General features: G+C 70.4%; 48 protein-coding genes and 2 rRNA genes (2 of these 50 only partly in view). 39 read left to right on the top strand and 11 right to left on the bottom strand.

The features are described 5' to 3' along the window. The 7 genes from HC362_RS13600 to HC362_RS13570 all read left to right on the top strand — a co-directional run. Window positions 1-2,061: ribosomal RNA gene (locus tag HC362_RS13600) — 23S ribosomal RNA — on the top strand; it begins 1,060 nt to the left of the window's first position. A gap of 60 nt (window positions 2,062-2,121) precedes the next feature. Next, a 5S ribosomal RNA gene (gene rrf, locus HC362_RS13595) occupies window positions 2,122-2,238 on the top strand. 79 nt (window positions 2,239-2,317) lie between these two features. Beyond that, entirely contained in the window at window positions 2,318-3,496 is a 1,179-nt protein-coding gene (locus HC362_RS13590) for an acetoin utilization protein AcuC (RefSeq protein WP_243084182.1), read from the top strand. 1,069 nt (window positions 3,497-4,565) lie between these two features. Beyond that, complete coding sequence (locus HC362_RS13585; RefSeq protein WP_157846443.1) at window positions 4,566-4,775, top strand: helix-turn-helix domain-containing protein; 210 nt, start codon at window positions 4,566-4,568, stop codon at window positions 4,773-4,775. 184 nt (window positions 4,776-4,959) lie between these two features. After that, window positions 4,960-5,058: an AURKAIP1/COX24 domain-containing protein gene (locus HC362_RS13580; RefSeq protein ID WP_003948845.1), complete on the top strand. Its 99-nt coding sequence runs from the start codon at window positions 4,960-4,962 to the stop codon at window positions 5,056-5,058. Between the two features lie 132 nt (window positions 5,059-5,190). Further along, window positions 5,191-6,288, top strand: coding sequence for an NAD-dependent epimerase/dehydratase family protein (locus HC362_RS13575; protein ID WP_243084181.1), 1,098 nt, complete (start codon window positions 5,191-5,193; stop codon window positions 6,286-6,288). Next, window positions 6,281-7,450 (top strand): lysophospholipid acyltransferase family protein, encoded by a 1,170-nt coding sequence (locus HC362_RS13570; protein ID WP_243084180.1) that lies wholly within the window; start codon window positions 6,281-6,283, stop codon window positions 7,448-7,450. Before HC362_RS13575 ends, HC362_RS13570 begins: the two co-directional genes overlap by 8 nt. Window positions 7,451-7,474: 24 nt before the next feature. Here the strand turns inward: HC362_RS13570 and HC362_RS13565 are convergent, their stop codons facing one another. The 3 genes from HC362_RS13565 to HC362_RS13555 all read right to left on the bottom strand — a co-directional run bounded on the left by HC362_RS13565 (window position 7,475) and on the right by HC362_RS13555 (window position 11,375). Then, window positions 7,475-8,797, bottom strand: a complete 1,323-nt coding sequence (locus HC362_RS13565) for a DUF5667 domain-containing protein (RefSeq protein ID WP_243084179.1) — start codon at window positions 8,795-8,797, stop codon at window positions 7,475-7,477. A gap of 239 nt (window positions 8,798-9,036) precedes the next feature. Beyond that, a complete protein-coding gene (locus HC362_RS13560) occupies window positions 9,037-10,041 on the bottom strand; it encodes an ECF subfamily RNA polymerase sigma factor, BldN family (protein WP_243084178.1) in 1,005 nt (334 codons plus the stop codon). Window positions 10,042-10,421: 380 nt separating this feature from the next. Beyond that, on the bottom strand, window positions 10,422-11,375 hold the full coding sequence (locus HC362_RS13555) for an HAD-IB family hydrolase (protein WP_243084177.1): 954 nt from the start codon (window positions 11,373-11,375) through the stop codon (window positions 10,422-10,424). Between the two features lie 176 nt (window positions 11,376-11,551). On the opposite strand from HC362_RS13555, the gene HC362_RS13550 reads away from it, so the two are divergent. The 12 genes from HC362_RS13550 (at window position 11,552) to HC362_RS13495 (ending at window position 22,340) form a co-directional block, all read left to right on the top strand. Then, entirely contained in the window at window positions 11,552-11,788 is a 237-nt protein-coding gene (locus HC362_RS13550) for a glutaredoxin family protein (RefSeq protein ID WP_243084176.1), read from the top strand. A gap of 302 nt (window positions 11,789-12,090) precedes the next feature. Further along, the gene (locus HC362_RS13545) at window positions 12,091-12,909 is read left to right on the top strand and encodes a redox-sensing transcriptional repressor Rex (protein ID WP_243084175.1); all 819 of its coding nucleotides are present in this window, start codon (window positions 12,091-12,093) and stop codon (window positions 12,907-12,909) included. Then, window positions 12,906-14,213 carry a glutamyl-tRNA reductase gene (locus HC362_RS13540; protein WP_243084174.1) on the top strand — a complete coding sequence of 436 codons (1,308 nt, stop codon included), beginning with the start codon at window positions 12,906-12,908 and terminating at the stop codon, window positions 14,211-14,213. Before HC362_RS13545 ends, HC362_RS13540 begins: the two co-directional genes overlap by 4 nt. After that, the gene (gene hemC / locus HC362_RS13535; RefSeq protein ID WP_243084173.1) at window positions 14,210-15,220 is read left to right on the top strand and encodes a hydroxymethylbilane synthase; all 1,011 of its coding nucleotides are present in this window, start codon (window positions 14,210-14,212) and stop codon (window positions 15,218-15,220) included. Before HC362_RS13540 ends, hemC begins: the two co-directional genes overlap by 4 nt. 86 nt (window positions 15,221-15,306) lie before the next feature. Then, a complete protein-coding gene (locus HC362_RS13530; protein WP_243088552.1) occupies window positions 15,307-16,959 on the top strand; it encodes a bifunctional uroporphyrinogen-III C-methyltransferase/uroporphyrinogen-III synthase in 1,653 nt (550 codons plus the stop codon). Then, window positions 16,956-17,957 (top strand): porphobilinogen synthase, encoded by a 1,002-nt coding sequence (gene hemB / locus HC362_RS13525; RefSeq protein WP_243084172.1) that lies wholly within the window; start codon window positions 16,956-16,958, stop codon window positions 17,955-17,957. The genes HC362_RS13530 and hemB overlap by 4 nt, the downstream gene beginning before the upstream one ends. Window positions 17,958-18,306: 349 nt before the next feature. Next, a complete protein-coding gene (locus tag HC362_RS13520) occupies window positions 18,307-18,663 on the top strand; it encodes a cupin domain-containing protein (RefSeq protein ID WP_243084171.1) in 357 nt (118 codons plus the stop codon). Window positions 18,664-18,846: 183 nt separating this feature from the next. After that, the gene (locus HC362_RS13515; RefSeq protein ID WP_243084170.1) at window positions 18,847-20,400 is read left to right on the top strand and encodes an ATP-binding protein; all 1,554 of its coding nucleotides are present in this window, start codon (window positions 18,847-18,849) and stop codon (window positions 20,398-20,400) included. Next, window positions 20,393-20,818: a roadblock/LC7 domain-containing protein gene (locus tag HC362_RS13510; RefSeq protein ID WP_243084169.1), complete on the top strand. Its 426-nt coding sequence runs from the start codon at window positions 20,393-20,395 to the stop codon at window positions 20,816-20,818. Before HC362_RS13515 ends, HC362_RS13510 begins: the two co-directional genes overlap by 8 nt. Continuing rightward, window positions 20,815-21,222 (top strand): DUF742 domain-containing protein, encoded by a 408-nt coding sequence (locus tag HC362_RS13505; RefSeq protein ID WP_243084168.1) that lies wholly within the window; start codon window positions 20,815-20,817, stop codon window positions 21,220-21,222. The genes HC362_RS13510 and HC362_RS13505 overlap by 4 nt, the downstream gene beginning before the upstream one ends. Then, window positions 21,200-21,790, top strand: a complete 591-nt coding sequence (locus HC362_RS13500; RefSeq protein ID WP_243084167.1) for an ATP/GTP-binding protein — start codon at window positions 21,200-21,202, stop codon at window positions 21,788-21,790. Before HC362_RS13505 ends, HC362_RS13500 begins: the two co-directional genes overlap by 23 nt. Further along, window positions 21,771-22,340, top strand: a complete 570-nt coding sequence (locus tag HC362_RS13495) for a GAF domain-containing protein (protein ID WP_243084166.1) — start codon at window positions 21,771-21,773, stop codon at window positions 22,338-22,340. Before HC362_RS13500 ends, HC362_RS13495 begins: the two co-directional genes overlap by 20 nt. 42 nt (window positions 22,341-22,382) lie before the next feature. On the opposite strand, the gene argS is transcribed toward HC362_RS13495, so the two are convergent. After that, window positions 22,383-24,173 (bottom strand): arginine--tRNA ligase, encoded by a 1,791-nt coding sequence (gene argS / locus HC362_RS13490; RefSeq protein WP_243084165.1) that lies wholly within the window; start codon window positions 24,171-24,173, stop codon window positions 22,383-22,385. Window positions 24,174-24,335: 162 nt separating this feature from the next. On the opposite strand from argS, the gene lysS reads away from it, so the two are divergent. Further along, window positions 24,336-26,081 (top strand): lysine--tRNA ligase, encoded by a 1,746-nt coding sequence (gene lysS, locus HC362_RS13485; RefSeq protein WP_243084164.1) that lies wholly within the window; start codon window positions 24,336-24,338, stop codon window positions 26,079-26,081. 71 nt (window positions 26,082-26,152) lie between these two features. On the opposite strand, the gene HC362_RS13480 is transcribed toward lysS, so the two are convergent. The 3 genes from HC362_RS13480 to HC362_RS13470 all read right to left on the bottom strand — a co-directional run bounded on the left by HC362_RS13480 (window position 26,153) and on the right by HC362_RS13470 (window position 29,459). Continuing rightward, window positions 26,153-27,478, bottom strand: a complete 1,326-nt coding sequence (locus HC362_RS13480) for a DUF2637 domain-containing protein (RefSeq protein ID WP_243084163.1) — start codon at window positions 27,476-27,478, stop codon at window positions 26,153-26,155. A gap of 154 nt (window positions 27,479-27,632) precedes the next feature. After that, on the bottom strand, window positions 27,633-28,349 hold the full coding sequence (locus HC362_RS13475; protein ID WP_243084162.1) for a DUF3558 domain-containing protein: 717 nt from the start codon (window positions 28,347-28,349) through the stop codon (window positions 27,633-27,635). 213 nt (window positions 28,350-28,562) lie between these two features. Beyond that, a complete protein-coding gene (locus tag HC362_RS13470; protein ID WP_243084161.1) occupies window positions 28,563-29,459 on the bottom strand; it encodes a hypothetical protein in 897 nt (298 codons plus the stop codon). A gap of 448 nt (window positions 29,460-29,907) precedes the next feature. Between HC362_RS13470 and HC362_RS13465 the strand changes: the two genes are divergently transcribed. Then, complete coding sequence (locus HC362_RS13465) at window positions 29,908-31,665, top strand: BCCT family transporter (protein WP_243084160.1); 1,758 nt, start codon at window positions 29,908-29,910, stop codon at window positions 31,663-31,665. A 122-nt stretch (window positions 31,666-31,787) separates the two neighbouring features. Here the strand turns inward: HC362_RS13465 and HC362_RS13460 are convergent, their stop codons facing one another. After that, window positions 31,788-32,528, bottom strand: coding sequence for a hypothetical protein (locus HC362_RS13460; RefSeq protein WP_243084159.1), 741 nt, complete (start codon window positions 32,526-32,528; stop codon window positions 31,788-31,790). 127 nt (window positions 32,529-32,655) lie between these two features. Here HC362_RS13460 and hemL point away from each other — a divergent pair, with 127 nt between their 5' ends. The 7 genes from hemL (at window position 32,656) to HC362_RS13425 (ending at window position 40,025) form a co-directional block, all read left to right on the top strand. Next, entirely contained in the window at window positions 32,656-33,993 is a 1,338-nt protein-coding gene (gene hemL, locus HC362_RS13455; protein WP_243084158.1) for a glutamate-1-semialdehyde 2,1-aminomutase, read from the top strand. 32 nt (window positions 33,994-34,025) lie between these two features. Further along, complete coding sequence (locus tag HC362_RS13450) at window positions 34,026-34,760, top strand: histidine phosphatase family protein (RefSeq protein ID WP_243088551.1); 735 nt, start codon at window positions 34,026-34,028, stop codon at window positions 34,758-34,760. Between the two features lie 347 nt (window positions 34,761-35,107). Further along, on the top strand, window positions 35,108-35,710 hold the full coding sequence (locus HC362_RS13445; RefSeq protein ID WP_243084157.1) for a TlpA disulfide reductase family protein: 603 nt from the start codon (window positions 35,108-35,110) through the stop codon (window positions 35,708-35,710). Window positions 35,711-35,717: 7 nt separating this feature from the next. Then, on the top strand, window positions 35,718-36,503 hold the full coding sequence (locus HC362_RS13440) for a cytochrome c biogenesis protein CcdA (protein WP_243084156.1): 786 nt from the start codon (window positions 35,718-35,720) through the stop codon (window positions 36,501-36,503). A gap of 3 nt (window positions 36,504-36,506) precedes the next feature. Then, entirely contained in the window at window positions 36,507-38,240 is a 1,734-nt protein-coding gene (locus HC362_RS13435) for a cytochrome c biogenesis protein ResB (protein WP_243084155.1), read from the top strand. Continuing rightward, window positions 38,237-39,355, top strand: coding sequence for a c-type cytochrome biogenesis protein CcsB (gene ccsB, locus HC362_RS13430; RefSeq protein WP_243084154.1), 1,119 nt, complete (start codon window positions 38,237-38,239; stop codon window positions 39,353-39,355). Before HC362_RS13435 ends, ccsB begins: the two co-directional genes overlap by 4 nt. Before the next feature lie 61 nt (window positions 39,356-39,416). After that, entirely contained in the window at window positions 39,417-40,025 is a 609-nt protein-coding gene (locus HC362_RS13425) for a hypothetical protein (RefSeq protein WP_243084153.1), read from the top strand. 83 nt (window positions 40,026-40,108) lie between these two features. Here the strand turns inward: HC362_RS13425 and HC362_RS13420 are convergent, their stop codons facing one another. Further along, on the bottom strand, window positions 40,109-40,498 hold the full coding sequence (locus HC362_RS13420) for a PLD nuclease N-terminal domain-containing protein (protein ID WP_243088550.1): 390 nt from the start codon (window positions 40,496-40,498) through the stop codon (window positions 40,109-40,111). Window positions 40,499-40,644: 146 nt separating this feature from the next. On the opposite strand from HC362_RS13420, the gene HC362_RS13415 reads away from it, so the two are divergent. The 3 genes from HC362_RS13415 to HC362_RS13405 all read left to right on the top strand — a co-directional run bounded on the left by HC362_RS13415 (window position 40,645) and on the right by HC362_RS13405 (window position 43,848). Next, entirely contained in the window at window positions 40,645-42,096 is a 1,452-nt protein-coding gene (locus HC362_RS13415; protein ID WP_243084152.1) for a menaquinone biosynthesis decarboxylase, read from the top strand. Between the two features lie 201 nt (window positions 42,097-42,297). Continuing rightward, the gene (gene mqnP / locus HC362_RS13410) at window positions 42,298-43,218 is read left to right on the top strand and encodes a menaquinone biosynthesis prenyltransferase MqnP (RefSeq protein ID WP_243084151.1); all 921 of its coding nucleotides are present in this window, start codon (window positions 42,298-42,300) and stop codon (window positions 43,216-43,218) included. 48 nt (window positions 43,219-43,266) lie between these two features. Further along, entirely contained in the window at window positions 43,267-43,848 is a 582-nt protein-coding gene (locus tag HC362_RS13405; protein ID WP_243084150.1) for a Uma2 family endonuclease, read from the top strand. Between the two features lie 28 nt (window positions 43,849-43,876). Here the strand turns inward: HC362_RS13405 and HC362_RS13400 are convergent, their stop codons facing one another. Then, window positions 43,877-44,482 (bottom strand): rhomboid family intramembrane serine protease, encoded by a 606-nt coding sequence (locus HC362_RS13400; RefSeq protein ID WP_243084149.1) that lies wholly within the window; start codon window positions 44,480-44,482, stop codon window positions 43,877-43,879. Between the two features lie 111 nt (window positions 44,483-44,593). Beyond that, window positions 44,594-45,751: a hypothetical protein gene (locus HC362_RS13395; protein ID WP_243084148.1), complete on the bottom strand. Its 1,158-nt coding sequence runs from the start codon at window positions 45,749-45,751 to the stop codon at window positions 44,594-44,596. A 115-nt stretch (window positions 45,752-45,866) separates the two neighbouring features. On the opposite strand from HC362_RS13395, the gene HC362_RS13390 reads away from it, so the two are divergent. The 8 genes from HC362_RS13390 to HC362_RS13355 all read left to right on the top strand — a co-directional run. After that, complete coding sequence (locus HC362_RS13390) at window positions 45,867-46,595, top strand: UbiX family flavin prenyltransferase (protein ID WP_243088546.1); 729 nt, start codon at window positions 45,867-45,869, stop codon at window positions 46,593-46,595. A gap of 42 nt (window positions 46,596-46,637) precedes the next feature. Continuing rightward, entirely contained in the window at window positions 46,638-47,090 is a 453-nt protein-coding gene (locus HC362_RS13385) for an Lrp/AsnC family transcriptional regulator (protein WP_243084147.1), read from the top strand. A 98-nt stretch (window positions 47,091-47,188) separates the two neighbouring features. Beyond that, window positions 47,189-48,013 (top strand): hypothetical protein, encoded by an 825-nt coding sequence (locus tag HC362_RS13380; RefSeq protein WP_243084146.1) that lies wholly within the window; start codon window positions 47,189-47,191, stop codon window positions 48,011-48,013. 50 nt (window positions 48,014-48,063) lie between these two features. Continuing rightward, complete coding sequence (locus HC362_RS13375; protein ID WP_243084145.1) at window positions 48,064-48,786, top strand: UdgX family uracil-DNA binding protein; 723 nt, start codon at window positions 48,064-48,066, stop codon at window positions 48,784-48,786. A gap of 65 nt (window positions 48,787-48,851) precedes the next feature. Next, window positions 48,852-49,211, top strand: a complete 360-nt coding sequence (locus HC362_RS13370) for a DUF4229 domain-containing protein (protein WP_243084144.1) — start codon at window positions 48,852-48,854, stop codon at window positions 49,209-49,211. 366 nt (window positions 49,212-49,577) lie between these two features. Continuing rightward, the gene (locus HC362_RS13365; RefSeq protein WP_243088545.1) at window positions 49,578-50,960 is read left to right on the top strand and encodes a dicarboxylate/amino acid:cation symporter; all 1,383 of its coding nucleotides are present in this window, start codon (window positions 49,578-49,580) and stop codon (window positions 50,958-50,960) included. Window positions 50,961-51,144: 184 nt separating this feature from the next. After that, window positions 51,145-51,879: a TetR/AcrR family transcriptional regulator gene (locus HC362_RS13360; protein WP_243088544.1), complete on the top strand. Its 735-nt coding sequence runs from the start codon at window positions 51,145-51,147 to the stop codon at window positions 51,877-51,879. 190 nt (window positions 51,880-52,069) lie between these two features. Next, window positions 52,070-53,260, top strand: partial view of an AMP-dependent synthetase/ligase gene (locus HC362_RS13355; RefSeq protein ID WP_243084143.1) — the 5' portion only. 684 nt of this gene lie beyond the right edge of the window; only the first 1,191 of its 1,875 coding nucleotides appear in the window; the start codon lies at window positions 52,070-52,072; its stop codon lies beyond the right edge, outside the window.

Raw genomic sequence — 53,260 nt, 5'->3', positions numbered from 1 at the left:
ATAAGCTCCATGGTCGAGAGGGAAACAGCCCAGAGCATCGACTAAGGCCCCTAAGCGTGTGCTAAGTGGGAAAGGATGTGGAGTCGCAGGGACAACCAGGAGGTTGGCTTAGAAGCAGCCATCCTTGAAAGAGTGCGTAATAGCTCACTGGTCAAGTGATTCCGCGCCGATAATGTAGCGGGGCTCAAGTACACCGCCGAAGTCGTGTCACTCACACAATAGCTCTAACGGGTGTGTGGGTGGGTAGGGGAGCGTCGTGTGCCGGGTGAAGCAGCCGTGGAAGCGAGTTGTGGATGGTTCACGAGTGAGAATGCAGGCATGAGTAGCGATACATGCGTGAGAAACGTGTGCGCCGATTGACTAAGGGTTCCTGGGTCAAGCTGATCTGCCCAGGGTAAGTCGGGACCTAAGGCGAGGCCGACAGGCGTAGTCGATGGAGAACCGGTTGATATTCCGGTACCCGCTATGCAGCGTCAAACATCGAATCAGGTGATGCTAAGTCCGTGAAGCCCCTTCTGCTCTTCGGAGTGGGAGTGTGGTGGAGCCGACGGTCCGAGCTTGTAGTAGGTGAGTGATGGGGTGACGCAGTGAGGTAGTCCAGCCCGGGCGATGGTTGTCCCGGGGTAAGGGTGTAGCCCGTCAGGTAGGTAAATCCGCCTGGCATAGGGGTGAGACCTGATGCCGAGCCGTTTGTGGTGAAGTGGGTGATCCTGTGCTGTCGAGAAAAGCCTCTAGCGAGTTGTGTGGCGGCCCGTACCCTAAACCGACTCAGGTGGTCTGGTAGAGAATACCGAGGCGTTCGGGTGAACTATGGTTAAGGAACTCGGCAAAATGCCCCCGTAACTTCGGGAGAAGGGGGGCCACGCCTGGTGATCCAACATGCTTGGTGAGCTGGGGGTGGCCGCAGAGACCAGCGAGAAGCGACTGTTTACTAAAAACACAGGTCCGTGCGAAGCCGTAAGGCGATGTATACGGACTGACGCCTGCCCGGTGCTGGAACGTTAAGGGGACCGGTTAGTCAGGATTCGTCCTGGTGAAGCTGAGAACTTAAGCGCCAGTAAACGGCGGTGGTAACTATAACCATCCTAAGGTAGCGAAATTCCTTGTCGGGTAAGTTCCGACCTGCACGAATGGCGTAACGACTTCTTGACTGTCTCAACCATAGGCCCGGTGAAATTGCAGTACGAGTAAAGATGCTCGTTTCGCGCAGCAGGACGGAAAGACCCCGGGACCTTTACTACAGCTTGATATTGGTGTTCGGTTCGGCTTGTGTAGGATAGGTGGGAGACTGTGAAGCGGGCACGCCAGTGTTCGTGGAGTCGTTGTTGAAATACCACTCTGGTCGTGCTGGATGTCTAACCTGGGTCCGTGATCCGGATCGGGGACAGTGTCTGGTGGGTAGTTTAACTGGGGCGGTTGCCTCCTAAAGGGTAACGGAGGCGCCCAAAGGTTCCCTCAGCCTGGTTGGTCATCAGGTGGTGAGTGTAAGTGCACAAGGGAGCTTGACTGTGAGACTGACGGGTCGAGCAGGGACGAAAGTCGGGACTAGTGATCCGGCGGTGGCTTGTGGAAGCGCCGTCGCTCAACGGATAAAAGGTACCCCGGGGATAACAGGCTGATCTTCCCCAAGAGTCCATATCGACGGGATGGTTTGGCACCTCGATGTCGGCTCGTCGCATCCTGGGGCTGGAGTCGGTCCCAAGGGTTGGGCTGTTCGCCCATTAAAGCGGTACGCGAGCTGGGTTTAGAACGTCGTGAGACAGTTCGGTCCCTATCCGCTGCGCGCGTAGGAGTCTTGAGAAGGGCTGTCCCTAGTACGAGAGGACCGGGACGGACGGACCTCTGGTGTGCCAGTTGTTCTGCCAAGGGCATGGCTGGTTGGCTACGTTCGGGAAGGATAACCGCTGAAAGCATCTAAGCGGGAAGCCTGCTTCGAGATGAGGACTCCCACCCCCTTTGAGGGGTTAAGGCTCCCTGGAGATGACGGGGTTGATAGGCCGGATCTGGAAGCCCAGTAATGGGTGGAGGTGACCGGTACTAATAGGCCGAGGGCTTGTCCATAGAGGCTCGCGTCCACTGTGTTGGTTCTGAGACAACAACCTGGTTGTTGTTTCGCCGTGTTTCGGTGGTCATAGCGTGAGGGAAACGCCCGGTTACATTCCGAACCCGGAAGCTAAGCCTTTCAGCGCCGATGGTACTGCATGCGGGAGCGTGTGGGAGAGTAGGACACCGCCGAACTTGTTTTGATGAAGGCCCTGTTGGCTGACGCCAACAGGGCCTTTTTCATGTTCCGGTCCCGCCCGATACGGTGGCGGGCATGAGCGGCCGCGCGCAGTTGATGTGGGATGAGGGCGTCACCGGCTACGACTTCGGCCGTGGCCATCCGATGGACCCGGTACGCCTGGCGCTGACGAAGCGCCTGATCGAGTCGCTGGGGGTGGAGCGCAGCCCCGAGCTGAGTGTGGTCGCGGCCAAGCCCGTCGGCGACTCGACATTGCGGCTGGTGCACCGGCCTGACTACATCGACGCGGTCCGCCGCGCTTCGCTCGATCCCGCGTCCGCCGAGCCCCGGTACGGCATCGGTACCCCGGACGACCCCGCGTTCGCGGGCATGCACGAGGTCTCCGCTCTGATCGCGGGGCAGTCGGTCGCCGGGGCCGAGGCGGTGTGGCAGGGGAAGGCGCTGCATGCGGTCAACTTCGCCGGCGGGCTGCACCACGCGATGCCGCAGAGCGCCTCCGGATTCTGTGTGTACAACGATCCTGCGCTCGCCATCGCCCGGCTCTTGGAGCTCGGCGTCGAACGGGTCGCGTACGTCGATCTGGACGTACATCACGGTGACGGCGTCGAGGCGGTGTTCTGGGACGATCCCCGGGTGCTGACCGTCTCGCTGCACGAGCACCCCGGCACGCTCTTCCCCGGCACCGGGTGGCCGGAGGAGTGCGGCGGTGAGGGTGCCGAGGGCAGTGCGGTGAATGTGGCGCTGCCGCCGGGCACCGGGGACGAGGGATGGCTGCGTGCCGTGCACGCGGTGGTGCCGGAGCTGCTGGAGGCTTTCGGGCCACAGGTGTTGGTCTCCCAGCACGGCGCCGACACCCATGTCGAGGATCCGCTGGCGCACTTGGCGGTCAGTGTGGATGCCCAGCGCCTGGCGGCCGAGGCCGCGCACGAGTGGGCGCACACCTTTGCCGGGGGCCGGTGGCTGGCCACCGGAGGCGGCGGTTACGCGGTCGTGGATGTGGTGCCGCGCACCTGGACGCATCTGGTGGCGATCGCGGCGGGTGCGCCGGTGCCGCGGGAGACCGAAGTCCCCGCGGAGTGGCGGCAGGAGGTGTACGCGCGTACGGGCAGCGCCGGGGCCCCGCAGCGGATGACGGACGGTCTCGAACCGCGGTGGCGGGAGTGGGGAGATGGCTACGACCCCGCTGACCGACTGGACCAGGCGGTGCTGGCGACCCGCCGGGCGGTGTTCCCGGCCCACGGCCTGCTGCCGTAGCCGCACGGCTGCCCACCTGGCCTGCTCCGGCCCGACCTGCTCCGGCCCGCTCCGGCCCGGCCCGGCTTGCTGCGGTCGGCCCGGCCTGCTCCGGCCCAGCCCGGCCCGTGTCCGGGCCGCTCCGGGCCCCCGTCCGGCCGCCGTTGGAGAGGCGCCGCCCGCTCGACCGCCGCTTCGCGCTCCGCCCGGCTGTCGTTCGATGCCCTCCAACTCCACGCGCTGACAGCCCAGTCCTCACCACTCCTCACCACCCCCACCACTCGCTGTGGCGCCACCCCGCCGCGGGGGCGGATGACGGCAACGGAGCACATCGCTCCGTATGTGTTCGGTTGAGGGCGGGGCGGGGTGGGGTATCGGCAGTCCCGGGACTGTTTACCGCCGGTTCGGGGTCGGTCGTGTCGGCGCGGCCGTCGGCCGGCCGGGCCCGGTGGTGCCGGTGTGGCGCTGTCTCCCGTCCGTCTCCCGGTCAACTACGCCACATTGGCCCCACCGCTGTCGGCGCCCGAGTGCCTCGTTCTAGCACCGTCGCAGGGGAGACCTGTCGACATAGCGATGCGATTCCGGGTACGTCAGTGCGGCTTCTCCTACGTAAGGGGGGTCGCGCTGTTCTGCGAAACAGGCGCTCGTCCGAGAGGCCGTGCGCGGGGCGCGAAGGCGTGCGCCCCGCCGGCTCCCAAGGCGGTGCCGCCGTGCGTGGTGGCCGCGTGCAGCCCTCACCCAAGGCGTCGACGCCGGGCGATGGTTGAGCTGTCAGTGCAGGTCAGCGCGGTAAAGGGGCGCGCGGGCCGCCGGATGCGCAGGGGGCGGCGCTCGGCGCGGGAGGGCGGAAGTCAGGCAAGGGACGAGGGGGCGCGGGCGTTCCGGCGGATGACGCTGCGCAGTCCGATTACTACCGCGCGCTTACTCGCTATGTACTCAATCGAGCGTGTCTGTCACGGTAGGCGGGCGATCCCTACTCCTCTTCACCACTTGCATCACGCGCCCCTAATCTGGGGAGGAGCGCACATGCGAGCAGGAGACACCGGAGGGGAAGCCGGTGCCCGACATGTGCGGAAGGTTCAGGTGTGACATGGCTGCTGACGAACGGCCGTTGAACGAGGTCGTGTTCCTGACCGTGGCGGAGGTCGCCGCGGTGATGCGAGTCTCCAAGATGACCGTGTACCGCCTGGTGCACAGCGGTCATCTGCCGGCGATCCGGGTGGGCAGGTCCTTCCGGGTGCCGGAGAAGGCCGTCCACGAGTACCTCGAGGAGTCGTACGTGGGGGTGGAGAGCGCCTAGGCCGACATCGGGTGTGTTCGGTCACTGCTGCACCGGAGCCCCGGTGCCCCCTCGATTCACGACCATTCCCGGGTGGCGGGTAGGGTGGCCCCATGTAGGTCGTGTGGGCTCGGACGCCCCGCACCGAGTATCGAAATGAGTTCGCCCCGCGTCATGCGGGGATGATCCGTGAGCGAGGGTAGTCGTGGGCTCTGTCATCAAGAAGCGGCGTAAGCGGATGGCGAAGAAGAAGCACCGCAAGCTGCTGAAGCGGACGCGGGTGCAGCGTCGCAACAAGAAGTGAGCGAGCGCACCGCACGCCACTGACCGCCGCCTTTCTCTCCGTGCGGAGAGAAAGGCGGCGGTTCTGCTATGCATGCGCGGTGCGGCTCTTGTGGGGCAGGCGCGGACCGTATCCGGGTGTCAGGGAGGGAACGTGGGCAAGGTCGTGCTCGTCACCGGGGTGGCCAGGCCGCTCGGCGGCCGTTTCGTGCGCCGTATCCAGCGTGAGCCCGAGGTGAGCCGGGTGATCGGGGTGGACGCGCAGGCCCCCGTGGAGGACCTCGACGGCGCCGAATTCGTGCGGGCCGACATCCGGCAGCCGGCCATCGGCAAGGTGCTGGCCGAGCACGCCGTCGACACGGTCGTCCACATGGATGTGCACGGCACTCCGCCGACGCTGGGGGGCGGTGGGCGGGGAGCGGTCAAGGAGACCAATGTCATCGGTGCCATGCAGCTGCTCGGCGCCTGTCAGAAAGCGCCCACCGTCAGTCGTCTGGTGATCAAATCGACGACGAGTGTGTACGGTTCCGCGCCCCGTGATCCCGCCGTCTTCGACGAGTCGACGCCCGTGCGGAATCTGCCCAGTGGCGGCTTCGCCAAGGACGCCGTAGAAGTCGAGGGATATGTACGCGGGTTCGCCCGGCGCCGTCCGGATGTGGCGGTGACCGTGCTGCGCTTCGCGCACATCCTCGGCCCCGCCGCCGAGTCGCCGCTGGCCGCGTACTTCTCGCTGCCCGTCCTGCCCACCGTGCTGGGCTACGACCCCAGACTGCAGTTCGTGCACGACGACGACGTGATCGAGGTGCTGCGGCTGGCGGCGGGCGAGCCGCGCCGGGGCACGCTCACCGCCGGTACGTTCAACATAGCCGGGGACGGCGTGCTGCTGCTGTCGCAGTGCGCACGGCGTCTGGGGCGGCCGACGGTGCCGATGCTGCTGCCCGCGATCCGGTGGAGCCGCAGCGTGCTGCGCTCGGTGGGCGCGACGGACTTCTCGCCCGAACAGATACGGCTGCTCACCCATGGGCGGGTGGTGCGGACGGCCAACGCGCGTGACGTGCTGGGCTTCACACCGCGCCGCACGACCGCCCAGACGCTCGACGCCTTCGCGACGGAGCACGGCCCGGGGCTGCTGCCGCCGCACAGGATCGCCGGGACAGTCGACCGGTTGGCGGCACTGCTGCCAGGGAAACCGGCCCCGCAGACGTCGACCGCCGGCGCGGCGAGGCCCGAGGAGGTGCGCCAGGATGGCTGACGCGAAGGTCATACCCTTCGACGACGACAGGGACCGCTCGCGCGGCGCGGGGGCCTCGGCGGCCTCTTCCAAGCGGAGTCCGGGGGACGGCGGCCGTACGGGCCGTACGGGGCGGCGGCCGGGCCTGACGCCCCTGCCGGGCCGCCGGCAGGAGGGCACGGAGGGCACGGTGGGCGCGGGCGGCGCTGAGGCGGCGGAGGACTCCGCAGGACCGCAGGGCCGCGACGAGTCCGAGGAGTCAGGGGCCGGGTCCGGGTCCGGTCGCGCTGCGGGCGAGGGAGGCGCCGCCCAGGCCGGTGGGCTGCTGGAGCGCGTGCTGGGGACCGACTGGGAGACGCGTGCCGCACGCGGGCTGGACTTCCTGCGGCGCAGGGTCACCGGGGAGTACGAGGTCGACGACTTCGGCTACGACCAGGAGCTGACCGACCAGGTGCTGATGACACTGCTGCGCCCGGTCTTCGAGAAGTACTTCCGCGTCGAGGTGCGCGGCGTGGAGAACATACCCGCCGACGGTGCCGCGCTGGTGGTGGCCAACCACTCGGGGACGCTTCCGCTGGACGGGCTGATGCTGCAGGTCGCCGTGCACGACCAGCATCCCGCCGACCGCCATCTGCGGCTGCTCGGCGCCGATCTGGTGTTCGTACTGCCGCTCGTCAACGAGCTGGCGCGGAAGGCGGGCCACACGCTGGCCTGCGCCGAGGACGCGCAGACGCTGTTGGAGCGGGGCGAGGTCGTCGGGGTGATGCCGGAGGGCTTCAAGGGGCTCGGCAAGCCGTTCGCCGACCGCTACAAGCTCCAGCGGTTCGGGAGGGGCGGCTTCGTCTCGACGGCGCTGCGTGCGGGGGCGCCGATCGTGCCGTGCTCGATCGTGGGCGCCGAGGAGATCTACCCGATGGTGGGCAACTCCCGCACGCTCGCCCGGCTGTTCGGCTTCCCCTACTTCCCGCTCACGCCCACCTTTCCCTGGCTCGGGCCGCTGGGCGCGGTGCCGCTGCCGACGAAGTGGACGATCCAGTTCGGCGAGCCGGTGCCAACCGACGGCTATCCCCCGGAGGCGGCGGAGGACCCGATGCTGATGTTCAACCTGACCGATCAGGTCCGGGAGACGATTCAGCACACCCTCTACAAGCTGCTGGTGCGGCGGCGTTCGGTCTTCTTCTGAGCGCCGCCGCACCGGCCGGCGCGGTTATGTGCCGTCGCCGTTCAGGTCGAGGCGGGGCAGGACGTCGGGGACGAGCGGCGGCAGGGTGACCCGGGGCCCGCCGTCGGGTGCGGAGGGGCTGCCGGAGTCGGGCCCGGACTGGGACGGGCTGCCCTTCCTGGCCGGGTTCTCGGGTGGCTCGAGCAGTCCGCCGCCGAGCAGTCCGTCGCCCTCGCGCCGGGAGTCGGACGGTGACGGCTGTTCGCTGTCGCCGCCCTGCCGTCCGGCGCTGTCCTCGGCCGAGGGGGAGTCCGGTTGCGCGGAGGGCTGCTCCTCGCCCGTACGGTCGCCCGTGCCCGGTTCCCGTTCGCGCGGGGTCTGTGTCCGCTCGCGGGGCAGGAGCGAGCGCAGCGGGCTCACGTCCTTGTCTATGGCGTCGAAGACGGAGCTGACCTCGGAGCTGACGTCGTGCAGCTGCACCGGCAGCCGGTCGCGCAGCTTCGTCCAGCCGTCGCGGTGGTTGCTGGAGAAGGCCGAGAGGGAGCGGATCGGGGCCAGGTCGCCGTTGCGCTGGTAGGCGGCGCTCAGCAGCCGGTGGCCCTCGGAGGCGTCGTGCCGCATCCCGGAGAGGGTCTTGCGGACCTCGGCGAGCGCCTCGTGGTCCAGCTCGCCGGAGCGGTCGCGCTCCATCAGACGGCGGGCCTCGTTCATCCGGGTGGAGGCGTGGTCCAGGAGGAGGCTGCCGCGGTCGGCGTCGCTGCCCGCCAGGTCGAGCTGGAGGTCCTCCATGCCGCGCTTGAGGCCGTAGAGCGAGTCGCCGGGCAGCGCGTCGGTGCTGGCCGCTGTGGCGCCGCCGAAGGCGCTCGCCGCGACGCCGACGCTCAGTCCGCCGGCTGCGAGGCCCTTGCCCAGCCGGGTCTTGGGCCGCAGCTTGCCGAGCGGGCCGAGGCCGGGTGCGCGGTGTGCGCCGCCGCGGCCGTGGGAGCCGGTGCGGGCGTCGCGCTGCTCGGGGAAGTGCGCGCCGTGTGCCGCCGTCTCGCCCTCGCCGAAGGCCGCTTCCATGGCGGCGATCAGCTGGGCGCGCTGGACCGACTTGACCTGGGGGTCCAGTCCGGGCCGTGGCAGTACGCGCAGTGAGTCCGCCAGGGAGAGCAGCGACCGGTCGACCCCGTCGGCCCGGTGGCTGTGCGGGGTGTCCGTCGGTGGTGCCCCTTCGCCCGTCCTCTCCTCAGCCGTCGGCCGGGAGGCATCCCTGGCCGGGGGCCCCTCCGGCCCTCCATCGGCCGCCGCGCCCGTGTCGCGCTCCTGCTCGTCCAGGGCTTGGGCGAAGGCGATGGCCCGTCGGCTCGTCGGCACGGATCCGATCACCGGCGGCACCTCCTCTCGTCAGCACGGTCGGCTCCCCACCACACAGGCATGAGCGTGGCCGACCGCGTTCACTCAGGAGGGAGTGAGCCCCGGGCAGTCACGGCTACGGGGAGTCTGCAACCCCGACAACGAGCGCAAGCCACTCGGGTTACGGAGTCGGATGTCACGATGATGTGACCGGTTCTCCGTCCCGGCCGACGGCGGGCGCCGCGGCATGCGGACGCCCGGCCGACGGGCGCTCAGCGCGCGTCGTCGGGGAGGAGCCTGGCGAGGGTGCGGACGGCGCGATACTGGAGCGTCTTGATCGCGCCCTCGTTCTTGCCCATCACCCGGGCGGTTTCGGCCACGGAGAGCCCCTGCAGAAATCGGAGCGTTACGCACTCCTGCTGTTGGGGGTTGAGCTTACGTACGGCCTCCAGCAGGGCGGCGTTGGAGAGGGACTCCAGGACCGATTCCTCAGGGGAGCGCTCCACCTCGTTGGCGTCGAGCATCTCGCCGGTGGTCACTTCGAGGCGGAAGCGGCTCGACTTGAAGTGGTCGGCGACGAGGTTCCGGGCGATGGTCACCAGCCAGGCTCCGAAGTCGCGGCCCTGCCAGGTGAAGGTTCCGATGCGGCGGAGGGCGCGCAGAAAGGTCTCACTGGTCAGGTCCTCGGCGGTCGCCCGGCCGCCGACCCGGTAGTAGATGTAGCGGTAGACGGTGTCGCTGTACTGGTCGTACAACCTGCCGAACGCCTCGGCCTCCCCGTCCTGGGCGCGTTCGACCAGTTCCATCATGCGGCGGCTGTCGGTGTCCGAGGCCGCGGGGCGCCGTGCGGTCGTGCCGGTGCCGCGGGCGCGCCTGCCGCTCGCGGTGGAGGTGCGGGACGCGACCGCGGCGTTCGGGCGTGCTGCCGCCGGGTTCGACGAGGAGGCGGGGGACGCGGCAGACGCAGCGGACGCAGTGGACAGGGCCGTGGTCGAGGCGGCGGAGGCGGCCGTCGAGGCCGTGGTGCGGGACGTGACCGCCGGGGACGCGGCGGGCGCGGCCGGATCGGCCGCGGGGGTCAGGGCGCGGGCGGCGCGGCGGGCGAGGGCATGGCAGGGACCTGCGGGGACGGTTGAGGTTCCTGCGGGGACAGTTGCGGTTGTTGCGGCGAGGGCAGGGACGGCGTACGCGGTGGGGACGAACGCACGCAGTTGGTCGATGACTGTCGTGCGCAGCGTAGCCAGGCCCGAGGCGTCAACCCCGACGTGTGGGTACACGGGACTCCCAGAGGCAGAGCTTCCATCACGTGCAGTGCGGGACCGTTCACCCGGCGTAGGGACGGATGGGTACCGAATTGCGTCTGAGGAGAATAACGCTTCGTACAGGCGGCACTACACCTAGTTGCCAAAAACGTCGGTTCGGTTCGCTCTGTTACGGATTGAAGCCGCATTCGGGTGCGATTCGGGGACTGCTTTTGATCGTTTTGCTGGCTGAATCTGATGCCCCGGTGATGTGTTCCGCCCGACCCGGCGAACGGCGACTGCCGGCCCCGAGCCCCGGGTAGCACTGCTGGATTACCCGTCGGCGGCGACACGCGGCGGACGTACGCCGGGCGTTGCGCGTGCCGCGCGTGCGGACGCCTGCCCTAATGAGGGGGCTAGCGGCGGCGGCGCTGGACAGCGGCCGCGGCGACCGCGCCTCCGGCCAGCGCGCCGACCCCGGCCGCCGCCGGGATGCCCACCTTGGCCGCCTTGCGGCCCTTGCGGTAGTCCCGCAGCCGCCAGCCCATTTCACGAGCGTGCGCCCGAAGGCGGCTGTCAGGATTGATCGCATACGGATAACCGACAAGCGACAGCATCGGGATGTCGTTCGCCGAATCGCTGTACGCCGCGCACCTGTCCAGGTCGAGCCCCTCGGCTGCGGCCAGCGCCCGTACCGCCTCCGCCTTCGCCGGCCCGTGCAGCGGCTCGCCCACCAGCCGCCCGGTGTAGACACCGCCGACCGACTCGGCGACCGTGCCCAGCGCGCCGGTCAGCCCGAGCCGCCGCGCGATGATCGTCGCCGTCTCCACCGGCGCGGCCGTCACCAGCCACACCTTCTGCCCCGCGTCCAGGTGCGCCTGCGCCAGCGCGCGGGTGCCCGGCCAGATGCGGCCCGCCATGTACTCGTCGTAGATCTCCTCGCCGATGGCCATCAGCTCGGACACCCGGTGTCCCTTGACGATGGACAGCGCGCTCTCCCTGGCGTCCTGCATGTGGTCGGCGTTCTCGGACCCTGCGAGCCGGAAGTACGCCTGCTGCCAGGCGAAGCGGGTCAACTCGCGCTTCCGGAAGAACTTGCGCTTGTAGAGGCCGCGGCCGAAGTGGAAGAGGGCGGCCCCCTGCATCACCGTGTTGTCCAGGTCGAAGAACGCGGCAGCGCGCACGTCCCCCGCGACGGGGAACTCGGCTTCCTCGGCCCCTGCCGCCTCCGCGGTCCCGGCGCCTTCGCGCTCGGCCGCCGCCTGCTCCTGCTCCTGCTTGCGCGCGGCCTCGGCGGCCGCCTCGCCTGCGAGCACGCTGCGCGCGGTCGCCGAGCGCTTGCGAGAGGTGAGCCATGCGGGAAGGGCCATGCCGCGAGCATAGCCAGTCTGTTCGGTCGGACGGTTGCGTGTGGATTGCCCGGGGTGTGGGAGGGGTGAACGGCCGGGGGTCCGGGGGTTGTCCCCCGAGGGGTTGCGGCGGGAGGGGTGAACGGCCGGGGGTCCGGATTTGGGGGTGCGTGGCGGGTGGGCGGGAGAATGGGGGGATGAAGACTGTGACCCTCATCGGAAAGCCCGGGTGCCATCTGTGTGACGTGGCGCGGGACGTGGTGGTCCGGGTGTGCGACGAAGTGGGCGCCACCTGGGAGGAGAAGGACATCAACCAGGACCGGGAGCTCTACCGGCTGTACTGGGAGCAGATCCCGGTCGTGCTCGTCGACGGGCAGCAGCACGACTTCTGGCGCGTCGACCCGGAACGTCTGCGCAGCGCGCTCACCGCGTGACGCGGCGTTGCTCGAACCCCGCTCGAGGACTGCCCAGGGCGTGCTTGTCCAGTGGGAATGTGGTCAGGGTTCGAGTTCGTTTCGATTAGTATCGAGGGCGTTTTGCCGTCCGGGGGCGTATACGTGAGGAGTGTGGCCGGGTGTCCCCGTTGGTGGCTGTGGCGCCGGTCACGTTGGCCGGACAAACCGGACACAATCTTTGTGCACGCGTTCACAAAGGCATAGCCTGGGCGCGACGGAGCGGTCCGGGAGAGTGCCTGGCAAACGACCGCTCACCGCTTCGCGCAACCGGCAGGAGCACCGTGGCAACTGGCCGAAATCACCGTCCGGCGACGAGTCGGAGCCGAGGGATCCCCGAGGCGACCGTCGCCCGCCTTCCGCTGTATCTGCGGGCGCTCACCGCGCTGTCCGAGCGCTCGGTGCCCACGGTCTCCTCGGAGGAGCTGGCCTCCGCGGCGGGTGTGAATTCGGCCAAGCTCCGCAAGGACTTCTCCTACCTCGGCTCCTACGGCACCCGCGGGGTCGGCTACGACGTGGAGTACCTCGTCTACCAGATCTCCCGCGAGCTGGGCCTCACCCAGGACTGGCCGGTTGTGATCGTCGGTATCGGTAATCTCGGCGCGGCGCTCGCCAACTACGGCGGTTTCGCCTCGCGCGGTTTCCGGGTGGCGGCGCTGATCGACGCCGACCCGAGCCTGGCCGGAAAGCCCGTGGCGGGCATTCCCGTGCAGCACACCGACGAGCTGGAAAAGATCATCTCGGACAACGGGGTGTCCATCGGCGTGATCGCCACCCCGGCCGGCGCCGCGCAGCAGGTGTGCGACCGGCTGGTGGCCGCCGGCATCACCTCCATCCTCAACTTCGCGCCCACCGTGCTGTCCGTCCCCGAAGGGGTCGACGTGCGCAAGGTGGACCTGTCGATAGAGCTGCAGATCCTCGCCTTCCACGAGCAGCGCAAGGCCGGCGAGGACATCGGCGGGCCCCCGGGCCGGCGCCCCGGCGAAGGCATGCCCCCCGAGACGGACACCGCGCCGCCCGCGGCACCGCCCGCAGCGGCTGTCACCAAGCGGCCGCCCGAGCCCGGAAATGACGGGGACCTGCCCGCCGTGATGCCGGCATGAGCCTGCTGGTCGTCGGTCTGAGTCACCGCAGCGCGCCGGTCAGCGTGCTGGAGAGGGCTGCGCTGGCCCCGCAGGCGCGGGGAAAGTTGCTTCAGGACACTGTGGGCGCCGAGCCTGCGGCCGAGGCCGCCGTGCTCTCGACCTGCAACCGGATCGAACTGTACGCGGACGTCGACAAGTTCCACGCGGGTGTCGCCGAACTCTCGACGCTGCTGGCCCAGCACAGCGGGGTGGAGCTGGACGAGCTCACCCCGTATCTGTACGTGCACTACGAGGACCGGGCCGTGCACCATCTGTTCTCGGTGGCGTGCGGGCTCGACTCGATGGTCGTGGGCGAGGGGCAGATCCTCGGCCAGATCAAGGACGCGCTGGCCGTCGCGCAGGAGCAGCACACCGCGGGACGGCTGCTGAACGATCTCTTCCAGCAGGCGCTGCGGGTGGGCAAGCGCGCGCACTCGGAGACCGGTATCGACAAGGCCGGGCAGTCGCTGGTGACCTTCGGCCTGGAGCAGCTGGCCGACGGGGCGCCGGTGGACGAGTGGGTACGCGGCCGCCGGGCGCTGGTGATCGGCGCCGGGTCGATGTCCTCGCTCGCCGCGGTGACGCTGGCGCGTGCCGGTGCGGGCGAACTGGTGATCGTCAACCGGACGCTGGAAAGGGCCCAGCGGCTGGCGGACAGCCTTCAGGCGAAGGCGCTGCCGATGGCCTCGGTCGCCCACGAGCTGGCCGCAGCCGATGTGGTGGTGTCCTGCACCGGGGCCGCTGGGCTGGTGCTGAGCGCTGCCGACATCGAGGGCGCCGTCGCCGGACGCGGCTCCACGCTGGCCGTCCTCGACCTCGCCATGCCCCGGGACGTCGAGGCAGCCGTGCACCGGATCGACGGGGTGCGGCTTGTGGATATCGAGTCGCTGGCCGATGCTGAGGCGAACGCTCCGATGGCGGGCGACGTGGAGGCCGTCAGGGGCATCGTGACCGAGGAGGTCGCCGCTTTCGGGGCCGCGCAGCGGGCGGCGACGATCACGCCGACCGTCGTGGCGCTGCGCACCATGGCCGCCGATGTCGTCGCCGGCGAGATGGCGCGTCTCGAGGGGCGGCTGCACGGGATGGACGACAAGCAGCGCGCGGAGATCACGCAGACCGTGCGCCGTGTCGTGGACAAGCTGCTGCACGCGCCGACCGTGCGCGTCAAACAGCTCGCGGGTGAGCCCGGCGGTGCCGGGTACGCCGACGCGCTGCGTGAACTCTTCGACCTCGACCCGCAGGCGGTCGCCGCTGTCAGCAATCCGGAACAGGAGCGGCAATGAACACCGACGCCACAGCCAACCCCCCACTGAGGCTGGGCACCCGCCGCAGCAAGCTCGCCATGGCGCAGTCCGGGCTGGTCGCCGAGGAAGTGCGCAGGCGTACCGGGCGGCCCGTCGAGCTGGTGGAGATCACCACGTACGGGGACATCAGCAAGGAGCAGCTCGCGCAGATCGGCGGCACCGGGGTGTTCGTCAACGCGCTGCGGGACGCGCTCGCGCGCGGTGAGGTCGACTTCGCCGTGCACTCGCTCAAGGATCTGCCGACCACCCAGCCCGACGAGTTCGCGGTGGCCGCGGTGCCGGCCCGTGCCGACGCGCGGGATGTGCTGGTGGGCCGGGACGGGCTCGGGTTCGAGGCGCTGGCCAGGGCGGCGGCGCCCGGCACGGCGCGGATCGGCACCGGCTCTCCTCGCCGGATGGCGCAATTGCACGCCTGGGCGCGTACGCTCGGGGTCGAGATCGAGACCGTCCCGATCCGGGGGAATATCGATACGCGGATCGGGTACGTGCGCTCCGGTGAGCTCGACGGCGTCGTTCTCGCCGCCGCCGGTCTCGAGCGCATCGGCCGCCTCGAGGAGGAGGCTGCCGAGTTGATCGAGCCCGACCAGGTTCTTCCCGCCCCCGGACAGGGGGCACTGGCCGTCGAGTGCGTGGCGTCCGACACGCATCTGGCCGCACAGCTCGCGGAGCTGGACGACCCGTTCACACGGGCGGCCGTCACCGCTGAGCGAACCCTGCTCGCCGCCTTGGAGGCCGGCTGTAGTGCTCCTGTGGGGGCGCTGGCCGACCTGCTTGTCGAGGGGCAGGTTGTCACCGAAATGCGCCTGCGTGGCGTCGTCGGCACCACCGACGGCCGCACGCTGGTGCAGTTGTCCACCACCGGTCCCGTACCGGCGTCCGACGGCGGTTCCACCGACCTTGCGCCTTTCGCGCGCATGGGCCGGGAGCTCGCCGACGAGATGCTCGCCAAGGGTGCGGCCGGTCTGATGGGGGAGCGAGCACTTTGAGCCCCACCGCCGCCGACAGGTCGCGCGCCGACAAGCCGAGCACAGCGCGCGCCGACAAGTCGAGCACCGCACAGAAGACGGCAGTCGTGAACAGACAGCACCTGCACGGTGCACACGGACACGTCACCTTCCTGGGTGCCGGGCCCGGAGACCCGGGACTGCTGACCTTGCGCGCCGTCGAGGCGCTGGGGCAGGCCGACGTACTGGTCGCCGACCCGCGCGTGTACGACGTCGTACGTGCCCATACCAGGGCAGGTGTGGACACACCGCTGCAAGCCGTGGCTGATGAGGCGTCAACTGCCTCCGCAGCGGCCGACGATGCAGCCCTCGACCCGGGCGAGTCTGCCATAGCCGCCGCGCGCGCCGGCAAGCGGGTCGTGCGTGCGGTCGCGGGCGACCCCGGGCTGGACTCGGACGCGGCCCGCGAGATGCTGGCGCTGGCCGACCAGGGCATTCCGTTCGAGGTCGTACCGGGTGTCGCCGCTGCCGTGGGCGTGCCCGCCTACGCCGGGGTTCCGCTGCGCGACGCGCAGGGCACCGATGTGCGGTTCGTGGACGCGCGGACGGCGGACGACCGGTGCTGGACCGAGCTGGGTGTCAGCGACGCGACCGTCGTCGTCTCCACCACTCTGGACCAGGTCACCGCGTCGGCGGGTGAGCTGGTGGCCGCCGGGCGCAAGCCGGACACCCCGCTGACCGTCACGCTGGCCGGGACGACCACCCGGCAGCGCACCTTCACCTCGACGCTGGGCCAGATCACCCAGACCCTCAAGCAGGCCAAGGTGCTGCCGTCGCCGGACGGCGGTCAGCCCGTCATAGCCGTGGTCGGCGAGCGCAGTGCCGCGGCCCAGCGCGAGCAGCTGGCCTGGTTCGAGTCCAAGCCGCTGTTCGGCTGGCAGGTCCTGGTGCCCCGCACCAAGGAGCAGGCGGCCTCCCTCTCCGACCAGCTCCGCTCCTACGGCGCCGTGCCCGCCGAGGTGCCGACCATCGCCGTGGAGCCGCCGCGCACCCCGCAGCAGATGGAGCGCGCGGTCAAGGGCCTGGTGACGGGCCGCTACGAGTGGATCGCGTTCACCTCCGTCAACGCGGTCAAGGCGGTCCGCGAGAAGTTCGAGGAGTACGGTCTCGACGCCCGCGCCTTCGCGGGGATCAAGGTCGCCGCCGTGGGTGAGCAGACCGCCAAGGCGCTGATCGAGTTCGGCGTCAAGCCCGACCTGGTGCCCAGCGGTGAGCAGTCCGCGGCCGGTCTGCTGGAGGACTGGCCGCCCTACGACCCGGTGTTCGACCCGATCGACCGGGTGTTCCTGCCCCGCGCCGACATCGCCACCGAGACGCTGGTGGCCGGCCTGATCGAGCTGGGCTGGGAGGTGGACGACGTGACCGCCTACCGGACGGTGCGCGCCTCGCCGCCGCCGGCCGAGACCCGGGAGGCCATCAAGGGCGGCGGGTTCGACGCGGTGCTGTTCACCTCGTCGTCCACGGTGCGGAATCTGGTGGGCATCGCGGGCAAGCCGCACAACGTCACGGTCATCGCCTGTATCGGCCCGGCCACCGCGAAGACCGCGGAGGAGCACGGGCTGCGGGTGGATGTCATGTCGCCCGAACCGTCGGTGCACAAGCTGGCCGAGGCGCTCGCCGACTTCGGTGCCCAGCGCCGTGCCGCGGCCGTCGAGGCGGGTGAACAGGTGAAGCGGCCGAGCGAGAAGCGCCCGGCCAGGAGGAGGGCACGCACATCATGAGCACGTACGGCAGCTACCCGGCGGCCCGGCCGAGGCGGCTGCGTACCACGGCGGCCATGCGTCGCCTGGTCGCCGAGCACCGCACGCAGCCCGCGCACCTGATCCTGCCCGCCTTCGTACGGGAGGGCATCAGCGAGCCGGTGCCGGTGGGCACGATGCCGGGGGTGGTGCAGCACACCCGCGACACGCTGCGCAAGGCCGCCGTGGAGGCGGTCGAGGCGGGCGTCGGCGGGCTGATGCTGTTCGGCGTGCCGGACGAGGCGAAGAAGGACGCGCGGGGCAGCGCGGGCACCGACCCGGACGGCATCCTCCAGGTGGCGCTGCGGGACGTGCGGGCCGAGGTCGGCGACGAGCTGGTGCTGATGTCGGACCTGTGCCTGGACGAGTACACCGACCACGGCCACTGCGGGGTGCTGACCGGCGACGGCCGCGTGGACAACGACGCGACGCTGGAGCGGTACGCCGAGATGGCCCGCGTCCAGGCCGACGCGGGCGCCCATGTGCTGGGCCCCAGCGGCATGATGGACGGCCAGATCGCGTACGTCCGCGCGGCGCTGGAGGATGCCGGGCACACGGACATCGCCATGTTCGCGTACACCGCCAAGTACTCCTCCGCCTTCTACGGGCCGTTCCGGGAGGCCGTCGGCTCCTCGCTCCAGGGCGACCGCAAGACCTACCAGCAGGACCCGGCCAACGCCCGTGAGGCGTTGCGCGAGCTGTCGCTGGACCTGGCCGAGGGCGCGGACATGGTGATGGTCAAGCCGGGGCTGCCGTATCTGGACATCCTGCGGGACTTCGCCGAGCGCGCCGAGGTCCCCGTCGGCGTCTACCAGATCTCCGGTGAGTACGCGATGGTCGAGGCCGCCGCCGAGAAGGGGTGGGTGGACCGCGAGGCGGCCATCCTGGAGACGCTGACGAGCTTCACCCGCGCCGGCGCGAACATGATCCTCACCTACTGGGCGACGGAGGCCGCGGGGTTGCTGCGCGCGCGGCGCTGAACCGGCGAGTCCGGCGAGAAGTTTCCGGAACAGGGCGTCATCCGCGGGGCGGATGGCGCCCTTCCGCGTTCTTCGTGTGTTCTCCGTGCTTCTCCCTGCTTCTCCGTGCTTCTCCGTGTCTGCTGTGAACGGACGTTTCCGTTGTGGACAAGTGGAAGGATCACTTACGATCTCCCCGCTTCGACCGAACTGGTGCCGGACGTCCGTGAGTTCACCCGGTGCATGTGCGGTCGTCGACACGTCATTGCGCTGTGCTGGGCGGCTTACCCCGCGCGAACCTCGACGGTGCACCTCTTCCGTCTCGCGAGTCCCCTTTGTCGCAGAGCCTTCGCAGAACGAGGAGCACTCCATGACGACTCTCGCCCGACCCGGCTTCCAGGTGGTCGAATCCGAGACGCGGGGACGGATCGACCCGATCGAGCTGTACCCGGGTGTGACGGCCCAGGTGGTCGACTGGACCGACCCGGCCGACGGCTCGGACCCGCTGCCGCGTGAGGCGTACGTACGGTTCGCGCCCGGCTCCGGCTACACCGAGCCCGACCACCACGGTGACAGCAGCGAGATCGTGGTCGTCCTGGAGGGAGAACTCCAGGACGAGGGCGGCAGCTATCCCGCAGGCACCCGGATCCGGGGTGCGAAGGGATCCACCCACACGCCGCGCAGCGAACAGGGCTGCCTGCTGTACGTGTTCTTCCCGCAGCGCTGAGGCTGCCGCGCGGAGGCCGGAACGGCGCAACGCACGTGAAATGTGTGGCAGTTGTGACGAAGTCCGTTCCGGCCCCCGCCGTCACGCCGTACTGACTAGACTCACCTCACTCTCCGGAGAACGATCGTTCTCCGGAGGGTGAAAGTCCTCCTTCCGCCTCATCGGAACTGCTTGAGGGGACCGATGCCCGAACCTTCGAGTTCCCCGACGTACGCGCTGGGGGAAGCGCCCGCAGCCGTCGGCGTCACAGGGGATGCGGCGCTGCGCCGCCGCATGGTGCGGCTGGTGTGCACCCCCGCGCTGGTCGTGGCGCTCGCCGCCGCTGTGCCGGTGGCGTATCTGTGGTCCACCTGGCAGCCGGACGAAGCCGCTGTGGACACCGGCTTCGGCGACGCCGGATCCCTCGCCGCGCTCGCCGTCGCGCTGCTGGCCGTCGCCGGAGCGCTCACCTTCGGCGTCCGGGGCGCGTCCGCGCAGGCCCGTACGACGCTCGAACAGTACGCGGCGCTGCGGCGCGCCGCCGAACGCAGCCAGTACGCGATGCGGACGCAGCTGCGCAGGCTGGAGGCGGGCGAGCAGCCGGCCCCGTCGGCCGCGTTCCGGGAGGCGGATCCCGTGCGGCCGGGCGCCGACGCCGCCGACCGGGTCGCCGTCTTCGTCAACCTCGCCCGCCGTCTCCAGTCGCTGCTCCACCGCGAGATCCGGGTGCTGGACGAGCTGGAGAACCAGGTCGAGGACCCGGAGATCCTCAAGAGCGTCTTCCAGGTCGACCATCTGGCCACCCGCATCCGCCGCTACGCCGAGAACCTGGCGGTACTCGGCGGCGCCGTCTCCCGCCGCCAGTGGACGCGGCCGGTGCCGCTGACCGAGATCCTGCGCTCCTCGGCTGCCGAGGTGGAGCACTACCAGCGGGTCAAGCTGGTGCCGCCGGTGGAGGGCGCCGTGGGCGGCCACGCCGTCGCCGACGTGATCCACCTGTTGTCCGAACTGGTGGAGAACGCCACGGTGTTCTCCGCGCCGCGGACCCAAGTGCTGCTGCGGGTCAGCCAGGTCACCGCCGGGCTCGCCATCGAGGTCGAGGACCGCGGGCTGGGGATGACCGAAGCCGCACAGCAGCGCATGAACGCCCTGCTGGCCGACCCCGACGGCGTCGACGTCGCCTCCCTGCTCTCGGACGGCCGGATCGGCCTCTACGTCGTCGGCACCCTGGCCCGCCGCCACGGCATCGCCGTCCAACTGCGCACCAACATCTACGGCGGCACCCAAGCCGTCCTCGTCCTCCCCCACTCCATGCTGGGCGGTCACCCCGAGCCCGCCCCCGAACGGGCCACGTCCGGCGACCCGCACCCCGCCGCACCCTCCGCCGGTCACGAACCCACCTTGCGCCTCACCCGCTCCCCCGGCCGCCATGCGGCACCACCGACGAGGGAGGCCGCATCCACGCCGCCGCCCGCCGCGGAGACCGGGGCCGCGCCGCAGCCGCGCGCCGGAGGCGAGCCGCGGCCGCCGTTGCCGCAGCGGCGTCGGCAGCAGCACATCGTTCCGGAGTTGCGGGAGGCGCCGGCGGCTGACACGGGGGGCGAGGAGCGTGGGCACGATCCCGGGCTGATGGCCGCTTTCCGGCGCGGGGTCGGCCGTGCGGAGCGCGCCGCTCCCGAAGAAGGCGGCCACTGGCCGTCACTCCCCGACGACGGGGCCGGCTCCCCCACCAGGAGGAAACACGATCACCATGAATGAAGCCCCCGCACATCAGACGCCGGCGGACCTGTCCTGGCTGCTGACCGGACTCGTCGAGCGCGTACCGCACACCCGCAGCGCTCTGCTGCTGTCGTCGGACGGTCTGGTCAAGGCCGCGCACGGACTGGAACCCGACACCGCGGACCATATGGCCGCGCTCGCCTCGGGGCTGTATTCGCTGGCCCGCAGTGCGGGAGTGCGCTTCGCCGACGGGGACGGGGTGCGCCAGGTCGTGGTCGAGCTCGACACCTCGCTGCTGTTCGTCACCACCGCGGGCCAGGGTGCCTGTCTGGCCGTCTTCGCCGGGAGCGAGGCCGACGCGGGGGTGCTGGGATACGAGATGGCGATGCTGGTCAAGAGCGTCCGCCCGTATCTGGCCACCCCCGTGAGACTGCACAGCGGCGACAGTGGCGCATGACGGCTACTCCGCCCCCCGGTGCGCACGGTTCCGACGACGACGAACCGTGGCTCGACGACGACGCGGGGCGGCTGGTGCGGCCCTACACCGTCAGCGAGGGCCGCACCAGGCCGTCGGCTCAATTGGATCTGCTGACCATGGTGCTGGCGACCGGGGAGTGGCCGGACGGCTATCCGGGCCCGGAGCACACCCAGGTGCTGCGGCTGTGCGAACGCCCCGTGTCCGTCGCCGAGATCGCTGCTGTCATCCGGCAGCCGGCCGCCGTGACCAAGGTGGTGCTGTCCGACCTGCTGGACTGCGGCGCCGTCACCACCCGGGGGCCCATCCATCTCCAGGAGGGCCCCGACCCGACCGACCGAGAAGTGCTGGAGGCGGTGCTGGATGGGCTCCGTAGCAGACTCTGATCCCTTCCCGACCGCCGTGAAGATCCTCGTGGCCGGGGGCTTCGGGGTCGGCAAGACGACGTTCGTGGGGGCCGTCAGCGAGATCGAGCCGCTGAGCACCGAGGAGTTGCTGACCCAGGTGAGCGCGGCGACGGACAGTCTGGAGGGCGTGGAGCAGAAGGCCACCACCACGGTGGCGATGGACTTCGGGCGGATCACCTTCGACACCGGCCATGTGCTGTACCTGTTCGGCACCCCGGGCCAGGACCGCTTCTGGTTCATGTGGGACGAGCTGTCGGCCGGTGCGCTGGGCGCCGTGGTGCTCGCCGACACCCGGCGGCTGGAGCACTGCTTCCCGGCCGTCGACTACTTCGAGCGGCGAGGCGTCGACTTCGTGCTGGCCGTCAACGAGTTCGACGGCTCCCACCGCTACACCCCCGACGAGGTGCGGGCCGCGCTCGACCTCGACACGGGCGTGCCCGTGGTGCTGTGCGACGCGCGCCAGGCCCACTCGTCGACCGGCGTCCTGATCTCTCTCGTCCAGCACTTGATCGACCCGAGGAGCACCCATGTCATCCGCACCGCTTGATCCCACGGCCCGGCTGCTGCTGACCCCGCAGGACACGGAGGCACCGCAGCGGGTGGCGCGGCTGCGGGAGCTGGGGATCGGGGAGCGTCCGGCACCGGAGTTCGACGCCTTCGCCCGTGAGCTGGCCCGGGCCACCGACGCGCCGTTCGCGATGGTCAACTTCATCGGCGAGGAGCAGCAGTTCTTCTCCGGGCTGTACGACTCGACCGTCGACCCGGAGAAGGGCCCGGTCGACCCGGGCGGCGGGGTGGGCCGGGTGATGGCCCGCGACCACGGCTTCTGTGTGCACGTGGTGGCCCGGCGCAGCGCGCTGGTGCTGGAGGACGTCCGCGACTTCGCCCGCTTCGCGGTCAACCCCGTGGTGGACGAGGTGGGCATCACCTCCTACCTGGGCGCGCCGCTGCTGGACCACTCGGGCATGCCGCTGGGCACGATCTGCGCCACCGACCAGCGGCCGCGCCCCTGGGGGCAGCAGGGGCTGCGGCTGATCAAGACGATGGCCGCGCAGTTGCAGGAGGAGATCCTGAGGACCGACGGCCCTCGGCGCTGAGGGACTTCTCCAGGCGTCAGAGCAGCTCGGGCAGCCCGGGCCTCAGAGCCGCTCGGGCGTGCGGATGCCCAGCAGCGCCAGGCCCTGGTGGAGGACCTCGGCCGTCAGGTCGCACAGGAACAGCCGGTTCTCGGACTGCTCCGTCGTGTCCGCCTTGAGCACCGGGCAGTTCTCGAAGAACCGGCTGTAGAGCGTGGCCAGCTCGTAGAGATACGCCGTCACCTTGTGCGGCTCGTACTCGTCCGCCGCCGTCACCAGCGTGTCGGCGAACGCGTCCAGGTGCAGGGCCAGCGCCCGCTCGGCCGGGGCCAGTTCCAGCTCCGGGTGCGCCACCGGCCGCAGCTCGCCCGCCTTGCGGAAGATCGAGCGGACCCGCGCGTAGGCGTACTGGAGGTAGACGCTGGTGTCGCCCTGGAGGGAGACCATCCGGTCCAGGTCGAAGACGTAGTCCCGGGTCATCGAGTTGGACAGGTCGGCGTACTTGACCGCGCCGATGCCCACCTGCTGCGCCCGCCGCTGGATCTCCTCCTCGGTCAGCTCGCCCTCGCCCCCGGAGGCGGCCTTCTCGCGGACGACGGAGGCCGCGCGCTCGACCGCCTCGTCCAGCAGGTCGACCAGCCGCACCGTCTCGCCCTCCCGGGTCTTGAACGGCTTGCCGTCCTTGCCCAGCACGGTGCCGAACGGCAGCTGCCGGGCAGCGCCCTCGGGCAGCCAGCCCGCGCGCCGTGCCGTCTCGAAGACCATCCGGAAGTGCAGCGACTGCCGGGCGTCCACCACATACAGCAGGGTGTCGGCCTTCAGCTCGCCGATCCGGTTGCGGATGGCGGCCAGGTCGGTGGCGGCGTATCCGAAGCCGCCGTTGGACTTCTGGACGATGAGCGGCGTGGGTGTGCCGTCGGGGCCCTTGACGTCCTCGAAGAAGACGCAGAGCGCGCCTTCGGAGCGCACGGCGACGCCGGACTCCTCCAAGTCCTTGACGACCTGCTGGAGGTCGTCGTTGTAGGCGCTCTCGCCGACGATGTCCGGGTCCCTGATCTCCACGTCCAGCTCGTCGTAGACGCCCTGGAAGTACGTCTTCGACTCGTCGACGATCTTGTGCCAGAGCGCCAGCGTCTCCGGGTCGCCGCTCTGCAGCGCCGGCACCCGGTCCCGGGCCCGGGACTTGAAGTCCTCGTCGGAGTCGAAGAGCGCGCGCGAGGACTTGTAGAGCCGGTTGAGCCGGGCCATCGCGGCCTCGCCCGCGTCCTTGGCGCCCGCCGTGTCCGACTCGTGGTCCAGCTCGTGCGGATGCTCGATCAGATACTGGATGAGCATGCCGAAGTTGGTGCCCCAGTCGCCGATGTGGTGGCGCCGGATCACCTTCTCGCCCCGGTGCTCCAGCAGATGCACGACGGCGTCGCCGATCACCGTGGAGCGCAGGTGCCCGACGTGCATCTCCTTGGCGACGTTCGGCTGGGAGTAGTCGATCACCGTCGTGCCGGGGTTGTCCTTGTAGGGCACGCCCAGCCGCTCGTCCTGCCGCCGGGCCCGGAGGTTCTCCATGATCGCCTCGTCGGCGACGGTGATGTTGAGGAAGCCGGGACCCGAGACCTCGATGTGCGCGATCACCGCGTTCTCTTCGTCCACCGGCAGCGCCTCGGTGACCTTGGCGGCCAGCTCCCGCGGGTTGCCCTTGAGCTTCTTGGCCAGCGCCAGCATGCCGTTGGCCTGGAAGTCCGCCCGGTCGCTGCGTCGCAGCAGCGGGTCGGCGGAGGCGGCCTCCGGCAGCGCAGCCGAGAGGGCGTCCGAGACGCGCTGGTGGACCGTAGCGGCAAGGGAGGGGACCGTAGCCATGGAGTGCTGACCGTTCCGTCGGGGTGGCTGGATGCGGTGCCCAGTATCCCACGTACGACAGCGCCGCCGCCTCGCATATACGGGTGGGGCAGCCGCCGTGGCACGGGTGGGACAATGGGGCCGCAGGCTTGCAAGCACGCGACGAGAAGGAAGTGCCGGACCGTGGCTCAGACCACTCATGAGGCCGACTGGGTCTCCCGTATCGCCGATGAGGTCATCGCCGAAGCGGAGCGCCGCGCGCCCGGCAAAGCAGTCGTGTGCGCGTCGGGCCTGAGCCCTTCCGGCCCGATCCACCTGGGCAACCTGCGCGAGGTGATGGTGCCGCACCTGGTCGCCGACGAGATCAAGCGCCGGGGCGTCGCGTGCGAGCACATCCTGTCCTGGGACGACTACGACAGGTTCCGCAAGGTCCCGGCCGGTGTCGAGGGCGTGGACGAGTCCTGGAACGAGCACATCGGCCGCCCGCTGACCTCCGTGCCCGCGCCCCCCGGCAGCCCGTACGCCAGCTGGGCCGAGCACTTCAGGGCCGCCATGGAGGCGTCCCTGCTGGAGCTGGGTGTGCAGTACCGGGGCATCAGCCAGACCGAGCAGTACACCTCGGGCGCCTACCGGGAGCAGATCCTCTTCGCGATGCGCGAGCGCGCCCGGATCGACGCCGTGCTCGACCGCTACCGGACGCTGGAGAAGGGCGCGAAGGGCGGCAAGAAGCAGCAGAAGCAGCAGAAGCCGGCCGATGAGGCGGAGGTGCAGGCCGCCGAGGGTTCGGGCGCCGCCGCCGAGGACGACGGCTCCGGCGCGGGCGCGGGCTCGGCCTACTACCCGTACAAGCCCTACTGCACGGCCTGCGGACGCGATCTGACCACCGTCACCGCGTACGACGACGAGACCACCGAGCTGTCCTACACCTGCCGGTGCGGGCACGGCGAGACCGTTCAGCTGCGCAGCTTCGACCACGGCAAGCTGGTGTGGAAGGTCGACTGGCCGATGCGCTGGGCCTACGAGGGCGTCGTCTTCGAGCCGTCCGGCGTCGACCACCAGTCGCCGGGCTCGTCGTTCGTCGTCGGCGGGCAGCTGGTCAAGGAGATCTTCGGCGCCGAGCAGCCGATCGGCCCGATGTACGCCTTCGTGGGCATCAGCGGCATGGCCAAGATGTCCTCCTCCAAGGGCGGCGTGCCCACCCCGGCCGACGCGCTGCAGATCATGGAGGCGCCGCTGCTGCGCTGGATGTACGCCCGCCGCAAGCCGAACCAGTCCTTCAAGGTCGCCTTCGACCAGGAGATCCAGCGCACCTACGACGAGTGGGACGCGCTCGTCCGCAAGATCGCCGACGGTTCGGCGCAGCCCGCCGACATCGCCGCGCACACCCGCGCCTCGTCCACCGCGCTGGGCCCGTTGACGATCACGCCGCGCCCGCTGCCGTACCGCACGCTGGCCTCGGTCACCGACATCACCGGCGGCCACGAGGAACAGACCCTGCGCATCCTCAGCGAGCTGGACCCCGAGCACCCGGTGCACTCGCTGGACGAGGTGCGCCCCCGGCTGGACCGCGCACAGCGCTGGATCAACACCCAGGTCCCGGCCGACCAGCGCACCCGCGTCCGCGAGGAGCCCGACGAGGAGCTGCTGGCCTCGCTCGACGAGGAGCAGCGCGAGTCGCTGCGGCTGCTGCTGGACGGGCTGGACGAGCACTGGTCGCTGGAGGGGCTGACCTCGCTGGTGTACGGCGTGCCGAAGGTGCGGGCCGGCTTCGCGCCGGACGCGAAGCCGACGGCGGAGATGAAGGCTGCTCAGCGCAGCTTCTTCGCGCTGGTCTACCGGCTGCTGGTCGGCCGCGAGACCGGGCCCAGGCTGCCCACCCTGCTGCTGGCCGTAGGCGCGGACCGGGTGCGCAAGCTGCTGGGCGGCTGACGCCGGTCGGCTGCCGCCGGGCCGGCTGATGCCGACGGGCTGGAGCGGTGCCCCTTGCGGGGCGCTCCGGTTCAGCCTGCGAGGCCCATCTCCGTGTTGTAGCGGTCGCGGAACTCGCGCATGTAGCCGCCCAGATAGGTCTCGCTCAGCAGACTGCCGTCCGCCGTGGTGATCCCGTGGCCCTCGTAGAGGTCGCGGGAGAGCTGGCGTGCCGTGGGGAACTGGCCGTGTGCGGCGACGTACTGGCGGTACGCCGAGAAGTAGAACTCCTCGCGCGGGACCCCGTCCGGGATGCCGACGGGCTCGTCACCGAGGTCCGGCGCCTCGGTGTAGCCAGGTTCCGGTCCCGGCTCCGGCTCCGGCTCCTGCTGGAGCGGGGCGGGCTCGACGAAGAGCTCCTGCTCGCGGGGCGGGGTGGGGACGGCGAGAGTGCGGTAGCGGCCGGGGGCCACGGGGACGGGGAACTCGGTCGCGGGCGGCTCCGGCTCCGCTTCCGCTGTCGGCTCCGGAACGGGCTCCGGGCTCGGTACGGGTTCCGGTTCCGCTTCCGGTTCCGGTCCGGACGTCGGCAGGTGCTGGTGGGCCGGCTCCTCGCCCGTCCCGGGGCCGGTGTCCCGCTGGGCAAGTTCGTGGCCGGAGGCGTCGTCCAAGGAGGGGACGGGGGCGGGCGTCAGGTCGGGTAGGGCGTCCGGCTCCGTCAGGGGCACCGGCTCCGGCTCCGGCAGCGTTGTCGCCCGGGGTGCCGTCCGGTGCAGCGGTACGCCGTAGCGGGTGAGTTTGAGGGGCATGAGGGCTTCGACGGGGGCTTTGCGGCGCCAGGCGCGGCCGTAGCGGGCGCGCAGTCTCGTCTCGTAGACGAGGCGGTCCTGTTCCATGCGGATGACCTCGTCGTAGTCGCGCAGTTCCCACAGTTTCATCCGCCGCCACAGGCGGAAGGTGGAGGGGAAGGCCAGCAGCCAGCGGGAGAGGCGTACGCCCTCCATGTGTTTGTCGGCGGTGATGGCGGCCACGCGTCCGGTCGCGTGCCGGGCGGCTTCCACGGTGACGACGAACAGCACCGGGATCACCGCGTGCATGCCCACCCCGAGCGGGTCGGGCCAGGCGGCGGCGCCGTTGAAGGCGATGGTGGCGGCCGTCAGCAGCCAGGCGGTCTGCCGCAGCAGCGGGAACGGGATCCGGATCCACGTCAGCAGCAGATCCAGCGCGAGCAGCACGACGATGCCCGCGTCCACCCCGATCGGAAAGAACGGAGCGAAAGCGCCGAAACCTTTCCGCTCGGCCAGCTCACGGACCGCCGCATACGAGCCGGCGAAACCGATCGCCGCGATCACCATGGCACCGGCCACCACCACAGCGATGAGTATGCGGTGTATTCGGGTCAGTTGTACGCCCTGCACAGGAGTTGTCCCCCACCCTCGGAAACTGGCGGGCCCAGCCTGGCACATGTTGCGGGCGCTGACGCGCACGGAGCCCGGCCCTGGGCGGGAGGGCCGGGCTCCGAGCGGTGCCGGGTGCGGCTGCGGTGCCGGTGCCGCGGGGGAGGGGTGGCGGCTACTTGATGTGCTTGGCCGCTTCCTCGGCGGCCTTCGCCGCCTGCTTCGACACGTCCTTGGCGCTGGGCTTCTTGGCGTCCTCGAAGCCGGCGCCCTCGTAGTCGACGGTGATCACCACGTTCGCGGTGCGGGCGATCAGGCGCTCGGCGCGGTACTCCTCGGACTTGCCCTTGGCGTCCTTCTTCTTGGTCTCGTACCCGACGGAGACCGCCTCTTCGCCGATGCCGGAGACCGGGGACTGCTTGACGTCCTTGTTGTCCTTGTTGCCGCTCTTCTCCTCGACCTGCTGCTTGACGTACTCGGCGGCGCGCTTGTCGCCGGAGCCGATCGCCGGGTCGGAGTCGAAGCGCTTGAGGGAGAGCGTGAGCTGCCGGTAGTCGTACTTGTCCAGACCGCTCCACAGGCAGCTGTTGGAGTCGTTGGTGTCGCCCGAGCCGACGCGCTTGCCGGAGGCGTTGTCCGTCCCCGGCACCAGGTCCTTCACGGCCTTCTTCGCGAGGGTCTTGCAGGAGTCGGGGAGTTCCTTGTACTTCGCGGGCGCCACGGTGGGGGACTTGCTCGCGGAGGCCGAGGGGGTGTCGGACTCCTTGTCCTTGTCCGAGTCGGAGGAGCAGCCGGCGACCAGCAGGACGGGGAGCGCCACTGCCGCACAGGCGAGCGAGTTCCTGACGGTCTTGCTCCGTCGAGGGGCGTTGCGCGGGGCGTTACGGTGCATGGTTCCTTCGCTTCCGGGATCTTCACCAGTTCTGCCGAGCCGAAAAGTGGCCGCGGTGCTGACGGAACGGTACGCGGCGCCTGGGGTGGTGTGGGCGATTCGTGGCACCTTCCACAGCGTGGGACTGCCCACAGGTGGGACTGGCCACAGGTGGGACTGGCCACAGGTGGGACTGGCCACAGGTGGGACTGACCGTGCCGGGGTGGGGAGGGATCAGTCCTCCTCGAACTGCCCCTCGAGCTGCTCGGCGAGCTCGCGTGCCTTGTCCTGAAGTTCCTTGCTGTCCGGAATCCGGTGTTTGTCGGTCACCCACTGGTCGTACTCGACGGTGGCGATCACATTGGCCGTCCGGAAGACCAGGGTGATGTCCCGGTGCAGCCCGGAGTCCGCGGTGTGCAGGGTGTCGTCGATGTAGGCGGCGTCACCGATGTCGTCCAGGGCGCGGGGTGCCAGGTCCTCGTCCGAAGTGGGGGAGGGGCTGTCCTCGGGGCCGTCCCCCGGTTCGCCTGAGCCGTCCTCGGCGTCCCTGCCGTCCGAACCGCCCTCTTTATCGGTCGGCGACGCATGGCCGTCGGGTGTCTCCCCGGCCGACTGGCCGGAGGCGGGGCCGACCGCGATCCCGGCCTTGCGCGCCTTCTTGGCGAACAGCCGCTCGGCCTGCTCGTCGTCGCTGACGGTCGGCTTGTAGGAGACCACCCGCTCGAAGTTCACCGACAGATGGCGGGTGCTGAGCGTGGTCGCGCTCTTCCAGTTGCAGCCCACCCGCCGGTCGGTGTCGTAGGTGACGCTCGCCTCGCCCTCGAAGGGGCTGGCGCTGTCGCTGGGCGCCGGGGTGTCGCCGTCCTCCGCCGCGGCGGCGCCCGGCAGCATCTCGCGGAGCTGGTTGACGGCGACCGTGCCGCACGGCTCGGGGAGGGTGTCGTACTTGCCGGGCGCCGCAGCCGAGGGGGAGGCCGAAGCGCTGCCGGGTTTGCCGTCCTCGCCGTTGTCGGCTCCGGAGGACCCGGTGCAGGCGGTGAGGGTTCCGGCGAGCGCGAGGGCCAGCGCGGTCGTGGTCGCGTACGACGCGAGTGTCCCGCGCTTCGCATCCCTGATTGCCCTCCGCGGCACGGCTGGCCTCCTCGTTCGGGGTCGTCCATAGGGGCGTCCGGGTCGCCCGGCCTCGGATGCGCCCGCACAGCGTTCCGCCGAGGGGGCGATGGGACATGTCTACCGCACCCGCCGCTCGGACGTCCGGTCGCCCGGCCTCTATGATGCGCGAAGTCAGGTTTTTCCCTTTTGTCAAATTTTCTGAGCGCCGCCGGCTCGCCGTCCTCTCTCCCCTCGCCTTCCCCGCCTGCCGTCGGCTCTCCTGTGGTGCGTCTCGGGCGCTCCGCCGCCCGCGCGGCGGCGACATCGGCCGCCGCGCGGTCAACGTCCAAGCCATGCAAGCCATTTGGGCCGAACGACCGCCGCTCGGACAGCAGGTTTGAGCCGACTACTTTCCCCCGGTCGGGGTAGCGGCCCCCGTATCCATCGGAGCCTCATGTACTCGTCGGAGGAAGGGGTCACAGAAACCGTGAAGCAGCAGACAGAGGAGGCGGCAGCCTCCTTCGGGGGACCGGGCGGCCATCCGCGGACCGACCGAGTGGTGTTCGGCATCACGGCGCTCCTCACTCTCGCCTTCGTCGTCTGGGGAGCGGTCGCCACCGACTCCCTGGGTGATGTCTCGTCGGACATGCTGAGCTGGACGATGCACAACGGTGGCTGGGCCTTCGTGCTGGCTGCCACCGGTTTTGTGCTCTTCTCCCTGTGGCTGGCCTTCAGCCGCTACGGAAAGATCACCCTCGGCAAGGAGGGGGAGGAGCCGGAGTTCAGAACGGTGTCCTGGATCGCGATGATGTTCAGCGCGGGCATGGGCATCGGCCTGATGTTCTACGGCGTGAGCGAGCCGCTGAGCCACTTCGCCGAGCCTCCGCCCGGTACGAACCCGGGCAACGACGCGGCCCGCATGGAGACCTCGCTGGCCACCACCCTCTTCCACTGGACGCTGCACCCCTGGGCGATCTACGCGGTCGTGGGCCTGGCCATCGCCTACAGCTGCTTCCGCCGCGGGCGGCGCCAGACGATCAGCGCCGTCTTCACCCCGCTCATCGGTGAGAAGGCGGCCAACGGCTGGATCGGCAAGGTCATCGACATCCTGGCGATCTTCGCGACGCTCTTCGGGTCCGCGGCCTCGCTGGGCCTGGGCGCGCTCCAGATCGGCAGCGGCATGGAGGAGGCCGGCTGGGCGAGCAAGGTGAGCACCGGGGTGCTGGTCACCATCATCGCCGTGCTGACGGTGGCGTTCGTGGCCTCGGCCGTCTCCGGTGTGGAGAAGGGCATCCAGTGGCTGTCCAACATCAACATGGTGCTGGCCGGGCTGCTGGTGCTCTTCCTCTTCGTCGTCGGCCCCACGGTCCTGATGCTCAACATGGTGCCGACCTCCCTGGGCAGCTACCTGGGAGACCTGCCGCAGATGATCGGGCGCACCGACTCCAGCAGCGGCAAGGGCGTCGCCGCCTGGCTCTCCAGCTGGACGGTCTTCTACTGGGCGTGGTGGATCTCCTGGACGCCGTTCGTGGGCATGTTCATCGCCCGCATCAGCCGGGGCCGCACCATCCGCCAGTTCGTCGGCGGGGTGATACTGGTGCCCAGCGTCGTGAGCCTCATCTGGTTCGCGATCTTCGGCGGTACGGCCATGAAGCTGCAGGCCGACGGGACGAAGCTGGGCACCACCCAGGAGGCCCAGCTGTTCAACGTGCTGAACGAGTACCCGATCGCCGGGTTCACCGGACTGATCGTGATGATCCTGGTCGGCATCTTCTTCGTCTCCGGCGCCGACGCCGCCTCGATCGTGATGGGCACGCTCTCGCAGAAGGGCACGCTGGAGCCCAGCCGGGGAGTCGTCATCATCTGGGGCGTCCTCACCGGCGGGGTGGGCGCGATCATGCTGATGATCGGCGGCGGTGGCGACGAGGCGCTGGAAGGTCTGAAGAACCTCACGATTCTGGTGGCGGTGCCGTTCACCGCCGTGATGGCCGGGCTGTGCTTCGCCCTCACCAAGGACTTGCGCCGGGATCCGCTGATCGTCCGTACCGAGCGGGGCGAGGAGGCCGTGGGCAGCGCGGTCGTCGCGGCACACGAGCAGTACGGCGGCGAGTTCGAGTTCCGTATCGGCCCGGTGGACCCCGAAGCGCCCAAGCTGGACGCCGAGGTACTGGACGAGGAGGTCGCGCAGGCCGTCAGCGACGCCGCGTCGGCGGCGGAAGAGGAGCCGGACCGAGCCAGGGACTGACAGCACGGTGCCCGCCATCTGTCGTCGGGGTGGCGGGCACCGTCGAAGGCTGGTGCCCCAAGGCCACAACAAACCCGCAGCCCGCAAGCGCCGGGCAGGGGCAGCCCCTTATCGGGTCAAGATCACGGCCACACCAGGCAGTACGCCTGGTGTCCGGCCTCGTGGAGGCGATCGGAGAAGTCCTGCCAGCGGTGCAGCAGTTGGTAGACGTTGAAGGCGTCCTGCGGTCCCGCGCGGTCGGGGACCGTGGACCAGATGAACGCGGCGGCGCCCACCGACTCCTCGCCGATGCCGCGGAGCGGGTCAACGACCGTCATCGGGAGCTTGACCACCGCGTAGTCCGGGTGCAGGACGACGAGCTCGAGGGGCGGAACCCGGTGCAGCGGTATGCCCTCGATACCCGTCAGCACCATCGCCGCCATCGTCTCGGGCTTGATCTTGGTGAACATGCCCTGACCCAGCTCGTCCCCGCCCAGTTCCTCGGGACGCATCGAGATGGGTACGCGTGCGGCCGTGGCACCGTCCGGCGCCCCGAAGTACTTGTAGGTCACCCCCACTCGGCCGCCACCCCTGCCGCTCCTGGTCTTCGCCGTGCTCCCGATGCCCGCGAGGCCGCCGCCCCGCACGATGCCGCTGCCGCTCGTGGTGCTGCCGCTCGCGCTGCCCGCCGTGCCGCTCTCGGACGGCGCGTGGCCGCCCGCGGTTCCGCCGCCCGTCGATCCCCCGTCCGCCGCACCGCTGTTCGCGCCGCTCCCCGCCGTGGTTCCGCTCTCGGCCGCAGTGCGCCTGTGGCGCCCCTGGGCTCGCTCCGGGCCAGTCTCCGAGGGGCCGGGCCCCTCTCCCAGTCCGCCACCGCGATGCATGTCACCACCCGACTGCTCATCCGGGCCGCACGGCCGTCCCCGTGCAGCCCGATCATCGTGTCAGAGACCTCCCCGCCCCGCGGAGTGTGAAACGCCCCCAGGCCCCCGCACACGGGGCTCTGACACCATGGCTTTCGTGACTTACTCGTACAGTGCCCCAGTATCGCAGTCGCTCTTCGACCGCGCCGCCGCCGTGACGCCGGGAGGCGTGAACTCGCCGGTCCGCGCCTTCCGCAGCGTGGGCGGTACGCCCCGGTTCATGGTGTCAGGGTCCGGCCCCTACCTCACGGACGCGGACGGCAGGGAGTACGTCGACCTGGTCTGCTCCTGGGGGCCGATGATCCTCGGGCACGCACACCCCGAGGTGACCGACGCCGTGCGCCGGGCCGTCGAGCGCGGCACCTCCTTCGGTACGCCCGTCGAGGACGAGGTGGCGCTCGCGGAGGAGATCGTGCGCCGTATCGACCCCGTTGAGCAGGTACGACTCGTCTCCTCCGGCACCGAGGCCACCATGTCGGCGATCCGGCTGGCGCGCGGTTTCACCGGCCGTTCCAAGGTCGTCAAGTTCGCCGGCTGCTACCACGGGCACGTCGATGCGCTGCTCGCCTCGGCCGGTTCCGGGGTCGCCACCCTCGGCCTGCCGGACACCCCGGGGGTCACCGGAGCGCAGGCGGGCGACACGATCGTACTGCCGTATAACGATCTGGACGCGGTCCGTGAGGCGTTCGCCGCGCACCCCCGCGAGATCGCCTGTGTGATCACCGAGGCGTCGCCGGGCAACATGGGCATCGTCCCGCCGAAGGACGGCTTCAACCAGGGGCTGAAGGACCTGTGCCGGGCCGACGGCGCGCTGTTCGTCTCCGACGAGGTGATGACCGGCTTCCGCGCGAGCGCCCGCGGCTGGTACGGCATCGACGGTGTGACACCCGATCTGATGACGTTCGGGAAGGTGATGGGCGGGGGCTTCCCGGCGGCCGCTTTCGGTGGCCGCAAGGACGTCATGGACCACCTGGCCCCGGCCGGCCCCGTCTACCAGGCGGGCACGCTGTCCGGGAACCCGATCGCCACCGCCGCGGGCCTGGCCCAGCTGCGGCTGCTGGCCGCCGACGACTTCGCCGCGCACGCCGTGGTGGACGCCGCGGCCCGCCAGGTGCGGCAGCTGGCGACCGAGGCGCTGGCCAAGGAGGGCGTGGCGCACACCGTGCAGACGGCGGGCAGCATGTTCTCCGTCTTCTTCGGGGACTTCGGTGACGAGGGCGTCACCGACTACGCGGCGGCCAAGCGGCAGGAGTCCTTCCGCTTCACCGCGTTCTTCCACTCGATGCTCTCCCAGGGCATCTACCTGCCGCCCTCCGGATTCGAGGCGTGGTTCGTCTCCGCCGCGCACGGTGAGCAGGCCATCGAACGCATCGCCGCCGCGCTGCCCGCGGCGGCCCGCGCCGCGGCGGAGGCGGTGCCGGCATGAGCGAGAGAGCCGAAGCGAGTGAGAGAGCCGATATGAGCGAGGGAGCCGCGGTGAGCGAGGGAGCCGAGGTGACCGGTGCCGGGGACAAGACGGTCACCGTCGTCCATGTGATGCGGCACGGCGAGGTCGACAACCCCGAGGGCATCCTCTACGGACGCCTGGCCGGATACCACCTCTCCGACCTCGGCCGCCGGATGGCCGACCGGGTCGCCGAGCACCTGGAGCGGCGCGACATCACCCGCGTCGTCGCCTCCCCGCTGGAGCGCGCGCAGGAGACGGCGGCGCCGATCGCCAAGCTCCACGGCCTCGACGTGGGCACCGACGAGCGGCTCATCGAGGCCGGGAACGTCTTCCAGGGCAAGACCTTCGGCGTCGGTGACGGCGCACTGCGCAGGCCGGAGAACTGGCGCCACCTGCGCAACCCCTTCCGCCCCTCCTGGGGCGAGCCGTACCTCGACCAGGTCGTACGGATGCGGGGGGCGCTCGAGAGCGCCAAGGACGCGGCGTACGGGCACGAGGCCGTCTGCGTCAGCCACCAGCTGCCCATCTGGATACTGCGCAGCTTCGTCGAGCGGCGCAGGCTGTGGCACGATCCGCGCCGCCGCCAGTGTTCGCTCGCCTCGCTGACGAGCTTCACTTTTCTCGGCGACCGCATCGTTGCCGTCGGCTATTCGGAACCGGCCGGCGATCTGGTGCCGTCCCATTTGCGCCCCGGCGCCAACCGCCGAGGCGCCAAAGGCGCCCAAAACCGCTCGGCTGGCGCCTAGCAATTGTCCCGCTTGTGGGCAATCGTTCCGCAGGGCGGAACGGGTGGGCACAAGCGGGCCGCACCCGCGAGACGGCCGCACCCCGCACCGCAGCGTGGGCGCCCATCGGGTGCGGCCCGGTGGCCGGTGGCTGCGCTTGCCCACCCTGCTCCCCCAGCCTCCGGCCGGGAGGTACCCCCAGGGCGCAGACTGCCCAAGCGCAGCAGGGGGTGCGGGCTCCAAGCGCAGCAGGGGGGTGCGGCTCCAAGCGCAGCAGGGGGTGCAGCTCAGGCGCAGCGCAGCGCCCCGTCGCGGGGGAGGGGGAGGGGGCCGGAAGATCCTCGAACGGGGCATGCGAAACTTTTCACATGAGCCAGACCCGCGCCTCCCGCCGCCGCACCCCCCTGCTGGCCGCCGGGTTCGCCGCCGCTGCGCTACTGCTGTCCGCCTGCGGCGGCCAGCAGACCGGTTCGTCCTCCGGTGACACCAAGTTCGTGCAGGGCACGGGCGACATCACCAAGGTCGCCAAGGGCAAGCGTTCCTCGGTGCCGGATCTGTCGGGTCCGTCGGTCGACGGGAAGAAGCTCGAGCTCTCCGACTACCAGGGCAAGATCGTCGTGCTGAACGTATGGGGCTCGTGGTGCAGCCCCTGCCGCGCCGAGGCGCCCAACCTGGCCAAGGTCGCCCGGGACACCGAGGACAAGGACGTCCAGTTCCTCGGTATCAACACCCGTGACCTGGACAAGGCGAACGCGAAGGCGTTCGAGCGGAACTACAAGGTCGGCTACCCGAGCTTCTACGACCCCAGCGGCAAGCTCATCCTCAAGTTCCCGAAGAACACCCTCTCGCCGCAGGCCATCCCGTCCACGCTGATCCTGGACCGGGAGGGGAAGGTCGCGGTGCGAGCCCTCAAGCCGTTGAGCGAGAAGGAACTGCGCTCGGCGCTCGCCCCTCTGATCGACGCGAAGTGACCGGCTCATGAACTCCCTCGCGGCGACCTCCCTGGCGGCAACGGGAGTGAACGGCACCGTTCTCAACGGTGCCCTGCTGCTGGCTCTGCCCATCGCGCTCCTCGGCGGACTGGTCTCCTTCTTCTCGCCGTGTGTGCTGCCGCTGGTGCCCGGCTACCTCTCCTACGTCACCGGGGTCAGCGGCACGGATCTGGCCGAGGCGCGGCGCGGCCGGATGTTCCTGGGCGCGGGCTTGTTCGTGCTCGGTTTCACGGCCGTCTTCGTCTCCGGCGGTGCGCTGTTCGGCGGCTTCGGTGCCACCCTCCAGGAGAACCGGGATCTTATCTCCCGGGTGATGGGGAGCCTGACGATACTGCTGGGGCTGGCCTTCATGGGCGCGCTCGGACCGCTGACCCGGTTCACCCAGCGTGAGCTGCGGATTCACAAGCGGCCCGCGATAGGGCTGGCGGGCGCGCCGATGCTCGGGGTGCTCTTCGGCATCGGCTGGACGCCGTGCATCGGCCCGACGCTGGCCGCCGTCCTCACGCTCTCCTCGAACCAGGCGAGCGCTGGACGGGGCGCGCTGCTGACGGTGGCCTACTGCCTGGGCCTGGGGGTTCCGTTCGTCGTCGCGGCGGTCGCCTTCCGCCGGGCACTGGGCGCCTTCGGCTGGGTGAAGCAGCACTACGCGTGGGTGATGCGGATCGGCGGCGGGATGCTCGTCGCGGTCGGCGTGCTGCTCGTCACAGGCATCTGGGACCGGATCGTCTACGAGATCACGGTCTGGTCGTCCGACTTCACGGTGGGGATCTGATCCATGAGCACGACCGAGGCCGACGCCGACAGGGCGACCGAGGCCGCAGGCGAGCGCGAGGCCACGGCCCAGCTGTCGACGGCCCCCGGCGAGGACAAGCTGAACGTTCCGTCGCTGGGCCCGCTGGGCTGGGCGCGCTGGTTCTGGCGGCAGCTCACCTCGATGCGGGTGGCGCTGATCCTGCTCTTCCTGCTGTCGCTGGGCGCCATTCCGGGTTCGGTCATCCCGCAGACGCCCGTCGACGCCCTCAAGGTGGAGCGGTTCCGCGAGGAGCACACCACCCTCGCCCCGATCTACGACAAGCTCCAGCTCTTCGACGTCTACACGTCGGTCTGGTTCTCGGCGATCTACATTCTGCTGTTCATCTCGCTGATCGGCTGCATCGTCCCGCGCACCTGGCAGTTCGTCGGCCAGCTCCGCTCCCGTCCGCCGCGCGCCCCGCGCCGGCTGGAGAGGATGCCGGTCTATACGACCTGGCGCACCGAAGCCGACCCCGAACAGGTGCTGGGGGCCGCGCGCTCGCTGCTGAAGCGCCGGCGGTTCCGCACGCACCAGGACGGTGACGGCGGCAGCCGGACGGACGCGGTCGCCTCCGAGAAGGGCTATCTGCGCGAGGTGGGCAACCTCCTCTTCCACATCGCGCTGATCGTGCTGCTGCTGGCGTTCGCCTCCGGGCAGCTGTTCAAGTCCGAGGGCCGCAAGCTGATCGTGCAGGGCGACGGCTTCTCCAACGTCCTGACCCAGTACGACGACTTCCAGTCGGGCTCGCTGTTCACAGCCGACATGCTCGACCCGTTCGCCTTCCGGCTGAAGAAGTTCCACGCCACCTACGAGGAGAGCGGCCCCAACAAGGGCACTCCGCGTGACTACCGCGCCGATGTCGCCTACAGCGAGGGGGCGAGTGGCAAGGAGAAGAACGCCACGATCAAGGTGAACCACCCGCTGGAGATCGGCTCCTCGAAGGTGTACCTGATCGCCAACGGCTACGCGCCCCAGGTCACCGTCAAGGACGGCAAGGGCAATATCGCCTACCGCGGTCCTGTGCCCTTCCTGCAGCAGGACAACAACCAGACCTCCAGCGGCGTGGTGAAGGTCACCGACTATGTGAACGCCAAGGGCCGCAAGGACCAGCTCGGCTTCCAGGGCTTCTTCGTGCCCGACTTCCAGCCGGGCAGCGGCACCATGTTCTCGCAGTCGCCCAGCCTGAAGAACCCGGCGATGTTCCTGACCGCCTACCACGGCAACCTGGGCGTCGACGGCGGGCCGGCGCAGAACGTGTACCAGCTGAACACCGAGAACATGACCAAGTTCAAGGACAAGGACGGCGACCCCTTCGCCAAGAAGCTCACCCCCGGCGACACCATGACCCTCCCGAACGGGGCCGGCAGCCTCCACTTCGACGGCGTCAAGCAGTGGGCCAACTTCCAGGTGTCCCACCAGGTCGGCAACGACTGGGCGCTGGGCGGCGCCCTGGCCGCCATCGGCGGGCTCGCGGGCTCCCTGTTCATCCAGCGCCGCAGGGTGTGGGTGCGGGCCTACGCGGCGGACGACGGCCGTACGGTCGTCGAGATGGCCGGGCTCGGCCGCAGCGAGTCGGCCCGCCTGCCCGACGAACTCGCCTCCCTCGCCACCGAGATGCAAGACGCGGCACCTGTCGCCCCGGCGGCCCCCGCGCAGACCTCCGACCCCGCGGACACCGCCGATCCTGCTGAAGCCCCCGAAGGAGCAGGCCAGTGAATCTCCTCGCAGCCGATCCCAACGAGCAGCTCGCCCAGATCAGCAACTATCTGATCTATTCGGCGATGGCCGTCTACGTGCTGGCCTTCTTCGCCTATATCGCCGAATGGACGTTCGGCTCCCGCAGCAAGGTGGGCCGCACCGCCGCGGCGCTGACGAAGCAGCCGACGGCGGAAGAGGCCGTCCCGGCGCAAGGGCCCGGCGTCTCCGTGCAGGTCAAGGAGGAGGGCGGCGGTACGGCCGTCCTGGAGAAGCCGGCCCCGCCCAAGATCGTCACCCGTTCCAGCGCCGGACGGCGCGGCGACCTGCCCGACGGTCCGGGCGCCGCGGCCGGTGACGAGCAGGGCGACATGTACGGGCGGATCGCCGTCTCGCTCACGGTGCTGGCGTTCCTGCTGCACTCCGCCGGGGTGCTGACCCGCTCGCTGTCCGTGCAGCGTGCCCCCTGGGGCAACATGTACGAGTTCTCGACGGCCTTCTCGATGGTGGCCGTAGGCGCCTACCTGGGCTTCCTGCTCGCCAAGAAGAGCGTCCGCTGGATCGGGCTGCCGCTGGTCACCACCGTTCTGCTGGACCTCGGCCTGGCCGTCACCGTCCTGTACACCGACAGCGACCAACTCGTCCCCGCGCTGCACTCGTACTGGCTGTGGATCCACGTCTCGCTGGCCATCATCTGCGGCGCGCTGCTCTACCTCGGCTTCGTCGGCTCCGCGCTCTACCTGTTCCGGGACGCCTACGAGTCGCACCTGCTGGCCGGCCGCAAGCCCGGCAAGCTGCGCACCTCGATCATGGAGCGGCTGCCCTCGGCCGCCTCGCTCGACAAGTTCGCCTACCGGATCAACGCGACCGTCTTCCCCTTCTGGACCTTCACCATCGTCGCGGGCGCCATCTGGGCCGGTGACGCCTGGGGCCGCTACTGGGGCTGGGACCCCAAGGAGGTCTGGTCGTTCATCACCTGGGTCGCCTACGCTTGCTACCTGCACGCGCGCGCCACAGCGGGCTGGAAGGGCCGTAAGGCGGCATACCTCGCTCTTCTCGCCTTCGCCTGCTTCCTGTTCAACTACTACGGCGTCAACATCTTCTTCAACGGCAAGCACTCGTACGCGGGCGTCTGAGACGCCACCGGTATGCGGGAGACGCCCACCGGGAACGCGGGCGAGCGACGAAGGCGGAGCTATGAGCACCGAGAGCCAGCCGCAGACCGTCTCCTCCGACATCCCGTACGGCACCGTCCGCAGCAGCGCGGACGGTGCGGCGCACACGATCGGCTTCGAGCTGGCGTTCCCGCACCCGCTGGAGAGCGTCTGGGCAGCCGTCGCCACCCCTGCCGGGCTGCGGGGGTGGCTGGCCGCCGCCGACCCTTTCGAGCCGGGCCCCGGCGGAGCGGTGACGCTGCGCTGGCTGAACCGCGGTCATGAGGGCTCCCTGGGCGGGCGCGGTGCTGAGGGCTCCCCGGAGGAGGGCGGCGCCGCCTCGGTGGCGGGGCCGGCGACGCCTGGGCGGATCACCGCCTGGTCGCGCCGCCGACTCGCCGAGTACACGGTCGACGGACGCGGCTCCTTCGGCTTCACCCTGCGCGGCTCGCTCGACGACGACCGGACGCGGGTGCGGTTCCGCAACGACTTCACGGGGGACGTCGAATCGCTCCCGGCGGCCCTCGCCGACTGGCACCAGCACTTCGAACTGCTGGGCGAGGAACTGCGGGGCCGCCCGACGGACTGGTCCACCTGGACCCCGGCCCGCTTCGCGGAACTCCGCGCCGAGTACGCCCTCTCTTTGAGCTGAGGACGTTTCTCGCCGCGGACTTCTCTTCGCCGCAACGGCGGCACGCCACGACGAAACAGTGTCCGGCGGAATGGAGGACGGGCTCAGCCCTCGTCGGCGTCCCGCCGATTGCGGAGCTCTTCATCCGTGCGGTCCGCGCGTGGCGGCTCCTCCTCGTGTGTCGGCTCCGCCTCATTCGTCGGCTTGCTCCCCGCAGGGGACTCGCCCAAGGACTTGAGGAAGTCCGGGTTGTCGTCCGGAGCCACCCACCTGCGCTCATCGGGACGAACCGCGCCATAGGGCGCGTTCCGCCGTGGCCGCCCCACCACGAGCCAGGCGATCGGCCCCAGCAGCACCTGCCCGAACAGCAGGATGATGATGACCCACACCACCTTGGGCAGCTTGCGCACCTCGTTCTCGGGCGTGTTGAGGCAGTCGATGAAGGCGTAGATCCACAGGGCGAGGATCAGGAGAAAGGGCAGGAGCCTGATGATCACGCGGAACGCCCCCTGAGTGCGAGATGCCGCCGGACGGATGCGGGGTGGGGGCCCGGCTCGCGGGTCTCCACAGGGCAAGGGTAATGGCCCCGGCCAAACCCCCGGCGCTCAGGCCGCGGACATCAGGGAGGATACTGAGGCGTATGGCATACGACGATCTCCGCTCGCTCCTGCGGGCGCTGGAGCGTGACCGTGACCTCGTGCGCGTCAAGGCCGAGGTCGACCCGCACCTGGAGGTCGGGGAGCTCGTCGACCGGGTGAACAAGGCGGGCGGCCCCGCGCTGCTGTTCGAGAACGTCAAGGGCTCGGACATGCCGCTGGCCATGAACGTCTACGGCACCGACCGCCGGCTCCTCAAGGCGCTCGGTCTCTCCTCGTACGACGAGATCAGCGAGAAGATCGGCGGCCTGCTCAAGCCCGAGCTGCCGCAGGGCTTCGTCGGCTTCCGGGAGGCGTTCGGGAAGCTCGGCGCGATGACGCACGTCCCGCCGAAGAAGGTCAAGGACGCGCCGGTGCAGGAGATCGTCCTGCGAGGTGACGAGGTGGACCTGGACCGGCTGCCCGCGCTGTTCACCTGGCCCCAGGACGGCGGCTCCTTCTTCAACCTGGGCCTCACCCACACCAAGGACCCCGACACCGGGGTACGGAACCTGGGCCTCTACCGGCTGCAGCGGCACGACCGCCGCACGATCGGGATGCACTGGCAGATCCACAAGGACAGCCGCAACCACTACCAGGTGGCGGCGCGGCGCGGCGAGAAGCTGCCCGTCGCCATCGCCTTCGGCTGCCCGCCCGCGGTCACATACGCCTCCACGGCGCCGCTGCCCGCCGACATCGACGAGTATCTGCTGGCCGGCTTCCTGCAGGGCAAGCGCGTCGAGATGGTCGACTGCAAGACGGTCCCGCTGCAGGTGCCCGCCGCGGCGGAGGTCGTGCTGGAGGGCTGGCTGGAGCCGGGCGAGATGCGGCCGGAGGGCCCGTTCGGCGACCACACCGGCTTCTACACGCCGCAGGAGCCCTTCCCCGCGCTGACCATCGACTGTGTGACGACGCGCAGGCGGCCGCTGCTCCAGTCCATCGTGGTGGGCCGGCCGCCGACCGAGGACGGGCCGCTGGGGCGGGCCACCGAGCGGTTCTTCCTGCCGCTGCTGAAGGTCATCGTGCCGGACATCGTCGATTACCACCTGCCCGAGTCGGGCGGCTTCCACAACTGCGCGATTGTCTCCATCGACAAGCGGTACCCCAAACACGCGCAGAAGGTGATGCACGCGATCTGGGGGGCGCACATGATGTCGCTGACCAAGCTCATCGTCATCGTGGACAAGGACTGCGATGTGCGGAATCTGCACGAGGTGTCCTGGCGGGCGCTGGGCAATGTGGACTACGCGCGCGACCTGTCCGTGGTCGAGGGCCCGGTCGACCACCTCGACCACGCTTCCTACCAGCAGTTCTGGGGAGGCAAGGCGGGCATCGACGCCACGCGCAAGCTGCCCGAGGAGGGGTACACGCGCGACGGCGGCTGGCCGGAGATGATCGAGCCGGATCCCGGGGTTGCCGATCTGGTGAGCCGCCGCTGGAAGGAGTACGGGCTGTGAGCTGGGGGTACCCCCGGCCGGAGGCTGGGGGAGCACGCGCGGCTGCCGGGCCGCAGATGACGCCGATGCCCGCGGGCTGCCGCGCGGGCGGAGAAGCGAACGGAGAGCTGCTGTGAGCGTCGCACGCGCGGCTGCCGGGCCGCAGATGACGCCGATGCCCGCGGGCTGCCGCGCGGGCGGAGAAGCGAACGGAGAGCTGCTGTGACCAGCGCTGCTGAAGGGGTGCTCGGGCCCGGTCCGGGCGCGGACATCGGCCGCGTACGGGCCTTCCTCCGGCTCGTCGTGATCGAGCACTCGGTGTTCGCACTGCCGTTCGCCTATATCGCCGCGCTCACCGCGATGTACCGCGCCAGCAGCAGCATCCACTGGTGGCAGCTGTTCCTGGTGACGGTGGCCATGGTGGGGATGCGGACGTTCGCGATGGCCGCCAACCGGATCATCGACCGGGAGATCGACGCCCGCAACCCCCGCACGGCGGGGCGCGAGCTGGTCACCGGCGCGGTGTCCGTCCGTACCGCCTGGACCGGCGCCGTCGTGGCGCTCGTGGTCTTCCTGGGCGCCGCCGCGCTGCTCAACCCGCTCTGCCTGGCCCTGGCGCCGCTCGCCGTGCTCCCGATGGTGGTCTATCCGTACGGGAAGCGCTTCACCAACTACCCGCACGCCATCCTCGGGCTCGCCCAGGCGATCGGGCCCACCGGCGCGTGGATCGCGGTCACCGGCGCCTGGTCGTGGCATGCGGTGCTCCTCGGGCTGGCCGTGGGCGTCTGGATCGGCGGCTTCGACCTGATCTACGCCTGCCAGGACGTGGCGGCCGACCGCGCCAACGGCGTCAAGTCCGTACCCGCCCGGTTCGGCACCGCAGCGGCCATCCACGCCACCCGCGCCGCCCACCTGGTCACCACCGCCCTGCTGGTGGCCTTCGGCGTCCTCACCGACGCGGGCGCCTTCTACTGGCTCGGCCTGCTGATCGTCGCGGTCGCCTTCGTCTACGAGCACACCATCGTCAGGCCCCACGACCTCTCCCGCCTCAACCGCGCCTTCTTCCAGGTCAACAGCTTCATCGGAATTGCCCTGTTCGTGTGCGCCCTGCTCGATCTGGCGGTGCGCGGCCTGGGAATCTGAGTAGCCTGCCGGCGTTGCGCCGAGCACGCATGTGAAGGAGCGGGCCTCGTGACCACTGCGGAGACAGGACGCCTGCGCTCCCGGCTCAGCCGTTTGGAGGATCAGTTCCCGGGCTGCCGCGCGGAGATCGTGGGTGGCAACATCGTGCTCGTTCCGCTCCAGCCGTTTCACCGCGCGACGATCTGGTCGGTTGAGAACGGCCTCGTGGCGTGGCTCGGGCCGGAGTGGTCATGCATGTCCGACGTCACGTTCCCCTTCACCGACGCCGACGAGCTCTGCCCCGACATCGCCGTCGCCCCCCGCGCCGAGGCCGACCGCAACCTCAGCGCCTACTCGCCCGACCTGATCGAGTTGGCCGTCGAGGTCGTCTCGCCCAGCAGCGTCCGTCACGACTATGTCGTCAAGGACAAGCTGTACGCGCAGCGTGGGATCGCGCACTACTTGATCTTCGACCCCTACCGCGCCGAGTGCACGATGATGTGGCACCCCGGGCCGGACGGCTACCGGGGCCGGGACGTGATCCCGTACGGCAAGCCCGTCGAGCTCGCCATGGAGATCGGCGAGGTGCGGATCGAGACGGACGAGCTGCCCGTCGACCGGGAGACGCGCGTCCAGAGCCCGGACCGCTGAGGCCCCGACCGGTCGAACCCCGGAGGGGTCAGTGCCAGGCCGGCTTGCCCTCGTTCAGGGCGCGGGGTTCGGCGGTGAGGCGCGCGGCCAGGACGCCGCCTATCAGGCCGAAGAGGTGGCCCTGCCAGGAGACGCCGGAGTCGGTGGGCAGGACGCCCCACAGGATGGAGCCGTAGAAGACGGCGACGACCGTGCCGAGCGCCACGTCGGTGATGCGGCGGTCGACGAAGCCGCGGGCCAGCAGATAGCCGAAGAGGCCGAAGATCAGCCCGGAGGCGCCCGCGGTGTTGCTGTTCTCCGGGGCGATCAGCCAGACGCCGAGGCCGCTGACCGCGACGATGATCGCGGCGACGGCGAGGAAGCGCCCCACCCCGCGCAGGGCCGCCAGGAAGCCGAGGATCAGCAGCGGCAGCGTGTTGGCTATCAGGTGCTCGAAGCCGAAGTGCATGAAGGCGCTGGGGATCACATCCACCAGTTCGTCCACACGGCGTGGCTGTATGCCGAAGGTGTCCAGCGCGTTGCCCGAGGCCTGGTCCACGGCCTCCAGGACCCACAGCAGCGCCACCCAGCCGACGATCAGCTTTCCGGCCGCCATCGCCTTGACACCGCCCGAGCCGCCCGAGCCCTTCGCCATACCCGCCTCCCTCGCGAGGAGCGTCCCCCGCAGGACATGCCTCGTCACGCTCTACAACGGCGCACGGTACGCCGACGGTTCCCGTGCCCTTTCCAGTTTTCCAGAATGGCCTCAGATGCCGCCCGTGCCCAGTGCGCCGTACATCACGGCGGCCAGCAGATCCTGCGGCTTGAGCTCGCGCACCCCGTCGGGTGCCTGGACGGAGACCGCGCCGCCGCCGCCGAAGTCCATCCGCAGCGGGAGGTGCACCTTCCCGGCCTGCTCGCCGCTGAGGAACTGCCCGAGGTCGACGGTGAGCCCGGTGAGCTGGCCGCGCCGGATCTGCAGGTCGGCGCTGACGGTCTTGTCGGGCACCTTCGCGGGGTCGAGCCGGGCGCCCAGCGCCTCCAGGGCCTCGGACAGGTCGGGCGCCGCGCGCCGCGCCGGCATGGAGACCGTCACGTGCTCGGCGCCGCCGTACTCGCCCGCCTTACGGAACCGGGCGTGCTCGCCGAGGGTCTTCTCCAGGCCCTCCAGGAACTCCCGCTCGGACTCGCCGTTCAGCGCGCGGCCCGCGGCCGTCGCACGGCTGAGGCGCTTGCTGGCCTCGTCGCCCTCCTCGGAGCCGGTCTTGCGGTGCCGTCCGTACCCGTTCTTCCGCTCGTCCTTCTTCTCCTCCGCCGTGATCTCCCGGGCGGCGCGCGCGAAGTCGTCGAACGCCTCCGGGTCGATCTCCACCCACTTGCCGTTGAGCGCGTCCCTGGCCGAACCCAGCGAGGCGGGCAGGTCCTTGGCGACGGAGACGATGCGGCGGGCGCGGTGCCGCTCGGCCTCGGAGCCGCCCGTCTGGGCGACGAGGGAGCGCAGGTTCATCCGGACGTAGAGCTTCTCCTCCACCGACTTGGCGGCCAGCACGTCCCTGCCGCCGAAGTTGACGGCCGCGGCGAACCGGAGGCGCTCGGAGCGGCTCAGCTCCTTGAGCGGGGTCTCCTCGCGGTCCGAGCCGACGGCGAAGGTGAGTTCGCCCCGGGTGAGGAGCCGGGCGGCCTGCCGGGTCGAGGCGTTGTCCCCGGCACCCGCAGCGCGCAGGAACTTCTCGGCCTCGGCCCTGTCGCCGTCCACCGAGACCAGTACGGAAGCCGAGGGCTGCTCGCCCAGCTTCTCGAAGGCGTGCTTCACCTTGAGCCCGGTGGTCACCTTCTCGGCCATGGAGCAGCCGGTGACGGCGACGGCCAGTACCGCCGCGCATGTTGCTGCCGCTGTGGTGTGGCTCGGGCTCAGGACACGCATGCCCCAGAGCGTACGCGTCCTCGCGCGTACGAACGCATCGCGTACGAACGCATGGAGTGGGCGCGGCCCGCGGTCGCTTCCGAGGGTGGCACGTAGGGTCGGTGGTGTGAGTGACATGGCACGCGTCCCCTGGGTCGTCGGGGTCTCCGGCGCTTCGGGGACGCCCTACGCTGCGGCGGTCATCCGGGCGCTCCTGGAGGCGGGCGAGGACATCGACCTGGTCGTGAGTCGCGCGTCGCGGCTGACGATCCTGGACGAGACCGGCCACCCCTTCCGCGACGCCCACGCGGAGGAGGACCTGCGCCGCTGGCTGGCCCGCGGTGCCGACGGCAGTCCGGACGCGTTCGACACCGATCCGGCCCGGGTGCGCCACTGGTCCCCGGGCGACCTGGCGGCGGGGCCGTCCTCCGGCTCCTATCCGGTCAAGGGCATGCTGATCGTCCCGGCCAGTACGGCGTGTGTGGCCGGGGTGGCGCTGGGGCTCTCGAAGGACCTGCTGCAGCGCGCCGCGAGCGTGACGCTCAAGGAGCGCCGCCCGCTCGTCGTCGCCCTGCGGGAGACCCCGCTGGGCGGCCAGACGCTGCGCCACCTGGTGACCCTGGACGAGGCGGGCGCCGTGGTGCTGCCGGCGTCACCAGCCTTCTACGCGGGCGCCCGGCACATCCAGGACCTGGTGGACTTCGTGGCGGGGCGGGCGCTGGACGCGGCAGGGGTGCCGCACAAGCTCTACCGGCGGTGGGAAGGAGAACTCGGGCGGGGGGCGGGGGAAACCGGCCGGGGGGCGGGGGGAACCGGCCGGGGGGCGGGGGGAACTGGTCGGGGTGGCACCGGGCCGATGCCTTAGATTCGTTCTCCGGACTTCTACATACAGGAGGCAGCGGCATCCATGGACGCGGTGGACAGGCAGCTCATCCAGGCGCTGCGGGAGAACGGCAGAGCCTCCTATGCCGAACTGGGGCGGCTGGTGGGCCTGTCGGGCCCCAGCGTCACCGACCGGATCAACCGGCTGGAGGCCGCCGGGGTGATCACCGGATACCGCGCGACCGTCGATGCCCCGTCCCTCGGCCTGGGGGTGACGGCGCTGATCGGCATCCAGCTCTCGGACGCGACCGACCACGAGGAGGTGGCCACCCGGCTGCGCGACCTCCAGGAGGTCGAGGACTGCTGGTTCATCGCCGGTGACGACTCGTACATGCTCAAGGTGCGCGCCGGTGATGTGGACGGCCTGGAGCGCACCATCCGCCGGCTCTCGGGCACCAAGGGCGTCTCACGGACGCGGACGACGATCGTGCTGTCGACCAAGTGGGAGAACCGGGTCGGGGAACTGCCCGAGGAGTAGGGCCGCTGCGGGCCTGGCGTAGGGTCGGTCGGGCGCGCGGATCAAGACGGAAGACGGCGGCGCGGAAGACGGACCGAGGCAGGCAGGTGGCGCGAGGAATGGACGCGGCGGACATCGAGCGGAAGGTCCGCTCCGGTGAGCGGCTGACCCGTGAGGACGGCATCGACCTGTACGGCTGCGACGACCTGGCCTGGCTCGGCGGCCTCGCACACGAGGTGCGCAGCCGGCACAGCGGCGACGTCGCCTACTTCGCCGCCCACCTGCCGCAGGATGTGACGGACCTCGACCAGGCGGTGGCGCTCGCCCCCCGGTGGGCGGCCGACGGCGTCACCGAGCTGCGGCTGGTCACCGGCACCGGCACCGGCACCGGCACCGAGGCGGAGGCCGGCGCTCTCGCGGGCGCGGTGCGCGCGCTGCGCGAGGCCCTGCCGGAGGGCGTCGCGCTGACGGCGTACGCCCTGCCCTACGGCGGTGCCGACGCCCCCGTCGACCCGGCCGCGCTGGTCGAGCGTGTACTGCGGCTGCGCGAACTGCAGGACGAGGTCGGCGGGTTCCACGTCGCCGTACCGCTGCTCCAGGACGGGCCGCGCGGCGCGACCGGCGCCGAGGTGCTCAAGGCGTTCGCCGTCGCCCGGCTGCTGCTGGACAACGTGCCGCACCTGGCGGCCGACTGGGCGCTGCACACCGAGCAGACCGCGCAGCTCGCGCTCCAGCACGGGGCCGACGAGCTGACCGGCCGCGTCGTGGACGACGAGAGCGCCGCTGGGCAGGACGCCGACGCGCTCACCCGCGAGGACCTGCTGGTCGCGATCCGTGACGCCGGATTCCGGCCCGTCGAGCGCGACGCGCACTACAGCGCGGTGCGCAGCCACGAGGGCCCGGACCCGCAGCGTCGCGAGACCCCCCAGCCCATGCGGGTGTAGCGCGAGCCGGGGCCGTGACAACCCCCGCTCTCGGGGGTACCGCGAGCCTTATGGCAGCGAAGAAGGCCGCAGCCGGAGCGAAGGCCACCGGCGGCGAGCGGCCCGAGGACGCGTACGACGCGACGCCGTTCCTCCCCGAGTCCGGTCGGCGCCGTAGCGGAAACGCGGGGCTGCGGGCCCTGCGGGAGGCGGCGGCCGGGTGCCGGGGCTGTCCGTTGCACGAGAACGCGACGCAGACCGTCTTCGGCACCGGTGACGCGCACGCCCGGGTCTTCCTCGTCGGGGAACAGCCCGGCGACCAGGAGGACCGGAAGGGCGCGCCCTTCGTCGGTCCGGCGGGCCGGATGCTGGACCGGGCGCTGGACGAGGCGGGCATCGACCCGGCGCAGACGTATGTCACCAACGCCGTCAAGCACTTCAAGTGGGCGCACGAGGAAGGGCGCGGGAAGCGGCGTATCCACAAGCCGCCGACGCTGCGCGAGATGACGGCCTGCGGGCCGTGGCTCGAGGCCGAGCTGGCGCTGACGGAGCCCGAGGTGCTGGTCGTCCTCGGCGCGACGGCGGGCAAGGCGCTGTTCGGCTCCTCGTTCCGGGTCACCAAGGAGCGGGGCTCCTGCACGGAGCGTGAGGTGCACGGGCGGACCGAGCTGGTCGTGCCCACCATTCATCCCTCGGCGATCTTGCGGGCGGACGACCAGGACGAGGTCTACGGCGGGTTCCTCGCCGATCTGCGGATCGCTGCGCGGGTGCTGGAGCCTTCGGGGCGCGCGTAGATCACTTCTGGGGCTGTGCTTGACTGGTGAGGAACCGCGAAACGCCCAAAAGCATGGAGACCCACGTGAGCAGCAGCACTTCGCACGCGACGCTCCGCTACACCACCATGCGACTTGGCATCTTCGTCGGCTGCCTCGTCGTCGTCGGGCTGCTGACGCACTTCGGCATCGTTCCCGCCGGAGTCGGCAAGTCGAACCCCATCTGGGTGGTGCTGCTGGCGCTGATCCTCTCGGCGCCCCTCAGCTATGTGCTGCTGCGCAAGCAGCGGGCCGCCATGGCGGAGCAGATCGCGGGCGGCGTGGGCCGGGCCAAGGAGCGGCTGGCGGCGAACCAGACCCAGGAGGACGAGGTCCAGGACCCGCAGCCGCAGCGGAAGGCCGAACCGCCGCAGCCGAAGGCCGAACCGAGGACCGGGTCTGCCTGAGCGCGCCGCGCACACCGGGGGTGATGTAACCCTCCTCACACCGTCGTCGACGCCCCATCGGGAATGAGCTTTTCCCGGTGGGGCGTTGAGCTTTTCCGTAACTGTCACCCAAAGGAGAGCTTTGGGTAAGCCAAAGACGGAGTGTTAGCGTGACGGCCATGACGAACGCAGCCACCACTTCCGACGCGCACCGGGGCCGCCCCGGCCCGGCGCTCGTGGCGCGGCTGCATGTCGATCTCTGCCGCTGCATGTCGGCGAGCTGTCGCTGACAGCGCGGCCGGACCACCCTCCGGCGCGACCCTTCGCCCCGCGATCTCCTGCTCGCGACGCTCTTCCCCACAGTCCGCTTTCTGACGCCCCCGGAGTCTGTCCGTGTCTTCGTCGTCCTCGTCGGTCCCCGCCGCCGATACCGCCACACCCGATACGCCCGAAAAGCGGTCCCGCATACCCAAGGTGCCGTTCTGGGCGCAGATCCTGCTCGGCCTCGTACTCGGCGTGGTCCTCGGCTGGGCCGCGCGCAACTGGGACGTGGCCTGGCTGGGCACGACCCTCACCAAGATCGGCGAGATCTTCGTCCAGCTGCTGAAGCTCGCCGTCGCGCCGCTGGTGTTCTTCGCGATCACCATCTCGATCACCAACCTGCGCAACGTGCACAACGCGGCGCGGCTCGCCACCCGCACCCTGCTGTGGTTCATGGCGACCTCGCTGATCGCGGTGGCGATCGGGCTGTTCATCGGCCTGCTCACCAACCCGGGCTCCGGAACGGGGCTGTCGGCCGAGGACGCCGCCAAGCCGGAAACCACCGGCTCGTGGCTGGACTTCCTCACCGGGATCATCCCGACCGACATCATCACGCCGTTCACCGAACTGAAGGTGCTCCAGATCGTCTTCATGGCGGTCGTCGTCGGTATCGCGGCGCTGAAGCTGGGCGCGAAGGCCGAGCCGATCCTCAACCTGGGCGAGTCGGCGCTGGCGCTGCTCCAGAAGGCGCTGTGGTGGATCATCCGGCTGGCCCCGATCGGCACCATCGGCCTGATCGGCACCGCCATCAAGGACTACGGCTGGGACCTGATCGGCAGCTACGCGACCTTCACCGCCGACATCTACATCGGCTGCGCGCTGGTCCTCTTCGGCGTCTACCCGCTGCTGCTCGGCACGGTCGCCAAGGTCAACCCGGTCCAGTTCTTCAAGGGCGCCTGGCCCGCCATCCAGCTCGCCTTCGTCTCCCGCTCCTCGGTCGGCACCATGCCGCTGACCCAGAAGGTGGTCGAGCGCCTCGGGGTGCCCAAGGAGTACGCGTCCTTCGCCGTGCCGTTCGGCTCGACGACGAAGATGGACGGCTGCGCCTCCATCTACCCGGCGATCGCGGCGATCTTCGTGGGTGAGTTCTTCCACGTCGACATGGGCGTCAAGGAGTACCTGCTGATCGTCTTCGTCTCGGTCATCGGTTCGGCCGCCACCGCGGGCCTCACCGGCGCCACCGTGATGCTGACGCTCACCCTCTCCACCCTGGGCCTCCCGCTGGAGGGCGTCGGTCTGCTGCTGGCCATCGACCCGATCCTGGACATGATGCGTACGGCCACCAACGTGGCGGGCCAGGCGGTGATCCCGGTCCTCGTCTCGGCCAAGGAGAAGATCCTGGACCGCGAGGCGTTCGCCACCGCACGCAGCTTCTCCGTCGAGGAGGCCGACGACACCCCGGCCGAACCCCGCAAGGCGGCCGGGCGGGAACCGGTCACGGCAAGCTGACGGGAAGTTTTCCCTCCGTCCCGCATCATCTCGCGCGCCCCCGGTCACCCGGCCGGGGGCGCGTAGGCTTGCGCGGGGCCGGAGTTGAGGGGGATCGGCGCGCCGCACGGAACGGCGCCGCCGGGTCGGCCGGGGGTACGGGGCAGACGGGGTGAAGGGATGGAAGCGCGTGGGGCAGAAGCGCATGCCGCGCGAGGTGAGGGAGCGCCAGATGCTGGACGCCGCGGTCGCGGCGTTCGCGCGGCACGGGTACCAGGCCGCCTCCATGGACGACATAGCCGAGGCGGCGGGCGTCTCCAAACCGCTGGTCTACCTGTATCTCAAGTCCAAGGAAGACCTGTTCATGGCCTGTGTCCGGCGTGAGGTGGGGGCGCTGGTGGCCGCCGTTCGGCAGGGCACCAGGGTGCGGGCGCTGACAGCCGATCAGCAACTGTGGCGCGGCCTCACGGCGTTCTTCGCGCACACCGCGGCCCGCCCGGACGGTGTGGCGGTGCTCTACCGCGCCCGTACCCAGGGGGAGCCGTTCGCGCGCGAGGTCGCCGCGATGCGGGTCGAGGTGGTCGCGATCGTGACCGCGCTGCTCGGGCAGGCGGCGAAGGACGCCGGCTGCCCCAGCGAGCTGGCCGAGCGGGAGGTCTCCGGGCTGGCGCACGCGCTGGTCGGTGCGGCCGAGTCGCTCGCCGAGTGGGCCAACTCCCGTACCCCCGAGCACTCCTTCGCGGACGAAGCCGCCGGGTCCGCCGCGCCGCCCTCGGCGAAGGAGACGGCGGCGACGCTGATGAACTTCTGCTGGGCGGGGCTGGAGAATCTGATGAAGGGCGCCCGGTGGACGCCTGGTCCTGCTCCTGCTCCTGCCCCCGCGCCTGGTCCTGCCCGGGGGCACGTGCCTGCTCCTGCCCGGGGCCGGCCCGGCGGCTGAGGTCGCGCTCGGCGAGGTGGCGGGCGGCTTGTGTGTGCGTCCGATGAAGGTGGCGACCGGCCATTCCCCAAACCGCTCCGGCTCCCGTAGCTTTACCTCGCAGTAAGGTTACTGTGACGAAGGTTACCGTCGCGTTCAGGAGTCGGTTGAGGACGGGGCTCTCCGCACGTGTGATGAAGGAGCCGTCACCATGCAACTGGTCGAGCCGCACAAGAAGGTGGAGGACGGCAGGGTACGCGAGGTCTCCGTACCGCCCCTGGCGCCGAGGGTGACCAGCGGGTCCCTCGCCGACATCCCCTTCACCAACGCTGCCGAGGCTCCCGACGAGCCGGCCATCAGCCGCAAGGGGCGGGACGGCGCCTGGTGGGACATGACGTCCCGTGACTTCGCCGCCGAGGTCCAGGCCATGGCCAAGGGACTGATCGCGCTGGGCCTGCGGCCGGGCGACCGGGTGGCCATCATGGCCCGGACGGTCTACGAGTGGACGCTCACGGACTTCGCAGCCTGGGCGGCCGGACTGATCACGGTGCCCGTCTACCCCACCTCTTCCGCTTCGCAGGCCCGGCACATTCTGCAGGACTCGCGGGCCCGGGCCTGCTTCGTCGAGGACGTCGAGCAGACCCGGCTGCTCAGCGCCGAGCGCGGCAACCTGCCCGCGCTGGAGCACCTGTGGCAGTTCTCCTCGGGAGCCGTGGGCCATGTGGTGGACGCAGGCCGGGAGATACCGGACGCGCTGGTCACCGAGCGCCGGGGCCGGCTGAGTCCGGGGCATATCGCGACGCTCATCTACACCTCGGGCACCACCGGCCGTCCCAAGGGATGTGTGCTGACGCACGGCAACTTCTTCGCCGAGGTGGACAACGCCATCGAGCTGCTCCACCCGGTCTTCAAAGCGCGGTACTCCGAGCCGGCGGCGACGCTGCTGTTCCTGCCGCTGTCGCATGTCTTCGGCCGGATGGTGGCCATCGGCTGTCTGCGCGCCCGGGTACGCCTCGGGCACGCGCCGAGCGTCAAGACCGATGACCTCCTCCCCGATCTGGAAGCGTTCGCGCCGACGTTCCTGCTGGGCATCCCCTACATCCTGGAGAAGATCTACAACACCGGCCGGGCCACGGCCGAGCAGATGGGCCGCGCCTCGTCGTTCGACCGGGGTGCCCGCATCGCACAGCGGTACGGGGAGGCCGTCGAGGCGCAGGAGCACGGCTTCGGCCGCGGCCCGGGTTTCGGGCTGCGGGCCGCGCGCGGGCTGTACGACTCGCTGATCTACCGGCGCATCAGGGCCGTACTGGGCGGCCGCTGCCGCTACGTCATCTGCGGCGGCTCCCCGCTGGGGCACCGGCTCGCGGCGTTCTTCGAGGGCGCCGGTGTCACCGTCTACGAG

The organism is Streptomyces sp. 891-h (assembly GCF_022760275.1).
GTDB lineage: Bacteria > Actinomycetota > Actinomycetes > Streptomycetales > Streptomycetaceae > Streptomyces > Streptomyces spirodelae.
This window is presented reverse-complemented; position numbering and strand designations above follow the sequence as displayed.

Bases quoted from the DNA above. Each gene is read 5' to 3' on its own strand.
- HC362_RS13515 (WP_243084170.1), top strand. From the start codon at position 18,847: ATGCCCGAACCTTCGAGTTCCCCGACGTACGCGCTGGGGGAAGCGCCC.
- hemC (WP_243084173.1), top strand. From the start codon at position 14,210: ATGAACACCGACGCCACAGCCAACCCCCCACTGAGGCTGGGCACCCGC.
- argS (WP_243084165.1), bottom strand. From the start codon at position 24,173: ATGGCTACGGTCCCCTCCCTTGCCGCTACGGTCCACCAGCGCGTCTCG.
- HC362_RS13510 (WP_243084169.1), top strand. From the start codon at position 20,393: ATGAATGAAGCCCCCGCACATCAGACGCCGGCGGACCTGTCCTGGCTG.
- hemB (WP_243084172.1), top strand. From the start codon at position 16,956: ATGAGCACGTACGGCAGCTACCCGGCGGCCCGGCCGAGGCGGCTGCGT.
- HC362_RS13445 (WP_243084157.1), top strand. From the start codon at position 35,108: ATGAGCCAGACCCGCGCCTCCCGCCGCCGCACCCCCCTGCTGGCCGCC.
- HC362_RS13440 (WP_243084156.1), top strand. From the start codon at position 35,718: ATGAACTCCCTCGCGGCGACCTCCCTGGCGGCAACGGGAGTGAACGGC.
- HC362_RS13505 (WP_243084168.1), top strand. From the start codon at position 20,815: ATGACGGCTACTCCGCCCCCCGGTGCGCACGGTTCCGACGACGACGAA.
- HC362_RS13385 (WP_243084147.1), top strand. From the start codon at position 46,638: ATGGACGCGGTGGACAGGCAGCTCATCCAGGCGCTGCGGGAGAACGGC.
- HC362_RS13550 (WP_243084176.1), top strand. From the start codon at position 11,552: ATGAAGACTGTGACCCTCATCGGAAAGCCCGGGTGCCATCTGTGTGAC.
- HC362_RS13590 (WP_243084182.1), top strand. From the start codon at position 2,318: ATGAGCGGCCGCGCGCAGTTGATGTGGGATGAGGGCGTCACCGGCTAC.
- HC362_RS13570 (WP_243084180.1), top strand. From the start codon at position 6,281: ATGGCTGACGCGAAGGTCATACCCTTCGACGACGACAGGGACCGCTCG.
- HC362_RS13540 (WP_243084174.1), top strand. From the start codon at position 12,906: ATGAGCCTGCTGGTCGTCGGTCTGAGTCACCGCAGCGCGCCGGTCAGC.
- HC362_RS13360 (WP_243088544.1), top strand. From the start codon at position 51,145: ATGCCGCGCGAGGTGAGGGAGCGCCAGATGCTGGACGCCGCGGTCGCG.
- HC362_RS13375 (WP_243084145.1), top strand. From the start codon at position 48,064: ATGGCAGCGAAGAAGGCCGCAGCCGGAGCGAAGGCCACCGGCGGCGAG.
- HC362_RS13395 (WP_243084148.1), bottom strand. From the start codon at position 45,751: ATGCGTGTCCTGAGCCCGAGCCACACCACAGCGGCAGCAACATGCGCG.
- HC362_RS13380 (WP_243084146.1), top strand. From the start codon at position 47,189: ATGGACGCGGCGGACATCGAGCGGAAGGTCCGCTCCGGTGAGCGGCTG.
- HC362_RS13475 (WP_243084162.1), bottom strand. From the start codon at position 28,349: ATGCACCGTAACGCCCCGCGCAACGCCCCTCGACGGAGCAAGACCGTC.
- HC362_RS13555 (WP_243084177.1), bottom strand. From the start codon at position 11,375: ATGGCCCTTCCCGCATGGCTCACCTCTCGCAAGCGCTCGGCGACCGCG.
- HC362_RS13415 (WP_243084152.1), top strand. From the start codon at position 40,645: ATGGCATACGACGATCTCCGCTCGCTCCTGCGGGCGCTGGAGCGTGAC.
- HC362_RS13425 (WP_243084153.1), top strand. From the start codon at position 39,417: ATGAGCACCGAGAGCCAGCCGCAGACCGTCTCCTCCGACATCCCGTAC.
- HC362_RS13520 (WP_243084171.1), top strand. From the start codon at position 18,307: ATGACGACTCTCGCCCGACCCGGCTTCCAGGTGGTCGAATCCGAGACG.
- HC362_RS13435 (WP_243084155.1), top strand. From the start codon at position 36,507: ATGAGCACGACCGAGGCCGACGCCGACAGGGCGACCGAGGCCGCAGGC.
- HC362_RS13400 (WP_243084149.1), bottom strand. From the start codon at position 44,482: ATGGCGAAGGGCTCGGGCGGCTCGGGCGGTGTCAAGGCGATGGCGGCC.
- HC362_RS13500 (WP_243084167.1), top strand. From the start codon at position 21,200: ATGGGCTCCGTAGCAGACTCTGATCCCTTCCCGACCGCCGTGAAGATC.
- HC362_RS13585 (WP_157846443.1), top strand. From the start codon at position 4,566: ATGGCTGCTGACGAACGGCCGTTGAACGAGGTCGTGTTCCTGACCGTG.
- HC362_RS13460 (WP_243084159.1), bottom strand. From the start codon at position 32,528: ATGCATCGCGGTGGCGGACTGGGAGAGGGGCCCGGCCCCTCGGAGACT.
- HC362_RS13495 (WP_243084166.1), top strand. From the start codon at position 21,771: ATGTCATCCGCACCGCTTGATCCCACGGCCCGGCTGCTGCTGACCCCG.
- hemL (WP_243084158.1), top strand. From the start codon at position 32,656: ATGGCTTTCGTGACTTACTCGTACAGTGCCCCAGTATCGCAGTCGCTC.
- HC362_RS13390 (WP_243088546.1), top strand. From the start codon at position 45,867: ATGGCACGCGTCCCCTGGGTCGTCGGGGTCTCCGGCGCTTCGGGGACG.
- HC362_RS13450 (WP_243088551.1), top strand. From the start codon at position 34,026: ATGAGCGAGGGAGCCGCGGTGAGCGAGGGAGCCGAGGTGACCGGTGCC.